Below are 47,521 nucleotides of genomic sequence, written 5' to 3'. Positions count from 1 at the left end.
TGCCAGAATGTGCGGCTGTGCTAAAGATAGTCAGCGTGGCCGCACGTTCGCTCCTCCTGCGTGGCCGGGAATATGCTAAACTTTGAGAGACGCCGGACCAAAGGGGCTGGCATGAGCGGGGGAGCATGGATGTTGATCAAATACGCACTGACTGCGCTCGCCATCTTGGTCCTGGCCGGCACCGCCACGGCCGAACCGACCGGAAGCTATAATGTCGTCGGGCGCAATCCGGATACCGATGAAAACTATACCGGCACCGTCGAGGTATCGCGCCACGGCGAGACCTATGTCGTCGTGTGGAACATCGGCGGCAAGGAATCGATCGGCACTGGGATAGGCGCGCGTTTTGCCGGCGACCGATTCGAGATGGGCCCTGCCAGCGATGATGACACAGCAATCTCGGTCGGTTATGTGGCGGAAGACAATTTCGGTATTGCCATGTATTTTGAACAGTCGGACGGAAGCTGGCAAGGTGTCTGGAGTTATGGCGGCTCGGAGAAGGTGACGGGCGAGATCTGGACGCGTCAATAGTTGCAGCCTCCCACCGGCCCGGCACGATGAGGGAATGAAGAATCCAGTGATCTACGTTGATGCCGATGCCTGTCCGGTCAAGCCGGAAATCCTCAAGGTCGCCGAGCGCCACGGGCTTGAGGTAACCTTTGTCGCCAATTCGGGGCTGCGCCCGTCACGCGACCCGATGGTCAGGAACGTCATTGTGTCGAACGGCTTCGACGCCGCGGACGACTGGATCGCCGAGCGCGCCGGCGCTGGCGATATCGTGGTGACGGCCGACGTGCCACTGGCCGGCCGTTGCGTCGCGGCCGGCGCCTTTGTCACCGGGCCGACGGGGCGCGTCTTCGACCAGGCGAATATCGGCATGGCGACCGCCATGCGGGATCTTGGCGCGCATCTGCGCGAGACAGGCGAGAGCAAGGGCTATAATGCGGCCTTTTCACCGCGCGACCGTTCGGCCTTTCTCGAAACGCTCGAGCGGCTTTGCCGGCGGGCGAAGGCGTGATAGTCGAAGCCTTCTTCGACACGACGCGCGCACCGGGGGATCGCACATGGCCAGCCTCTTCAACCGCCTGATCGCCCATCGGCACGGGCCGTTCTACGCTGGTCTCCTCACCGCCGCGATCGCAGTGCTTGCGATCGCCTTCGTCAAGCCGCAACTGACTCTCGAGGTCGGCGCTGTCGTGTTTTTCCTGACCTACCTGTTCCTGATCGGGCTTCGGCTGCCGCGCATGAGCGCGGACTATCTGAGGGAGCGCGCCGAGGAGGCCGACGAGCCGGCGGTGGTGATCATGCTTGTCACGCTTGCCGCCGTGGTGGTGGTGATCGTCTCGCTGTTTCGCGCCCTCAACAGCGGCTCCGGCGGCGACGCGCTCGAACTCGTGCTCGCCTTCGCCTCGGTTCTCGGCGGCTGGATGACCATCCACACCATGGCGGCGATCCACTATGGGCATCTCTATTGGCGACCCGACACGACGGCGGAAAAGCCCGAAAACAGGGGTGGGCTGGAGTTTCCCGGCTCGCCCGATCCTGGCGGCTGGGATTTTCTCTACTTTGCCTTCGTCATCGGCATGACGGCGCAAACCTCGGACACCGCCATCACCTCAACGGCGATGCGCCGCATCAATCTCATCCATTCGATCGTATCGTATTTCTTCAATACCGTGCTCATCGCCGCCGCCGTCAACGGCGCGGTGGCGCTGGCCGGCTAGCATCAAGGGACATCACCTATGAAGATCCTCTCCCAGAACACCGCGTTTGGCGGCATGCAGGGCGTGTTTTCCCACGAGTCGGACGCAACCAAGTGCGAGATGACCTTTGCCGTCTTCGTACCACCACAGGCGATCGCTGAGCGCCGCCCGGTGCTCTGGTATCTGTCAGGGCTCACCTGCACCCACGCCAACGTGATGGAAAAGGGCGAGTACCGCCGAATGGCCGCCGAACTCGGACTGATCATCGTCTGCCCCGACACCAGCCCGCGCGGCAACGAGGTGCCCGACGAGCTGACCAACTGGAAGATGGGCAAGGGCGCAGGCATGTATCTCGATACCACCGAAAAGCCCTGGTCGGATAACTACCGGATGTATAGCTATGTCACCGAGGAACTGCCGGCGTTGGTGGCCGAGCATTTCCGTGTTGACATGGACCGCCAAGGCATTTTCGGCCATTCGATGGGTGGTCACGGCGCGATGACTATCGCCCTGAAGAACCCTGACCGCTTCAAGAGCTGCTCGGCCTTCGCGCCGATCGTCAATCCGATGACCGCCGACTGGACGCAGGACGCCTTCGAGAAATACCTCGGTGCAGAGCGGCCGAAATGGCGGGAGTACGACGCCTGTGCACTGGTCGAGGACGGCGCCCGCTTCCCAGAGTTCCTGATTGACCAGGGTAAGGCCGACAGCTTCCTTGAGACGGGGCTGAAGCCCTGGCTGTTCGAGGAGGCGATCAAGGGCACCGACATCGGCCTGACGCTCAGGATGCACGAGCGCTATGACCACTCCTACTATTTCATCTCGACCTTCATGGACGATCATCTGAAGTGGCATGCCGAACGGCTGGGGTAACAGGTTGGCTGTGGCCGCATCTCGCTCCGGCGGATGCGGCACAAGCACCTAGCTTACAACAGTCGCCGATAGGTGAAGCGCTCGAAATCGGCGGGCGTGCCCCGGCCGCTCACATCAAAGGCAAACATGCCGACAAAGGCGCCGGTGAAGGAACCGTGCTCACCGCGCCCCCCTTCGTCGGAGATCACCCCAGCGTCGAGCACCGGACCGATCGGCCGCCAATCGTCATTACCGGCCGCTTGACCTTCCCCCTCACCCGCACCACCGGCGACTGCTCGCCAGAAGAACTGAAGATCATTGTCGACCACCTCCATGGCAAGATCGATCGAGCCATCCGGCGCAGCAACGCCCGGCCCCACCGGAAAACTTAGCCGGCTATCGGGGTAGTCCCCGGCGCAGGAAAGGATCGTCACCACGCGACCGAGCCTCTCGTGCAGGGTTACACCGAGCGCATACAGCTTGTGGCGGTTGTAGTAATGGGTGAGCCCCGCCACCTGCTGATAGGTATCGGGTGAAAACGCGATGCGGGTCTCGGCACGGAAACAGTGATCCTCCTGACGACGCGCCACCAGCGACTGCTCAAACCAGGAGCCAAGGCTTTCTCGACCGTAAAGCCGCAGGTGTCCAGGACGGGCGGCAAGACTGAACAGGCGATCGGTTTCCGGGCTGCGCAGCCACTGAAATTCAGGCGGCAAAACCGGGTCGTCGAAATCCCGCCAGATAACTTCAGGTCGCTCGATCCGCTCGACCGGTTCGGGCGGGGCGACCTCGACGGCCGGCACTGGCCCGCCGCTTTCGAGATAGAGCCAGCCGTCATTGCGCCACACGCATTTCTGAAGCCCCGTCTCGCGGCCGAGGGTGCAGCGGCGCTTGGGCGCCAGCGGCCGGCCACAGAGATGGGTGTGATAAGCCCCACCGTCCGGCGTCTCGACATACTGGCCATGACCGGCGCGCTGGAGCGGCGCGTCCGGATGGTCCTTGGAGGTGATCAGATGTGTGTCAGGGTGCATTTCGTAAGGCCCGTCGATCGTCAGGGAACGGGCCATGGTCACAGCGTGGCCGTAGCCGGTGCCTCCCTCTGCCGTGGTCAGGTAGTACCAACCGTTCCGCTTGAAGAGATGCGGTCCCTCGACGAGGCCGAGCGGGCTGCCGGCGAAGATGTTCTTCACCGGCCCGATCAGCTTCTGGCTCACCGGATCCCATTCCTGAAGAAGAATGCCGTCGAAGGCGGGGTGCTTAGGCGAGCCGCCATAGCTTTCCGTACGATGGTTCCACTGCATGTTGAGGAACCACTTGCGGCCATCATCGTCATGGAAGAGGGAGGGGTCGAAACCGGAGGAATTCACATAGACCGGATCGGACCATTCGGCCTCGACAGATGGCGCGGTGACGATGTAGTTGTGCGCGTCCTTGAAATTGCCGTCGAAGCGCTTGACGTCGGTGTAGACTAGAAAAAACTGTCCGTCGGCATGGGACAGGCACGGCGCCCAGACGCCACAGCTGTCAGGATTGCCGCGCATGTCGAGCTGGGCTTTCCGCTCCAGCGGCCGACGCACCAGCGTCCAGTTGACCAGATCGTGGGAATGATGGATCTGCACGCCCGGAAACCACTCGAAAGTGGAGGTGGCGATATAATAATCCTCGCCGACCCGGCAGATCGACGGATCCGGATTGAAGCCCGGCAGAATGGGGTTCTTGATCATGTGGCCTCCTCCCAGAAACGCGTCTTTTGTGCTTTGCCAGACAGTATCCTCGACGGGCAAAATCCTCTCCCGAACCCTGCCCGCGAGGGGGGCCTAACATGCGGCGGCCTCGACTGATGAGACCGCAGTCATATCCCCGGCTGCCCCCCTCTGGGGGGCAGCCGGTCCAGAGGGGCTTCCGTTATTTCGTCTTCCGCGCCGGCCCCTTGCGTTCGGCCGATGCCGCCCAGAGATTGATGTCGGCGTCCTTCGCGTAAACGTCGATCTCGGCGAGTTCGTCCGCGGTGAAATCGCGCTTGTCGAGCGCCTTGACGCAGTCCTCGACCTGGCTCGGCTTCGAGGCGCCGATCAACGCCGTGGTAATGCGATCGCCGCGTAACACCCAGGCAAGCGCCATCTGCGCGAGCGTCTGGCCGCGTCCCTCGGCAATGGCATTCAGCTTGCGGATGTTCTCGATGTTGCGATCGTTGAGGAAATCGCGATTGAGCGACTTGTCCTGCGCCGCCCGGCTCTCGTCGGGGATGCCGCCGAGATATTTGGCGGTCAGCATGCCTTGGGCGAGCGGCGAGAAGACGATCGAGCCGATGCCCAGTTCCTCCAGCGTGTCGATCAGGCCGTCCTCCTCGATCCAGCGATTGATCATCGAATAGCTTGGCTGGTGGATCAGGCAAGGCGTGCCGAGGCTCTTCAAAATCTCGACCGCCTCGCGGGTGCGTTTCGAATTGTAAGACGAGATGCCAACATAGAGCGCCCTGCCCGAGCGGACGATATGATCGAGAGCACCGCAGGTCTCCTCAAGCGGTGTGTCTGGATCGAAACGGTGCGAATAGAAGATGTCGACATAGTCGAGGCCGAGTCGCTTCAGGCTCTGGTCGCAGGAGGCGATCAGGTATTTTCGGCTGCCCCACTCACCATAAGGACCCGCCCACATACCGTAGCCCGCCTTGGACGAGATGATCAGTTCGTCGCGATAGCCGGAAAGATCGGTCTTGAGGATATCACCGAAGGCACTTTCCGCTGTGCCGCCCGGAGGGCCGTAATTATTGGCGAGATCGAAATGGGTGATTCCCAGGTCAAATGCCTTGCGGACAATCGACTGTTTCAGCGCATGCGGCGTGTCATCGCCGAAATTGTGCCAGAGGCCGAGCGAGATCGCTGGCAATTTCAGCCCGCTCTTGCCACAGCGGTTGTAAGTCATCCGCGCGTAGCGGTCTTCAGCAGGTTGCCAGGTCATATCCAGTCTCCCAAATCCGATGCGTATCCGGCGCTCACTTGAGCAACGCCAGCGCCTCTTCTATCCCGAGTGCCGCCGGTTGGGTACAGGTGGTGGTCAGTGTCTCGAATTCACCGGCCTCACCCGACCTCAAGATCGCTGTCATCACATCGACGCCATGCAGTGCGCGGTCGAGCGAGCAACGAGCATCGCGGCCTTCGAGAATGGCGACTGCCATATCGGCAAGACCGGCCGTGCGATAGTTGGCGCGCGGGCCTTGCGGGCTGTCCTGGTTGTTGCGGCCGAAGGGATGATCCCAGGCAGCGAGCGGCGCGATGTCCTTGTTTCGGCCGGATGCCTCGACCACGCCGCCAAAGAAATTGGGATCAGGCACATAGAGCGAGCCTTCCGTGCCGTAGAGCTCCATGTTGGCGTGACGGTGCGACCAGACATCCCAGCTCGCAGACAACGTGATCGTCGCACCGTTGGCGAATTCCAGAAGTGCGTGGATGTTGGTCGGCGTCTTGACCGGAATCACCTCGCCGGCCCGCGGCTGGCTCGTGATGGTGCGGGTTTCGCTCGCCATCGACGTCAAGGCGGCAACCCGTCTTACCGGGCCGATGAGGTTGATCAGATTGGCAATGTAGTATGGTCCGAGATCAAGAATCGGGCCGCCGCCGGGCAGGAAGAAGAAGTCCGGGTTCGGATGCCACATCTCCATGCCCGGGCTCATGACGTGACAGGTGCCCGAGGTGATCCGGCCGATGCCGCCCTTGTCGATGAAGGCGCGGGCCAGTTGGTGGACACCGCCGAGGAAGGTGTCCGGCGCGCAGCCGACGGAGAGCCCCTTGCCGCTGGCGATCCGCCGCAGGTCCTCGCCCTGTTCGAGGCTCAGGACCAGCGGCTTTTCCGAGTAGACGTGCTTGCCGGCCTCGAGGATGCGCTTCGACACCGCATAATGCACATCCGGGATGGTCAGGTTAACGATGATGTCCAACTCGTCATTGGCGAGCAGGTCTTCGATCGTCTGCGCCTTTACGCCGTATTCCCCAGCGCGAAGTTCCGCAGCGTTCATATTGAGGTCGGTGCAGGCCAGCACCTTCAAACCCTTGAAGAGCGGTGCGAGCGAGAAATAGGTGGTCGAGATATTGCCGCATCCGATGATGCCGACGCCGAGTTCGCGTGCCATGGAGTATGTCCTGATTGGGTGAAACGCCGTAAGAGGCTCAATAGGTATTAAAGGCGGCGATGGAGCGCTTGATGAGGCGTCCCACATCCTTCGGATTGTCGTGTTCGAGGATGTAGTGGCGCACACCATAGGCCTTGAGCGCGGCCATCAGATCCTTCCACGGCACGGTCCCCTGCCCCACATCGGCCCAGCCGTCTTCCTCGGTATTGGTGCCGGCGGGCGCTATGTCCTTGACGTGGACCGCGGTGATGCGCTTGCCGTAGCTCTCGATCCAGGCGAAGGGATCGGCGGCGCCGCGGATTATCCAGGCGATGTCAGCCTCCCAGACGAGTTCCGGACCGCCGGCAAAGATCTGCTCCTGTGGCGTGGAGCCATCCTCCAGCGTGGCGAATTCGAAGTCGTGATTGTGCCAGCCGAAGGTCAGCCCCGCATCACGCAGCGGCTTGCCGACTTCCTGCAGGCGCTGGCCGAAGGAGAACCAGTTGCTGGCATCCTTGGGCCGCATGTCGGGCAAGAGATAGGGGCAATAGACCGCCTCGATGCCGAGCAGCCTAGCGATCTTCAGCGCGCGCGTCGGGTCGCTTTCCAGAAGGTCGAGACCGAAATGGCCGGTCGGCATGGTCAGCCCGTTGCGGTCGAGATCGGCGCGCAGCGCGTTGAGGCCCTCGTCGTCGAGGGCGGCATACATGGCGCCATAGCCTTCGACATGCGTGTAACCGGCTTTGGCGAGGAGCGGATAGATATTGGTGAAAGGCTGGAAATTGCGAGCGCTGTAGAGCTGGAAACCAAAATTGGACATGGGTTCATTCCTCCTGTTGTCGGACATCAGGCGGCGGGTGCGCCGTGACGTTCTGTTTTTGTCTGGCGATCGCCTCAGCCCAGCTGCTGGCTGCTTTGGAGATCGTAGATGCGAAACTGCGGGACATCGCCTTCGGCGAGCGGCGTGGTCGGGGTAAAGATGATGCGGCGGCTGATGCCGGCATGAAGATCGAAGGCGTTGTCCGACAGGCGCCCTGGGCAGTCCGCCTCGAGCATGACGAAGAGCGCGAGGCCGGTGGCGCTAACCGTGATCTCGAACCGTCCGTCGGCGAGCGGAGCGACGCTCGTCTCCAGACCGGAGGGTTGGAGCTCCAGGGCCTTGTAGGGCTGAAGCGCCAGATGCCCCTCGCCACTCATGCCGTTGGAGGCGATGAAGCTCCACGCGAGCAGCGCATCGACCGGGATTTCCGTCTCGTCGATGCTCAGGAGCTCGGCGGCCCGGTCGGGCGGGCATGTACCGGTGGCGGTGCGGATCGGCAGGCGCTCACCGTCGAGGGTGACGGCAAAGAGGTTCATGTCGATCGTCAACTCCTCCAGGGTGTCGTTGACCATGGAGAAGGCGATGCTGGTGCCGTCCTCGCTCGGGATGGCGACGACATTGACCGGCTGGAAGAAGCGCCGCGCCATGTAGTGCAGCGCCTTCCAGCTGCCGCCATAGTCGAGGCTCGACCAGGAGGCGACCGGCCAGGTGTCGTTGAGCTGCCAGTAGAGCGTGCCCATGCAATGGGGTTTCAGCGACCGCCAGTAATCGACCGCCGTGCCGATCGCCAGGCCCTGCTGGATCTGGCTGAGATAGACGAAATTGGCAAAGTCCTTGGGGAAGCGGAAATAGCGGAACATGGTGCCGGCGATCCGCTCGTTGCCGCCGGCATTCTTCTGGTGCAGCTCGATCACCGGCGAGGCGATGTTCATGTCGCCGCGGTCGGCGAAGGTCTCGATGACCGGCATCGAGGTGTAGGACTGGAAGCCGAATTCCGAGCAGAAGCGCGGTTTGATAGTTCGGTAATTAGCGAAGCTCTTATTCTCGTGCCAGACCGACCAGTAGTGCATGTCGCCGGAGCCGTCGGCGTGCCAAGCGTCGCCGTAATCGAGATAGCCGGAGGCCGGGCTGGACGGCCACCAGAGCGCTTGCGGATAGGCCTTCCTGACCCCCTGCTCGATCACCCGGTTCAGGCGATCATAGGCGACGAGATAACGGTCGCGGTTGTCGCGGCTTTCCTTAAACCAGGTGAGCGCTCCGACCAGTTCGTTGTCGCCGCACCACAGCGCGATCGACGGATGGGACGACAGGCGGCGGACCTGGTAGTCGACTTCCTGGGCCACATTGGCGAGGAAATCCTCGGTGCAGGGGTAGAGGTTGCAGGCGAACATGAAGTCCTGCCAAACCATCAGGCCGAGCCGGTCGCAGAGGTCGTAGAAATAGTCCTGCTCGTAGAAGCCCCCGCCCCAGACGCGGATCATGTTCATGTGGGCGGCGACCGCCGACTGCAGCAGGTCCTCGGTCTTTTCCAGGCTGGTGCGGGAAAAGAGCGCGTCGGCCGGGATCCAGTTGGCGCCGCGGCAGAAGATCTCGCGGCCGTTGACCTTGAAGGCGAAGCGCGATCCGGCCTCGTCCGGGTCGGTGATCAGGGCAATGGTGCGCAAGCCGATCCGGCGGGTCAGCGTCTCGCCCGGAATGTCGGCGGACAGCGTATAGAGCGCCTGCTCGCCGCTGCCGGCCGGCCACCAGAGGCGCGGCCGGTCGATGTGGAAGACGTGGGCGATCACGGTCTCGCCGGCGGGAATGCCGCAATCGAGGCGCTCACGCACCCCGTCGAATTCGAAATGCACCGGCACGACGCTCGGCTCGAAAGCGTAGAGCGTCAGGCGGACATGCAGATCGACGCTACCGTCATCATGATGAACCTGCTCGGTCTCCAGATGCTCGATGCGGGCCGGGTCGAGCTTTTTCAGGGCGATCGTCCCGTAAAGACCGAGCGGTGCCACCGCGATGTTCCAGTCCCAGCCGAAATGGCATTGCGGCTTGCGCAGCATGTTGCCGTTGGCGATCGGCGAATTGTTGGTCGAATAGGGAATGTAAAAGGGCTGGCGTGCCTGGCGATCGGCGCCCGCCGCGATCGACGAATGGAAAAGAATGCGGATACGGTTTTCGCCGGGCTGGAGTGCCGTCGACACATCGGGCCGATAACGTCGAAAGCAATTGTCGGCGGACAATACCGGCACGTCGTTGATGAAGACGACGGCCACGGTGTCGAGATAGTCGATGTCGAGATACCAACTACCCTCACAGTGTGGTTGAGGAAGAAGGAACGCTCCACCGTCCAGTCGTGCTCGGCCACCCATTGCACTGCCTCCTCGTTGCGGCTGACATAGGGGTCCGGGATGTTTCCGGCTGCTTGAAGCGCCGAATGCACGTCGCCCGGCAGCGTCATCGCCGCACAGTGTTCGCCATTAGCGCAAGACAGGCGCCACACGCCGGAAAGGTCGATGGTATTGAGTGCATTGTTAACAAGCGTCATGGGTCAATCCAGATCATTCATGTCGAGGCAAAAGCGCCCCTCTAGGCCGCGGACAATTTGCCTTTCCGGGGCGAGCGGCGACGGCCGGCGCCTCGGCATCGAGCCACGAAGGGGGGCCATCAAATCCTCTCCTCCGTCTCCGTGTCGAACAGCGACGCGACCTGCATGTTGAAGCCGAGGCGGACCCGCGCGCCGGGGAGGAATCGGCGGGTACCGGAGGTGCGCACAGACATGACGTGGCCAGCGTGTTTCAGCCACAGCAGGTTGTCGGCTCCCATCGGCTCCTCGATGTCGACCAGCGCCTCGTGATTTTCGGCACCATCCGGTACCTCGTCGTCGATCAGGATGTGCTCCGGGCGCACGCCCAAAACCACACTCTGGCCAGCGGCGAGTGGTCCGGTAGCCTCGTAGCCATCCAGGACAAAGTCGACGCCGTTGGTGTTAAAGACAAGGCCGTTCGGTCGCTCGACCAGTTCACCGCGCAGGAAGTTCATCGATGGAGAACCAATGAACCCGGCGACGAAAAGGTTCTTCGGCCGGTTATAGATCACCATTGGATCGTCGAGCTGCTGGATCACACCCCCCTTCATGATGGCGATGCGATCGGCAAGCGTCAGCGCCTCGATCTGGTCGTGGGTGACGTAGATCATCGTGTTCCTGAGCGATTGATGCAGCCGCTTGATCTCGACACGCAGTTCCGAGCGTAGCTTGGCGTCGAGGTTCGACAACGGCTCGTCGAACAGGAAGACGTCGACATCCCGGACCAAGGCCCGGCCGATCGCCACGCGCTGGCGCTGGCCACCAGAGAGTTCGGCCGGCTTGCGCCTCAGCAGCGGGCCGATCTGCAGGATCTCAGCCGCCCGCGCCAGTTTCTCACGGATCTTGTCCTCCGGCACCTTGGCGACACGCAGGCCGAAGGACAGGTTCTTCTCGACCGTCATCTGCGGATAGAGCGCATAGGACTGGAACACCATGCCGATGCCGCGGTCCTTTGGCTCCTCCCAGGTGACGTTCCTTTCCTTGATGAAGATCTGCCCGTCCGTCGGCTCCAGAAGGCCGGCGATGCAGTTGAGCAGTGTGGACTTGCCACAGCCGGACGAGCCGAGAAGGACAAGGAATTCACCGTCACGAATGTCGAGGTTGAGATCCTTGAGAACGGTGACCGCTCCAAACGAGAGCGACAGATCCCTGATCGATACACTGTTTGACATGGGCCCTTACCCTTTCACTGCGCCGGCGGCGATGCCCCGGACGAAGAGTCGGCCGGATACGAAATAGACGAAAAGTGGAACCGCGCCGGTCAGAAGCGTCGCAGCCATATTGACGTTGTACTCCTTCACCCCTTGGACGGAGTTGACGATATTGTTGAGCTGCACAGTCATCGGGTAGTATTCAGGTCGGGTGAACACCACGCCGAACAGGAAGTCGTTCCAGATGCCGGTTATCTGCAGGATCATCGCCACGACGAAGATCGGCAGCGACATGGGCAGCATGATCTTTCCGTAAATCTGCCAGAAACCGGCCCCATCAATGCGCGCCGCCTTGAACAGTTCTTCCGGCAGAGAGACGAAATAATTGCGGAACAGCAGAGTCAGGATCGGCATACCGAAGATGGTGTGGACCATGACCAAACCCGTCAATGTGCCGTAGATGCCCATTTCGCGCAGCACGATGACGATCGGATAGATCATCACCTGATAGGGGATGAAGGCGCCGACGATGAGGATGGTGAAGAAGACCTCGGAGCCCTTGAACTTCCAATTGGCGAGCGCATAGCCATTGACCGAGGCGATGATGATCGACGCGACAGTGGATGGGATGGTGATCAGCACGGAGTTCCAAAAGCCGCGCGACAGGCCATCGCAATTGAGCCCGGTACAGGCTTGCGCCCAGGCCTTGACCCAGGGTTCGAAGGTAACCTCCATCGGCGGGGAGAAGATGTTGCCAAGACGGATCTCCGGCATGCCCTTGAGCGAGGTTACGACCATGACGTAGAGCGGCAGGAGATAGTAAGCCGCAGCGACGAACAGTGTGCCGTAGAGCATAAGGTTGCGCGACGAGAAGGTGCGCCGAGGCTTACTGCCCCGTGGGCCGACGGAGCCCCTGTCGGCGACCGCACCGAAGCTGGCGGCCGTAGCATTGCTTGGTGCGGAATTAGCCACGCTTCTTTCCTCCGAATTCCAGATAGGCCCAGGGAACAACGATGATGGCTACGGTAAGCAGCATCATGGTTGAGGCGGCGAAGCCCTGTCCGAGGTTCTGCGCCTGGAACATGTAGTCGTAGACGTATTTCGCCGGTACATCCGAGGCGATGCCCGGTCCGCCGCTGGTCTGGGCGACCACGAGGTCGTAGACGCGAACAATGCCGCTGGCGATGATGACCAGCGTGGTGACAAAGACCGGGCGCATCATCGGAATGACAATGAACAGATAGGTCCGCCACATGGGAATGCCGTCGATGCGCGAGGCTTTCCAGATGTCCTCGTCGATGCCGCGCAAGCCCGCCAGCATGAGGCACATGACAAGCCCCGTGCCCTGCCAGAGCGCGGCGATCAGGATACCGTAGATGACGATGTCGGCATTGTAGAGCGGGTCGAAGGTAAAACTCTCCCAGCCGAGCGAGCGCACAACCGACTGGATACCGAACTCCGGATTGAGGATCCACTGCCAGACAAGGCCCGTGACGATGAAGGACAAAGCAAAGGGATAGAGAAAAATCGTCCGGAAGGTGTTTTCGAAACGGATCTTCTGATCCATCAGCGCCGCCAGCAAGAAGCCGATCACCAGACTGAAGATGAGCGAGAGGATGCCGTAGACAGCCAGGTTCTGGATCGCCATCAGCCAGCGCGGCGCGGCCCACAACCGCTCGTACTGGTCGAGACCGACGAAGGACAGCCGAGGCAGCAGCTTCGAGTTAGAGAAAGAATAGACGACGGTCCAGATCGTCCCACCGAGGAAGATCACCACGGCGGTGAGTATCATAGGAATGGAAGCAATCTTCGCATTGAGATTGCGCAGCAATTGGTTCGGCCGAACGGCGCGCACTTGGCCCGTCATGGGTCACTCCCCTTTCTTCGCAGATCCGCAGAGCATCTGCACCCGGCCAACAATGGCGCGGGCCAGATCAGCTTTTCCCACAGTATCGGAGCCGCCCGCGCGGGCCCGATACTGTGGCCGGAAACCATGGATCAATCAGCGCTGGCGATAATGTCGGCAAAGCGTTTTTGCGCCTGCTCGGCGGTGATCGACGGGTTGGCGAAGAATTCGGAGAACAGGTCCTCTTTCTGCTTCTGGCTGTCGGCGGAGAGCAGTTGGTCAGTCCCCTCGATGACATTGCCCCTGGCGAGAATGTCGAGGCCCTTCTTCATGCAATCATTGGCAGCGGCAAGATCGACATCACCGCGCACCGGCAGCGAACCCTTCTTGAGGTTGAAGGCGACCTGGGTCGCCGGTGCGAGCAGCGTTGCGGCTAACACATCCTGCGCCTTGGACTTCTCCTCGTCCTTCAGCACCGGAAAATAGAAGGCATCGCCGCCGGTCGAAATGATCTCGTTCACCCCCAGACCCGGAAGGCAGGTGTAGTCCTTGCCGGCGGTCTGTCCGGCCAGGGCAAACTCGCCCTGCGCCCAGTCGCCCATGATCTGCCCACCAGCCTTGCCGGAGATGACCATATTGGTGGCCTGGTTCCAGTCCTGCACATTGGTGCCCTTGGACATGCGGCGGGCATCGTCGGCCACCTTGAACACCTTGGCGATCTCCGCACCAGCGGCGACGTCGGCATCCTTGTCCTTGAAAACCTTGTAAAACGTGTCCTTGCCGGCGATGGCGACCATCAGCACGTCGAAAGCCCCGGCGGCCTGCCACGGCTGACCGCCGACAGCAAGCGGCACGATACCCGCCTTTTCCAACGCGGGAGCGGCAGTGACGAATTCGTCCCAGTTCGTCGGCACGGCGACGCCGGCCTTTTCAAACGCGCCGTTCGACAACCACAGCCATTGCCAAGAATGAATATTGACCGGGGCGCAGTAGATCTTTCCGTCGATCGTGCAGCTGTCGAGCAGGCTCTGCGGCTTGACGACTTCCCTCCACCTCTCCTTTTCGGCCACTGCCGTCAGGTCGCGCATCAAGCCCGCCTGAACCAGTTCCTCCGCCTGACGACCATGGTTGAACTGCGTAGCACCCATCGGGTCGCCGCCGGTGATGCGGCTGATCATGATCGGGCGCGCGGTTCCTCCCGAACCAGCTATCGCGCCATCGACCCATTTATTGCCGGTGGCATCGAATGCCTTGGCGAGTTCGGCGACCGCCGCTGCCTCGCCGCCTGAGGTCCACCAATGGGTGACTTCGAGCTCGGCGGCCTGGACCGCAGTGAACGGCATTACCACGCTTGCGGCGAAAGCTGCCGCGACGCTACGAAAATTCATGAGTCTCCTCCCTCACTGAAACGTTGCCGTAAAAACCTATTATAATCGATTTAACAGCGCAACCTGCGCGAGGCGAATTCCTTTTAAACTACTCATTTCCACCTCAGGCAGCACGCAGAAGCAGCATAAGATACCACATACACGGATGGTTAGATCGGTCCTGAGTACGGCCATTCGCCGGTATTCTCTTATATTTACCGCGCCGCAGCGGAGATCTTGGTGAGCAGCGGCAACTGCGGACTGAGATAGACCCAATGCCATACTACATAGCCAGGTTTCCCGTCATGCGTGCGTAGTGGAGACCGTCGTCGCGAGCGTCGAACGTGGCAAACAAGCTGCAACGTTACAGTTTTTGCATATTTTTGTGGTACATTGAGTGCGGTCGCACGTTTGCAGCCAACGCGCGGTGAACTATAGTGGCAAATCAAGGGAAGCGGCGGGGATAGCATGAAAGATGATAAACCGCGGGACGTCAGCGGTCACGCGAAGGAAGGCAAAGAACGGCCGACCCTCAAGACGATCGCCTTCATGACAGGCTTGGGAATCACCACGGTTTCGCGCGCACTCAAGGACGCCCACGACATCGGCGCCGAAACCAAGGAACGGGTCCGTATGGTGGCGCGCCAACTCGGCTACCAGCCGAACCGCGCAGGCGTGCGCCTCAGAACCGGGAAGACCAATGTGATCGCCCTGGTGCTCAGCATCGACGAGGAGATCATGGGCTTTTCCAGTCAGATGGTCTTCGGCATTTCCGAAGTCCTGTCGGACACGCCCTATCACATCGTCGTCACGCCGCATTCGCACAGCAAGGATCCGATGCAGCCGGTGCGCTATATCCTCGACACAGGATCGGCCGACGGCGTGATCATCTCACGCATCGAGCCGGATGATCCACGCGTGCGGTTGCTGACAGAAGAGAACATTCCCTTTGCCACCCATGGCCGCACCGACGCGGGGATTGTTCATCCCTATCACGACTTCGACAACGAGGCCTTTGCCCGTCAGGCGGTCGAACGGCTGGTGGCGCGCGGCCGCAAGCGGCTCGCCCTTCTGCAACCACCCGGCAAGCAGACCTATTGCCAGCACACGCGGACCGGCTTTCAGGCAGGGTTACGCGCATCCGGCGCGCAGGAAGTGCCGCTTGCGGTGACGACCGACACGCCGCTTGCGGAGATCCGCGACGCCGTCGAGGCGCTGATGCGCTCGGATCAGGCGCCGGACGGCATCGTCTGTTCTGCCGGCAGTGCGGCGATCGCCGTCAATGCGGCGATCGAAGCGGCAGGAAAGCGACTCGGGCATGACGTCGACCTCGTCTCGAAGCAGTCGATCCCGATCCTCAACTGGATCCGGCCGGAGATCATCACGGCCTATGAGGACGTGCGCCTCGCCGGTCGGGAGCTGGCCAAGGCTGTGATCTCCCGGATCGACGGCGTGGAACCGGCCGTATTGCAGAGCATCAGCCAGCCGGTCTGGCAGGCCTGACGACCGGCGAACCCGCCGGCAAACCCCAGAATAGCAGGAGGCCGGCAATCCGCCGGCTTTCGCGTTTCCTGTCACGCGCTTGGGCCCTCAACCAGCTGAACCCCATGGCCCATGATGGATATCCAAACCGTCGGTACGGTCGAAGCCGTGGGCGCCGAAGAAATCGCGTTGCGCCTGGATGAGGTTGGCCGTGCCGCGCGCCTGACGATAGGCGTCGAAATAGGAAAGCGCCGAGGCGAGCGCCGGAACCGGGATGCCGGCGGTGACGGCAGCAGCGGTGATGCGACGCAGAGATGGCAGGCTTTCCGCCACCATGGCCGAGAAGGCCGAGGTGACGATCAGATTGGCCACATCCGGCGTCTCGGTGAAGGCCCTGGTAATCTCATCGAGGAATTGCGAGCGGATGATGCAGCCGGCGCGCCAGATTCGGGCGATGGTCGGCATGGGAAGTTCCCAGCCGAATTCTCGCGAGGCTTGTGCCATTACAGCAAAGCCCTGCGCATAGGCGCCGATCTTGGCGGCGAAAAGGGCCAGTTCCAGGTCTTTCAACAGAGCTTCGCCATCCTTCAGCGAAAAGGCATAGGACGGCGTGCCGAAAATCACCTCGGCGGCTTCACGCTCGGCTTTCATCGAAGAAAGGCTGCGAGCGGCGACTGCGGCCTCGATCGCGGTCGCCGGCACGCCCATCTGCTGCGCCTCGATCGCCGACCACTTGCCGGTGCCCTTCTGGCCCGCGCGGTCAAGAATCATATCGACCATCGGCTTGCCAGTCTGAGGATCGGTGGTAGCCAGCACAGTCTCGGTGATCTCTATCAGATAGGAATTCAGCCGACCCTTGTTCCATTGGCCAAAGATCCAACCGATCTCTCTGGCGGACTTGCCGAGGCCGTCGCGCAGGATACCGTAGATCTCGGCGATCATCTGCATGTCGGCATATTCGATGCCATTGTGAATGGTCTTGACGAAATGCCCTGCCCCGCCTGTCCCCAGCCAGGCGCAACACGGCTCGCCGTCGTAACGCGCGGCGATCGAGGTCAGCACCTTTTCGACGCGGGCATAGGACTGCTGGGTCCCGCCGACCATGATCGACGGACCGTGGCGGGCGCCTTCCTCGCCGCCGGACACCCCCATGCCAATGAAGGTCAGGCCGCTATCCTTCAGCCGGTCGAAGCGCGCGATGGTGTCGCGGAAATTGGCATTGCCGGCGTCGATGATGATGTCGCCACCGGCGAGCAACGGCTTCAATGCGTCGATCTGCTGGTCTACCGCCTCCCCGGCCTTGATCATGATGATGATCGGCCGTGGTGGGCGGATGGCGACGACGAACGCCTCGATCGTTTCGCAACTGACGATATTGGCGCCGAGCGCACCGGCCTCGCCGACGAATTCCCGGGTCCGCGACGGCGTGCGATTGTACACCGCGATACGGCTCCCCTTTTCGGCAATGTTGAGTGCCAGGTTGGAGCCCATCACGCCGAGGCCGATCAGTCCGATTTCAGCAAGTTCCGTCATGTGTCCCTCGTCGCCTTGAATGAAAGAGGAGCACTTTGTGACATTCTGAAACGTTGCCGACAAGCCGGCAACATTTGACGACAATCAGAATTCAGCGCACAGGATCAATCGCCCGGCTTGTCATCATCGTCGGAAAGCACGCGCCACGCCGCCCCTTCCAGATCATCGTATTGCCCGCTTTTCAGAGACCACAGGAAGGCGGCGAGCCCGAGTCCACCCAGAAAGAGCGCGATCGGGATCAGGTAGATCAACATGTTCATGAGGCAAGCCCCGCGTTCGGGCCGGCAAAGCCAACACTCGCTATACTCTGCCCGCCCTCGCCCTCTTCTTTTAGCGCCAGACGGTTGAGCCTCAGCGCATTGAGGACGACGATGATCGACGAGGTCGACATGGCGACGGCCGCGATCAGCGGGCTGGCAAAGCCAAGAATGGCGATCGGCACGGCGACGATGTTGTAGCCGATGGCGAGCACAAAATTCTCGCGAATGAGGCGTCCCGCCCGGCGCGAGGCCTCGATGGCAAAGGCGACCGAATCAAGGTTCTGCCGCACGAAGATGAAATCGGCGGCCTGTCGTCCGACATCGGCGGCAGTCGCCGGCGCGATGGACACATGGGCGGCAGCAAGCGCCGGCGCGTCATTGATGCCGTCGCCGACCATCAGAAGCTTGTGGCCCTCAGCCTCGACGGCGGCGCAAAAGGCGGCCTTGTCGCGCGGCGAAAGTTCGGCCTTCCAGTTGTCGATGCCAACCCGGCGGGCAAGTGCCGAGACGACCGCGCTGCGGTCGCCGGAGAGAATACCGACGGTAAAACCTTGGCCTTTCAGAAGGGCAATAGCCTTCTCGGCGCCAGGCCGCAGCGTGTCTTCGAAGCGGAAGGCCTGCACTTCACGGCCATCGAGTGAAAGGACGACTTCGGAATAGGTGTGATCGCCCATCTCAGCAGTGCTCTGCGCACAGGCGAATCTGCGGCTGCCGAGGCGATAGATGCCCTTTGCGGTCTCGGCCTCAATGCCGGCGCCGGGAATCTCGCGAACCGCGTCAAACGTCTTTGACGGGACGGAGGCTACGCGCGAAAGCGCCTGCGACAGCGGATGGCGTGAATGGCGGGCAAGGCCGGAGGCAATGGCGAATGCCTCGGCGTCAATCGCGCCGGCGTCAACCAGTTGCGGCTTACCGATCGTCAAGGTTCCGGTCTTGTCGAAGGCGACCGAGTCTATTTCGGCGAGGCGCTCCATGGCGGAGCCATCCTTGACCATGATTCCGGCCTTGAACAGCCTGCCGGCGGCGACGACCTGAACCACAGGCACGGCGAGGCCGAGCGCGCAGGGACAAGTGATGATGAGCACCGCGACCGCCACCAGCAAGGCATGTTTCCAGTCACCGTCATAAAGGCCCCAACTGAGGAAAGTGAGAAGCGCCGTCAAGTGCACGGCCGGAGCGTAGAACTGCGCGGCGCGATCGGCGATACGGCGATAACGCGCCCGGCCGCCTTCCGCGGCTTCCATCAGGTTGATGACCTCGGCGAGGAAGGAGTTCTTTGCCGTGGCGGTCGCCTCCAGCTCCAGGGAGCCCGTCAGGCTTAACGTGCCGGCCTGCACAACATCACCGACGCCGACCTGCAACGGAGCGCTTTCGCCATTGATGATCGACACATCCATGTCGCTCGCGCCCGTCACGATCACGCCGTCGACCGGAATGCGATCGCCGGCGGCGATCGCCACGTGATCCCCCACGCGGACATCTTCCAGTGCGCGGTATTCACGCGATCCATCCTCACCGACCACCATGGCGCCGCGCGGAGAAAGCCGCGCCAGTCCGCTGATCGCCGAGCGAGCCCGATCGCGCATGATATGGTCGAGCGTACGACCGATCAGCAGGAAGAACAGAAGCGAAGCGGTCGCGTCGAAATAGGCCTGTTCGCCGTGGTGGATCGTTTCCCACAGCGAGATGAAATAGGAGAGCGTGATACCGATCGCGATCGGCACATCCATATTGCTGCGGCCATGCTTCAACGCATTCCAAGCCGATTGATAAAAAAAACGGCCGGCATAGATCAATGCCGGCGCGGCGATCATCGCCGAGATCCAGTGAAACAGATCCCGTGTCGAGGAATCCGCCCCGGACCAGACAGAAACAGAAAGCAGCATGATATTGGTCGCGGCGAATCCGGACACCGCAACAGCGCGAATCAGCCGATTGCGCATCGCATCGGAGGCTTCCTCCGCCGCAGTGAAAAGATGTGATTCGTACCCGGTCGCGGCGATCGCCCGGGCGAACTCGAGCGGATCGGTCGGAATCTCGCCAATCTTGTCTTTCCACACGACCGAGACGCGCTTTGTCGAGAGATTGACGCGCGCGCGCTCAACTTCCGGACGGGCCCTGAGAGCCCGCTCGATCGTGCTGATACAGGCGCCGCAATGCACAGCGGGAACGCTGAGATCGGTCTGCAACAGGCCATCCCCCAAGTCGCGGCTCGCGAGCCTCAGCTCTTCCGCTGTCGGAAGGGCGTGGCCCGCACGCTCGATGTCGAGCGCGCCTTCGGTTCCCGCTGCGCAGCAGCTCATTTCGTCTCTCCAATGACGGCGATTCGGTTTGCCTCATGCATGATCGTCTTACCATCGCGCGTGGCGATCACCTCGACGATCCAATAACCTGGCAGAACCGGACCGGTCGCCTCATAGTGACCAGCGTCGGTCGCCTGAAATTCGGCGAAGAAATCCTGCTTCTCGCCGACCGGGCGCTTGAAATGGGCCGTCACCTTGTCGGCAACCACCGGCCTATTGCCGGGCAGCATCAACGTGTAGTGAATCTGCTGCCCTTTGACCTCAAGCTTGCCCTTAATGCCCGTCGCCAGCATACCGCGAATGGCGGCCGCCTTGTCGTTGAACTCCTGGCTGGCGACATAAGTGTTCGGCACCACCAGTCCGCTCCACGTGGAGGACGCGAAATAGGCCATGGTGAAGTTCACCGTAAACACCGTGCCGAAGAACGCCACCATGATCGCCAGCATGTGCCAACCTGTGAAGACGAACCCGGCCTTTTGTTCCCCTACAGTCATTTTCTCACTCCAGGAGCAAAGAATACAGCTTTGTAAGTGTCGGTCTCATCGCCATCGGCGTCTTTGACAACGAACCTGAAATCTTCATTGGACCAAGCGACCTTGTCGCCGGGCATCGTCAGGAAGATTTTAAGGTTGGTTACTTGGTCGGGCTCAACGGCGACGGTGATCGCGCGCGGACTGTCCGTCTCCATACCGTTCACCTTCATCGTCGCGTCAGGAATACCTTCGAGCGACACGATGATATTGCGCGGTTGCGGTATCATGTTCAAGATGCGCACCGCATAGCCGTTGCGGATCGAGCCATCGGACTCGAGCACGTATTGCGGATTGCGATCATGCAACACGTTCACTTCAAGCCGGTCACGGCTGAGCAGCGCAACCATCAGCCCGATGCCTACCGCACCCCACACACCCATGTAGAGCAGCGTACGCGGACGGAAGATGATCCGCCAGTCGAAATGACGGATCTTGTCGCTGAACGAACCGTCGGGATTACGCACGTTGCTTGGGTCGATGGCGGTCGCACCATTGTTGGTCGCCATCATCATGTTCGACTGATACTCATCCAGCGTCGCATAAGCGATCAGGCCGCGCGGCTTGCCGACCTTATCCATGACGCTGTCGCAGGCGTCAATGCAAAGGGCGCAGGTGATGCACTCGAGCTGCTGGCCGTCACGGATATCGATGCCCATCGGACATACGGCGACGCAGGCATTACAGTCGACACAGTCACCGACAGCCAAGCCGGCAGCGGCTGCCTTCTTCGAGCCGCGGGTGCGCGGTTCGCCACGCCAGTCGTTATAGGTGACGACCAACGAACTTTCGTCCAGCATCGCTGCCTGAATACGCGGCCACGGGCACATGTAGATGCACACCTGCTCACGCATAATTCCGCCGAAAACATAGGTCGTTGCGGTGAGCACCGCGACGGTTATGTAAGCGACTGGTTGCGCATAGCCTGTGACAAAGTCGATAGCGAGCGTCGGCGCATCGGCAAAATAGAAAATCCACGCACCACCGGTCGCAACCGCAATCGCCAGCCAGATCAGGTGCTTCGAAACACGTTTAACGATCTTGTTGAAGGTCCATGGGGCATTTTCGAGCTTCATACGAGCGTTACGATCACCTTCAATCGCGCGTTCGACCACGAGAAAGAGATCAACCCATACCGTCTGGGGACAGGTGTAACCACACCAGGCGCGACCGACGGCGGAGGTAATGAGAAACAGACCGAATCCGGCCATGACGAGCAGGCCCGCAACGAAGAAGAACTCCTGCGGCCAGATCTCTATGAAGAAGAAGTAAAACCGCCGGTGCGCCAGATCGATCAGAACCGCCTGGTCGGGCGCATAAGGCCCGCGATCCCAGCGCAGCCACGGCGTAAGATAATAAATACCGAGCGTGACCAGCATGACCAGCCACTTGAACTGGCGAAAACGCCCTTCGGCCCGCTTCGGGAAGATCTTCTTGCGCGCCTCGTAGAGAGGACGGCGGATTTTCGCCGACATGACCGCTTCGGCCTCATGGCGCTCAACTTCCACGGTCTCGCCTGCTTGTTTGTTTTCAGATTGAAGATTCATCAATGGGACCTCTGTGCTTGGGTCTCTTCTCCCATGCCGCATCCTAGCCTACCTTGACTTATATCAAGCAGCGGCGAAGCGTCGCAATGCGAACTATTTTCATTCCAAATCCGGTTTCACACGGCTCTGACAGGTCAATCCCGCTCTGCATCGTGCCCGAACAGGCGCGCCCTGCCCTACAATAAAAAAAACCACGCCTGCAGGCGTGGTCGAGGGTAGACAAGACTATCCGGCGAAGGGCGACGGCCCGGTTGGGCCGTCGCCTCATCAGCTTACTCGCCACCGCCGAGGGAGTGGACGTAGATCGCCAACTCCTTGACTGTGGTATCGCCCAGACGTGCAGTCCAAGCAGGCATGACGCCATGCTTCGGATTGGCGACTTGGCCAGCGATCTGGGCTTCCCCCTGGACCTTCAGCCAGATCGCGTCGGCCAAGTTCGGCGCACCGAAATCGCGACCGCCCTTGGCATCCGCCCCATGGCACGCCGCGCAATTGTCGGCGAACACCGTCTTACCCGGCTCGATCATGCTGGGATCCGCCGGCGTACCGGTCAGGCTGACGACATAGGCTGCCACCTGCTTGATCTGTTCCGGCTCGAGAATGTCGACAAAGGCCGGCATCTGAGAGACGCGGGTGTCAGGATCGCTCTCATAACGAATGCCATGGGCCAGCGTGGTGTAGATCGTTTCCAGATCACCGCCCCACAACCAATCGTCGTCATTGAGGTTGGGATAGCCGATCCCACCCTGCGCACCCGAACCATGGCACGGCGTGCAGTTGACCCTAAAGGCGGCCGCACCACCAGCCGTCGCAAACTCGGCCAAAGCAGGGTCGGCGGCGATCTCGGCAAGCGAAAGCGCAGCGATCTTGTCGAGATAGACCGACTGGGCAGCCTTGGCCGTGGCGAGTTCGCCGGTCAGGGCCGAGCGATTGGTGACACCCAAAATACCCTTGGTGTTGGTCGTGAGAAGCGGCCAGGCCGGATAGAAGACCGTGTAACCGATTGCCCATACGATACAGGCATAGAAGGTCCACACCCACCAGCGCGGCATCGGGTTATTCAGTTCACGGATACCGTCCCACTCATGGCCAGTGGTTTCGACGCCACTGATTTCGTCTACGTGTTTTTGTGCCATCGATTAGTCCTCCTTAAGAGGGATGCTGGCGGCCTCATCAGCGGCCTTCTTGCCACCGGGCCGTAAAATGAAAACGATAACGCCGACGAAGAACAGGGCCATGGCGAGCAAGCCCCAGCTATCCGCAAAGTGGCGCATGGCCGTATAAGTTTCCATGGGTCCCCCTCCTCAGCGATAGCCGGTGGCGTCGTCGTAGGTGGTGAAATCAACCAGCGTACCGAGCATCTGGAGATAGGCGATCAGCGCGTCCATCTCCGTCAATTGCGTCGGATTGCCGTCGAAATCGCCGACCTTGGCCTTGGGATAGCGAGCAAGCAGTCCCTCAGTGTCCGCGTTCGGATCCGCCTGAGCGGCAAGATCCGCCTCGGCATTCGCCAGCATCTCGTCGCTGTAAGGCACGCCGACGGAGCGATTTGCCTTCAGATCCATAGCAATGCTGGCGACCTTGAGCGGGGTCGTCTTAAGGAACGAGTAGCTCGGCATGATCGATTCCGGCACAACGTCGCGCGGTTCGGTCAGATGCTGGACGTGCCATTCATTGGAATAGCGGTCGCCCACGCGGGCCAGATCCGGTCCCGTACGCTTCGAACCCCACTGGAACGGATGGTCGTACATCGATTCCGCAGCGAGCGAGTAGTGACCGTACCGTTCCACTTCATCGCGGAACGGACGGATCATCTGGCTGTGACAGACGTAGCAGCCTTCGCGGATGTAGATGTTGCGACCAGCCAGCTCGAGCGGCGAGTAGGGCCGCATGCCCTCCACCTTTTCGATCGTGTTCTCAAGATAGAAGAGCGGAGCGATTTCCACGATACCACCGATCGAGACGACCAGAAGGGACCCAAGGAAGAGAAGGCTGGCGTTCTTCTCGATGATTGCGTGTTTATCAAGAATAGACATGTTTAGCCTTCCCCTTATTCAGCCGGCTGGACGGCGGCAGGAACGGTGGAGCCCGGAATCGGAGCTTCCTGACGTTCGTAACCGAGGATCGTCATGAGGACGTTGTAGGCCATGATCACACCACCGGTCAGGTACATGGCGCCACCGATGGCACGCAGCACATAATAGGGGTACATGGCGGCGACCGACTCGGCGAACGAATAGACCAGGAAGCCCTGCTCATCGTATTCACGCCACATCAGACCCTGCTGGATACCGGCGACCCACAGAACAGCGGCGTAGAGAACGATGCCGAGGGTGGCGAGCCAGAAGTGCCAGTTGACCAAGCGCAGCGAGTAGAGACGGTTGCGGTTCCACAGCTTCGGCGTCAGGTAGTAGACGGCACCGAAGGTGATCATGCCAACCCAGCCGAGAGCGCCGGAGTGAACGTGACCGATGGTCCAGTCCGTGTAGTGGCTGAGCGAATTGACCGACTTGATCGACATCATCGGACCTTCGAAGGTCGACATGCCGTAAAAGGCGATGGCGATGACCATCATGCGGATGATCGGGTCGGTACGGATCTTGTCCCAAGCGCCCGAAAGCGTCATCAGACCGTTGATCATACCACCCCACGACGGCATCCACAGCATGATGGAGAAGACCATGCCAAGCGTCTGCGCCCAGTCCGGCAGAGCCGTGTAGTGCAGGTGGTGCGGGCCTGCCCAGATATACATGAAGATCAGCGCCCAGAAGTGGATGATCGACAGGCGATAGGAATAGACCGGGCGGCCGGACTGCTTCGGAACGAAGTAATACATCATGCCGAGGAAGCCCGCCGTCAGGAAGAAGCCGACGGCGTTATGACCATACCACCATTGGGTCAAAGCATCCTGAACGCCGGAGAAAGCCGAATAGCTCTTCACACCGAGGAAGGAGACCGGCATCGCCAAATTGTTGACGATGTGCAGCATGGCGATCGTGACAATAAAGGCCAAGTAGAACCAGTTCGCCACATAGATATGCGATTCACGCCGCGTCATGATCGTGCCGAGGAAGGTGATCAGATAGGCAACCCACACAACCGTCAACCACAGATCGACGTACCATTCAGGTTCAGCATATTCACGGCCCTGGCTGATGCCGAGCAGATAGCCCGTCGCGGCCATGATGATGAAAAGCTGATAGCCCCAGAAGACGAACCAGCCAAGTGAACCACCGAACAGCCGCTGCCGCGAAGTCCGCTGCACGACGTAGAAGGAGGTGGAAATCAGCGCATTGCCGCCGAAGGCGAAGATGACGGCCGAGGTGTGCAGAGGACGCATCCGGCCGAAGTTGAAGAACGGCTCGATATTGAGGTCCGGAAAGGCCAGCTGCAGCGCCACAACGACGCCGACGAGGAAGCCTACAACGCCCCAGAACACCGTGGCGATCACGCCGTATTTGACGACCTCGTCAAAGTACTCGGACTTGATCTGAGCCGGCGTCTTGACGTTGACCGGTGCGAACGTCATGCGGCGCAGCATAACGATCGTTCCCGCGGTCAGCACAAAAAACGCCACCCACATATGGGTAGCGAACAAGCTGTCGTGGGCAAAGGCCACCCCGAGCAGCGCGGCGAAGGCCAAGACGGCCATCACCATTGTTTCTAAAGTGTAATTCATTGTTGGTATCCCCCAACGCTTGCTGATCACTCACGAAATCGATTCCCTGATGGGAGAATCCTCTCGCCTCATGTGCACAATTCGCATTCAGCCCCACAATCCACCTTGATCCAAATCAATGCAAGCCGGGACTAAATTGCCGAAACATATAACTCAAGCTTCCCATTCTGCGAATTGCAGCCTGAGCGCCATGCGTCATCGCAGCGCAGGTTGAGGGAGAAGGCTATTTTGGCGCAGCCGACCGTACGTGGAGGTCTCCCACGACGGTGACCAAAGCACGGAGACGCGGCAGTGCAGGCAAAATCGATGAGCAATGATCCGAACGAAGCCATGCAGTTCCTTGGGCAAAGATTCGCCCAAAAGCCCTGTCAGCAATCTCTGGATTGGCTGCGCCAGGCGCATGAGGAGCAATTGGCGCTCTGCGACGAGCTTGAAGCAATCGCCGATTCGCTGCCGGGCAACGTCAATCGGCAGAAATGTATCTATGCGGCCAAGTCGCTGGACCCATTGATCAAGGGCGTGCACCACTACGAAGAGAACATCCTTTTTCCCTGGCTCGAAGGCGCCAGCCGCGATGTCGAACACCTGCGCGAGACGCTCGACAGGCTGAAATTCGAACATTGCGAGGACGAGTGCTTCGCCGAGGAACTGACCGACGCACTCCTCAAACTCGGCTCAGGCGCAACCGTCAATATGGAAGCGGTCGGCTACATGTTGCGCGGTTTTTTTGAAGGAATGCGACGCCACATTGCATTCGAACGCGAATATCTCCTGCCGCGTGTTCCGAAGGGCGTGACGACTAGCGGAGACAATTGATTGCCCCCCGCGCAACATCAACTGAACGCTATGGTCTGAAGCACATATTTGCCAAGCCCATCTCCGGGTTCCCGTCAGGCAGCGATACTTACCGTCGAATTTGACTCGTTCACGAGGGTGATGATGGCGCCCATGACCTCGCCGCGCGACGAGCGTAGCGGCACAACTCGGTTGCGTAGGGACAGCCCCTTGCCCGAGACACGCCAACAACAGAAGCCTTCCGAAGGCTCGCCGGCGAAACACCGATCGAGTTGATGGCTGATCGCCTCAGCGGACTGAGCATCGTCGACAAAGTCAAACAGATTAAGTCCGACGATCTCAAGCTGTGTCGCCTCCAGCAATCTCGCATGGGCGGCGTTGGCATAGAGAAAACGACTATCGAGCGTTACCACCGCGATGCAATCCGGCATACCGTCGAGGATCGACTCGTTGAGATTCTGCACCTCGCCGCCCCCGCGCACCTCCAAGCCGGCCAGTTCTATCGGAGGGCAATCACTGTGTTGGCGCGTGTCGCCGAAATACCGGTCGAGCAGGAGCGACAGCACGGCCGCATGGCGCTGGACACAGGAGCGGTCATCAGCATCTTCGCGAATGAGGCTGCCGATGAAGCGCAATTGCATATGGATCTCGGCGTCGTTGTTCGCATGATGCTCAACGACAGCGGTGATCAGCGGATCAAGCTCCCGGTCAAGCAATCTGACAAGTTGATCGTCACCAGCCCTTATCGCCTGTTGAAGCTGCAGATTCTTCAGCGAAACCGCCTCGAACAACGGTAGCAGGCTGGACTGTGAGGAGACTTGTATGGCCAATTTGTCGACTACCAAAAACACAAACGAGGAAAAGTCGCCATCGACGGAATGCAGCCGGAGCGTGCAACCACATTGATGCATCCAGCGGCAACTAACATGAATGATGCTCATCTTCAATTGCCCAACTTTAGGGTAGTCACAGATGGCCACGCCGGAGGAGATCGTGATGAGACCCGAAATTGCGGCGAAAATAGTGTTTTCGGCATAAACTCTTCGATCGCCGCCGAGCTGACCGAAACAAACACCAAAAAAAGTCAACCAAGAGCAGCTACAGCTCTCGTTTGATATTCCAGCGGTCGTGATACCAAAGCCATTGCTCCGGATATTCCCTGACCCAGGATTCGACCTTGTTGTTGAGAAGCTGGGCGGTGGCGGTCACATCAAGCTGGCCGGCGGCATTGCGTGGCAGGTCGACCTTCGGCTCTATCTCGAGCCGAAAGCGATTGCCAGGAAGACGGATGCAGCGCACCGGATAAACATCGCACCCGAACTGGCGCGCCAACTTGGCAAGCAACGGATTTGTTTTGACGTCACGGCCGAAGAATTGCGTCGACACGCCCTTCTTGAATTTCTGATCCACCAATACGCCGACCCCGCCGCCGCTTTCCAGCTGGCGGGCAAGAGCGAAGGACGAACCGGCGTGCGACGGCACAAGCTTGCCCATGCGCTTGGCGCGGAACTCGAAGACCTTCTCGCCGATATAGGGGTTGTTCGGCGGACGAAACAACACCGTCACGTAGAGCCCAAAAGCGGCGCCTGCCACCGGCAACAGCTCAAAATTCCCGGTGTGGGCGGAAAAGACGATGAACGGGCGCGGATTGTCGCGCAGATCAAGGAAGATCGGAATGCCGGTCACCTCGATGCGTCCACCAACCGGCTTATCCGGATCGAAATCGAACAAACGATCGAGAAAGACATATTCCGCCGCCAGCCGGCCCATATGCCCCCAACTGCCGATTGCGATCGCCTCGACCTCGCCCTCGCTCTTTTCTGGAAAAGCGTTGCGCAGATTGGTCAGCATCAGCTTGTGACGCTTGGTCTTCGGGCCAACATAGCGCATCAGCCGGTCAGCGAAATTGATCGCCGGATCGGCCGGGAAGACCTTCAGCAACGTCAGGAAGCCAAAGGCGAACTGCGCCACGGCCCATTGCGAAAAACGGCGCGACGCAAGGACAAGCCGGGTGATGAAGAGCTTCACGCTCAGTCCATCCGCAGGATTATCTTACCGAACACCTGCCGGCCTTCCATGCGAGACAAAGCCCGGTCGATGTCCTCGAACCTGACCTCGGTGTCGATCACCGGATGAACGATGCCGCGCGCCATCTTCTGCATGGCATTCGCCATGTTCTCCATGCGGCAGCCGAACGAGCCAAAAAGCTTCAGTTGCTGCTGGAACAGCATCATCAGGTTCATATCCGTCGAGACGCCCGACGTTGAGCCGCAGGTGACCAATCGGCCTCCCCGCTTCAAGCAGAGCATCGAGCCGGCCCAAGTGTCCTTGCCGACATGCTCGAACACGACGTCGACGCCCTTCTTCTTGGTCAGCTTGCGCACCACGCCTTCAAACCGGTCGGTGCGATAATTGATCACATGATCGGCGCCAAGCGCCTTCGCTGGCTCGATCTTGTCGTCCGAACCCACCGTGGTGATGACGGTGCAGCCGATCTTCTTGGCCAACTGGATCGCCGCGGTACCGATACCGGAGCCGCCGGCGTGGACGAGAATGGTCTCACCGGACTCTAGCTTGGCATTGTCGAACAACATGTGTTCGACCGTACCGAATGTCACCGGCGCCAGTGCCGCAGCGACAGCGTCGACTCCGGGAGGGGCCGGGACCAGCAGACGCGCCGGAAGATTGATCTTTTCCTGGGCAAAACCGTCAAGGTGAAAGCCATGCACACCACCGACATGTTCGCAAAGATTGTCACGGCCTTCTCGACACGGCTTGCACAGACCGCAGGTGCGCGCGCCGTAAACGGCGGCGAGCTGGCCGGGCAGGATATTGCCGACGCCAGGCCCGATCGCCTCGACCACGCCGGATGCTTCCGCGCCGATGGTAAGCGGCATCTTGCGCTTGGCGAAAGCCATGCCGCGCCAGCCCCAGACGTCGATGTGGTTCAGGGCCACAGCCTTGACACGAAGCGTCACCTCGCCCGGACCGGGCGCATCCGGCTCCGGAAGGTCAACGATTTCGAGTTTGCGGTCTTCAACGAGTTGCAGTGCGCGCATTGGTCTATCCTCGCCGTCAAGGCGTTCATCTCAGGTACTGGAATACGGTCCGTCGCTTAAGCCGGTTCACGCGTCATGACAAGACTGGCGTTCTGCCCGCCGAAACCGAAGGAGTTCGACAGGACGGCCGAAACCTCGGCCTGACGCTTCACGTTCGGCACGACATCCAATTCCATTGTCGGATCCGGATTGGTGTAGTTGATGGTCGGCGGCAGCGTACCCGTCAACATTGTCTGGATCGAGAACACCGCCTCGACCGCACCAGCGGCCGTCAGCGTGTGACCGATCATCGACTTATTGGAGGAGACCGGGATGGATTTCAGGCTGTCGCCAAAGACGGCCAGCATAGCGCCATATTCCATCTTGTCATTCTCCGGCGTCGAGGTGCCGTGCGCGTTGATGTAGCCGATCGCGCTTTCCGAAAGGCCAGCATCCGAAAGTGCCGCTTTGATCGTCGCGATCGCCGGCCCGCCGTCGGGCGAGGAACGCGTGCGATGGAAGTGGTCGGCCTTCTCGCCGCAGCCCTGCATGATACCAAGAACCTTGGCACCGCGGGCGATGGCATGTTCCAGCGATTCCAGCACCAGGGTCGCCGCCCCTTCAGCGATGACGAATCCGTCACGATCCTTGCTGAACGGCTTGGATGCCTTCTCCGGCGGATCGTTCTGGGTGGAAAGCGCCGACAGAAGCGAGAAGCGGATGACCGATTCCGCGCTGACCGAACCATCGGTCGCAACGGTGAGCGCCCGTTGTGTACGGCCCTGGCGGATGGCTTCCACGCCAAGCTGGATCGCGGTCGCACCCGAGGCGCAGGCGGTCGACAGCGTCACCGGCAGGCCGCGCGTGCCAAAACGGTCGGCTAGGCGTTCCGAGATCGAGCCGAACTGAACCGCCTCGAGAAACACCGGATCCCCCTTCTGCCGCATGGCGGTGAGAAAGCGCTCATAGGCGTCGCCGGGATGGCTCGGCGGCGGAGAACGCTCGGCAAGAGCGAAGCGGTCGGCCCATTCCGGCTCGATCGGCGGAGCGGCGAGGAAGAGCGGACCATTGAAGTCACCGGAAAGGCCGGCCTGCGCCAGCGCTTCGATTGTCGTCTCCCGCGCCATGGCAAAGGAACGCTCGACAGAATTCGGTGCAGGGATCTCGATGAAATCAACGGTGCCCGCGATGCGCGTCGACATGCCCTCGGTGTCGAAGCGGTTGATGTAGTGAATGCCGGATTTACCGGAGGTCAGCGCATTCCAGTTGTCGGTAAGTCCCTGGCCAAGCGAAGTGATAACACCCATGCCGGTTACGGCGACGATCGGACGGCCGAGATGGTCCTTGAAACGGTTGTCAGTCATGATCTCAACTCCTCAGGCATCGGCAGAAACAAGCGCGATGCCTTCACCGCGCGTATAGCCGACCGTCGTCACCACGGCATGGCGGGCGGGTGCGGTCATCACCGCTTCGTGCGCCAGATCGAAGGGCGGGACCTTGACACCGGAATCGACGGCAAGGGCGGCGAGCACCAGACCGAGCGGGAACTGCGCCTCCAGCCCATGGCCGGTCTCCCCACCATAACCACGCACCGGAACACCGGCAAAGGCCTGTTCGAGCACAGCCTTTTCGCGCTTGGCGAGATCATGCAAACCACTCGAACCGGAGAACACCACAGTGTCCGAGGCCTTCACGTCGCCAGCGAGCGTCGCCAACCGGGTCAGACGTCTTTCGAGGCCACCCTCTTCGCGTTTGCCTCGATCACCTTCGACAGCATCCAGCACCGCATAGACGTGCGCGCCGCGGGCTTCGGCATGAGCTCGGCTCTCCAGCATCAGGAAGGCGCCGACAGTGCCGAGGATCATGCCGCCGCCCTCACCCGCCTCGCGCGACCAGAGCGGCTGCCAGTCCCCGGTCGAATGGGCCTGGATACCCTCGACCAGAAGCAGGATGTCGGCCCGTTCGGCGACGAAGGCGCCGCCGACCAGCGTGTGGGTCGATTGACCGGCCTTTATACGGGAAAAGGCAGTCTCGATCGCCGAAATGCCAGCCGATTCTTCGCCCATGAAGGTGCGCGACGAACCGGTTACCTTGTGGACGATGGAGATATTGCCAGCCATCAGGTTGGACAACTGCGCGAGAAAGAGCGTCGGGCGAAGCTCCGTCTTGAGCTTCTCGATCAGCAGCCGTTCGCGGTCGTTGCGCTTCAGCGCCTCGTCGACAATCAGGCTGTCGACCGCAATATCGCGCTCGCCGCCGCCAGCGGCGACGATCAGATCCATCGATCCACAAGCTTCCGCGTCGTCCTTCATCCCGGAATCATCGAGCGCGAGACCAGCGGCATAGACACCGAGACGCTGCCAGTTCTCCATCTGGCGCTGGTCACCGCGCTTCGGTATCTGCGCAGACCAGTCGATTTCCGGCAGTCTATGCACCGGATAGGGCTTGAATTTCTCCGTCTCCAGCACTGGCGGCAACGCACTCGCCGACGACAGAAGGGCGAGGTGCGCCTCTTTGCCGGTGCCATGGCAGGTGACGATGCCAATTCCGGTGATCACCACATCGTTCGGCTTCTTGTTCATTTGCTATCCTCTGGCCGGCGAAACGGCCGGCACATCGAACCCACGGCTTTCAGGGTCCGCATCCGTCAGAAAAGTACAGAGCTGAGCGCTCCGATGCAGCCCTGTTTAGTGGGCGGCGGCGATGGCTTCCATCAGGCCGATCTCTTCGGCGCGCCGGCGCACGATGTCAGCCAGTGGCACCTCGCTGAAAGGCATGGTGCGGAGCTTCAGCTGCGCGTCGCAGATCTTCTTGCCACCGCTTGAGATCCTTGCCTTGGTCACGGCGAAGCCGGAACCATCGTGTTCCAGTTCGGCCTCGATCTCAAGAATCGCGCCGGGCTCGACGAAGGCGCGCATCTTGGCGCCGTCGACCGACATCAGGAACGGCATGGCAGAGAAGTCCTTGGCCGCAAGCACCAGCATGCCGGAAGCCTGCGCCATCGTCTCTATCAGCAGAACGCCCGGAACAAGCGGCATGCCGGGAAAATGGCCCTCGAAGACCGGGCTCTTCTGCGGCACGACCGAGCGAGCCCTGAGTTTGCCAAGGCCGAGGTCAACCGCCTCGACCTTGTCGATCATTTGGAAATACTCGAGCAGCATGAAAGACCTCCGCCCTTGCGGCGGTTCAGCCCTTGGCCGCCCGCAATTCGTCGATCTTGGCGCAGAGATTCTTCAGGACGAAGTATGCCTCGGTCGAAACCTTGCCTTCATTCACTTCCTGGGTCCACTGCTCGAGCGGGATCTTGATGCCGAATTCCTTATCGATCGCAAAGACGATGTCGAGGAAATCGAGGCTGTCGATGCCGAGGTCGTCGATCGTATGGCTTTCGGGCGTAATCGTCTCGCGGTCGATTTCGCTCGTTTCAGCAATGATGTCGGCAACTTTGTCGAATGTAGCGGTCACGCCAATTACCTCATGTGTCAAAAATCTGTGTTCCACATAGGGAAAACGATACTAAATGCCAATGGGAAGTTTGGTCGGCGCCGAAAATTGCTGCCCAAGTGTTGCTCAAACAGCAATCGAATGGCGACCTTTGCCCGTAGCCAGATAGCTGTCGAACACTGCGGCAACGCTACGGGCAAAGGGCTTTCCGGCTTCCGTGAGGCGGAACTCTTCTCCAACGATCTCACATATGGCATCCGGATTCGAGGCCGCGTATTGCCGCGCCTCGGCGATGACGGTCTCGCCGAGGCGCGGGAAACCTTCGCGAACCGTTTCGAAAGAAAAGGCGAAGCGGCACATGATCTCCTCGATCACATGGGCACGCAACCGGTCGTCGTCGGACAACTCGATACCGCGCACCACCGCCAGTCCCTCCGCATCGGCCATGCGCTGGTATTCGCCGGTCGCCGGCATATTTTGCACATACCCTTGCGGCAACTGCCCAATCGAAGAGGCGCCGAAGCCGATCAGCGCTTCCGCCGTATCATCTGTGTAACCCTGGAAGTTGCGGCGCAAGCGCCCCTGACGGGCGGCGACGGCAAGGCGATCATCGGGCTTGGCGAAATGGTCGATACCGATCGGCTCGTAGCCTGCCTCAACCAGCATGTCCGCCGCCTGGGTCATCTGGGCAAAACGCGCCTCGACGTCGGGCAACGCCTCTTCCGGAATCATCGTCTGATGCTTTTTCATCCACGGTACATGCGCATAGCCGAAAAGCGCGATCCGGTCCGGTGACAGCGAGACAATGTCATTCACGGTCGCCTCCAGCGTTGCCATCGTCTGGTACGGCAGACCGTAGAGAATGTCGCAGTTGACCGAATGGACGCCCCTGCCCCTGACCGCATCGACCACCGACTTGGTCTGCTCGAAGGTCTGGACGCGGTTGATGGTCTTCTGCACCTTAGGATTAAAGTCCTGGACACCAAGGCTCGCCCGCGTCATGCCGATCGCGGCAAGCGCATCATAGCGCGCTTCGTCGAGGTCGTTGGGATCCATCTCCACGCTGATCTCGGCGTCATTGCGGAAATCAAAGGCAGCACGGAAGGCTTTCATCAGATCGACCAGGTCATGCGGCCTGAGCATGGTTGGCGAGCCACCGCCAAAATGCAGTGCGCTGACCTTGGCGCCACGACTGACAAGACTGCCAACCTTGGCGATCTCCTTCTTCAGAGACACAAGATAGGTCTCGATCGGCTCATATTTAAGCGTATGCTTGGTGTGACAGGCGCAGAACCAACACAGGCGATCGCAATAGGGAATGTGCACGTAAAGCGACAGGTCATGCTGACTACCAAGCTCACTCAGCCACTGCGCATATTTGCCGCACTGCACATCCCCATGAAAATGCGGTGCAGTCGGATAGCTCGTGTAACGTGGAACGGAGCCGGAATACTTGGCCAGCAGGGAGTTTTGCATGTCTACGCCGATCATCGAATAGAATTCTGAGCACTATTCGTAGTGCCGCACGCGTCTCGCGCCTTTGACTTCGATCAATTTGCTGCTATTTTGCCAACGGCACGTTTGCATGGACGTGCGGCGGAGATCGATCACAAGATTCATAGCGAGCGACAGGCAGAATTCAGCCAGGGCGGTTTGGCGTCAGACGGGATCGAAATCATGGATGCGCACAAAAAATACACAAATGAATGCGAAGCGCCTGCCATCTGCAAGGCCTGCGAGGCCCGTCATGGCGGCATATGCGCGACCCTGACCGCAACGCAGCTGGTCGAGCTGAACAAGCATTCCAACCGTCGCAAGGTCGAAGCCGGCAATGAAGTGATCGGCCAAGGTGAGAACGTAGGCGCTTACAGCAACATTCTGAAGGGCGTCGTCAAACTGTCGAAGATGATGGCCGATGGCCGCCAACAGATCGTCGGTCTTCAATTCGCTCCCGACTTCCTTGGTCGACCATTTCTGAGTGAAAGCTCCATCTCTGCGGAAGCCGCGACAGAGACGGAGATCTGCTCCTTTCCCCGACCGATCATTGAACGCCTCGTTGGCGAATCCGCGGACTTGGAGCGCAAACTGCATTCGCAGTCACTCAAGGAACTTGACGAGGCCCGCGACTGGATGCTGACCCTTGGTCGCAAAACGGCACAGGAGAAGGTAGCAAGCTTCCTCTATCTGATTGCCACCCACATCGATCCGGAAAGGACAAGCGGCAACTCCTCAACCTTCGACCTGCCGCTGTCGCGCGCTGACATCGCCGATTTTCTCGGTCTGACGATCGAGACTGTGAGCCGGCAGATGACCAAACTGCGCAAGGAAGGCACAATTGTCATCGAAAACAATCGTCATGTGATCGTTCCCGACACGCGTCGGCTGCGCCACGCCGCAGGCAACGATTGACGCGCCAAAGACCTTCAAACACTCCAAAATAGGACATTATTCCGGAGGGGGAGCGATTCCGTTTTTCCGGCCGTTGCGCTAGCGAGTGACGATGATCTTGGTGTTTTTCAAGCCGTTGGCTGTCGCCATCGAGAAGAAACGTGCAGCATTGTCCGGATGCAGTCGCACGCAGCCATGCGAGGCCGGCCGGCCGAGGCGTTTCAAGTCGTAGGTTGCATGCACAGCATAGCCGCCATGGAAGAAGATCGCATAGGGCATGGGCGCATTGTCATACTTGCGCGACCGATGGTTTTTCGACGCCCACTTGGCACGATAATTACCGAGCGGCGTGACATACCCCTTGCGAGCCGTCGACACTTTCCAGCGATACGTGACGATACCGTTCTGCGATACCGTCATCGTCTGATTGGAGATGCTGATGCTGGCGACAAGGTTGCTGGCTGACGCGGCGATCGGCTGTAATTGCAGGCACAGAAAGGCCGAAGCGGCCAGAAGCAGTTTACGCATGACATTCCCCCGGTCTTGTTTTCACCCCTTGGTGGGCTTCTTACCAAGTCACTGTAAGATAAATTCGAATAAATACAGCTAATCTTCAAGGATAAGTTTGTCTTAATCGAATTCGCCACTGCGCCCGCAGGCCGGCGGTCAGAAGATCTGTTCGAGCCCGAGCAACGCAACCGTCAAGACTGTCAGCACAGCGCAGCTTGCATAGAATAGCGCGACACCCGTCTCGATGTCGCCGACGCTGGCGACCGAGCGGCCCGAACCGTTGATCATCGGTTCGCTGACCCGCTCGCCACCATAGATGCGGGGGCCCGTCAACTGGATGTCGAGCGCACCGGCGAAAGCCGCCTCCGGCCAGCCGGAATTCGGCGAGCGATGTAGGCCGGAATCACGCAAGGTCACGGAAACCGATCGGCGGGCGGCTCGGCCTCCCAGCCGAAAAAGCGTGGCAGTGGCGATCAGCAGGCTCGACAGGCGCGCGGCCGGCCAGTTTGCCAGATCATCGAGACGCGCCGCAGCCCAGCCGAAATCCCGATACCGCTCGTTCTTATGACCGATCATCGAGTCGGCAGTGTTCAGCATCTTGTAGGCGAGAAGGCCAGGAAGTCCGGCAAGGACATACCAGAGCGCCGGCGCCACCACGCCGTCGGCGAAATTCTCAGCCAGGCTCTCTATCGCCGCCCGGCAGACGGCCGGCTCGTCAAGCGCCTGCGGATCTCGGCCGACGATCATCGACACCGCTCGACGCCCCCCTGCCAAGCCCTCCTGTCGAAGGCCAATCGCCACCGCCGAGACATGGTCACCCAGACTCTTCTGCGCGAGAAAAACCGCAACCAACAGCATTTCCAGAAGGAAGCCGAAAGGCCCGAGGGCGCGAAACAGGTCTGAAAGCACCCGACCGATGACCGCCGACAGGGCGAGAAGCAAAATGATCGACGCGACACCGTTTCGACGCCGCGTGGTCGCCGAAGCGCCTTCGCGATTGAGACGTTTGTCAAAGAAGGAAATACCGTGGCCGAACAGCACCACCGGATGCGGCAGGCGCGCCCAGAGCGCCGGCGGATCGCCGACGATCCGGTCGAGAATGAGTGCTCCGACAAGAGCGGCAAGGATCCAAGCGCTCATGCCAGTCTCCAGCCGGACAACGCCGTGGCGAGACGACTGTCCGCGGCTTCGTCCGGCGTAAGGCCGAAACGCAGCCAGGTCGGGGCATAGTCAAACCTGCGGGTCAGGATGTGCGCCCGACAAAGGTGCTCGTGAAGCTCGGCAGCACACGGATCGGCGACGAGGGCGAAGAGATGCGTACTGCCCTCGATGGTCAAGCCGGCGCCGGACAGCACGCGCTGCAACCCGGCCCGTCGGGCTGCGACAAGGTCGCGAAGCGGGGTCGGATCGGCCGACAGCAGATCGACGGCGACGCCAAGCGCCGGGCCTGACACCGCCCAGGGGCCCAACCAATCGGCGAGGCGTTCGAGGATTGGTGCGCCGGCAATGACGAAGCCGAGGCGTATGCCAGCCATGCCGAAGAATTTTCCGAATGAGCGGAAGACCAGAAGATTGGATCTGGAGCCCGCCATCGCCGCCAGACTCTCCTCCGGCACGCCATCGCCGAAAGCCTCGTCGACGACGAGCAAGCCCCCCTCGCCCGCCAACTGGTCGGCCAGTGCCAGGAGAGTGTCAGCCGGGTATAGCCCGCCGGTCGGATTGTTGGGATTGACGATGACGACAAGGCCGGACTGTGAATCGATGTCGGTCAGATCGGCAACCGGATCGACGCGAAATCCACTCGCCTCCATGACCCGGCCGTATTCGCCGTAGGTCGGCGCCAGGATAGTAACAGGCCTCTTACGATCGGCGAGTTTTGGCAAGAGCTGGATGACCGACTGCGTACCGGGAACGGCAAGCGGCAGTGTCTCGCCCGAACGGTAGAAATCGCGCGCCGCGCGCCGGGTCCGCTCAAGCAGATCCTCGTCCGGCAAACGATGCCATACACGGGCAGAAAGATCGGGCAGAGCGGGTGGACAGGGATTGAGGCCGGTCGACAGGTCGAGCCAATCCTGCGGCTGGCCGCCATAATGCGCCGCGGCTAGGGCAATACCGCCACCATGGACAATCAGCGCGCTCATACAGCATCGTCCTGAATGTCAATCAGATGCATGAAGGAGCCAGCGACATTGCCGCGCCGCAACCCCACCACGCCAAGGGAGCTACCAACCGCATCCTGAGCGACGAAAAGCCGGTCGGCCGCCCCTTCGGAGACAATCGAGGCGTAATGGAATTCATGCGCCGTCATCGGGCGGCTGAAGAAGGTCCCATCAACCGGGCGGATGCGGCGATAGCCCAGATGACGCTTACGCGCCGCATAGCTGGTAACGAGTGGCAGGAGCCCAAGCATCGGATGGACGGCGCTTTCGGCATCGATCAGCGCATCGCCCAGCACCATGTATCCGCCGCATTCGCCGAAAATCCTCGCGCCGCGCACGTGGGCATCAAGCATACCGTTACGGAAGGCTCCGGCTGCCGCGATCCGGCCCGCATGCAGCTCTGGATAGCCACCGGGCAGATAGACCGCATCGGCATGGGCGGAAGGCACCTCATCGGCAAGCGGAGAGAAGAATGAAAGCTCAGCCCCCGCCGCCTGCCAGCCCCTGAGCACATGGGCATAGGAGAAGGCAAAGGCGATGTCGCGGGCGACCGCGATCCGCTGGCCGATGGGTGGCAGGGGCGGAACGGCTCCGTCCACCGCGTCGGGTCGCGTACCGCGCGACAGAGCGAGCAACGCATCAAGGTCGCAGCCCTGCTCGACCGCGAGCGAGGCGCGCTCGATGAAAGCCTCGAGTTCACCATGCTCGCCCGCCTGGACGAGGCCGAGATGGCGCTCAGGCAGATGCAAAGACGGATCGGAACGGATCACGCCAAACACCGGCATGGCAATCCCGTCGAGCGCAGCGCGCAGCATGACCTCGTGCCGGTCGGATCCGACGCGATTGAGGATAACGCCGACCACCTCGGTGTCGGGGCGAAAACCGGCAAAGCCACTGACCAGCGCCGCGACAGAATGAGAGGTCTTGGCGCAGTCGACCACCAGCACGACATTGAGGCCAAGCAGTGCGGCAAGATCGGCAGGCGATCCGGATCCGTCGGCAGCACCATCGAACAAACCCATCATCGCCTCGACGATCAGTAGTCTGTCGCCCGACGCATGGTGCGCCGCATTGGCGCGAAGCAGCGCGCCGCGCATCGCCCAGGGATCGAAGTTGAGGCAGATCTGGCCGCTCGCCGCCGCATGGAAAGCAGGGTCAATATAGTCAGGGCCGGCCTTGCCCGGAGCAACCGCCAGCCCTCGCTTCTTTAACGCCCGCAGCAGCCCCAGCGTTACCGTCGTCTTGCCCGAACCGGAACCCGGCGCGGCAATCAGAAAACCGTTCATGCCCTGTCCTTCTCGCTCCGCGCGGCGAAGGGATCGGGCGCAAGCACGCGGCCGGAGAGCGCGCCCAGCCAGTCGAGAGACGGCCGCAACCGCACCACCTCGCCGACCACGACGATCGCCGGTGGTTGAAGCCCGGAGGCCGCTACATCCGCTTCAGCCCGGCCAAGCGTCGTCTCCAATACCGACTGCGAGGCGGTCGCCGCATCGCAAACGAAGGCGACGGGCTCGGCGGGCGAGCGTCCGGCGGCAATCAGGTTTGCGCTGATCGTGGCGATGTGTTTCATCGCCATATACATCACGATCACGGGTGAGCCGCGACCGATCGCGTCCCAGTCGATCCGGTCGGGCACGACGCCGGAGCTGTCGTGCCCAGTCAGGAAGGTGACTGCATGGTTGATCTCGCGGTGCGTGACCGGAATACCGGCATAGGCCAGGCCGCCGATGCCGGCGGTAATACCGGGCACGATGCGGAAGGGAACGCCGTGATCGATCAGAGTCAGCGCCTCCTCACCGCCACGGCCGAAAACGAAGGGATCGCCACCCTTGAGGCGCAGCACCCGGTGTCCCGCCTTGGCAAGTTCGACAAGGCGCAGCGAGATATCGCGTTGCTTGGCCGACGGCTTGCCGCCGCGCTTTCCGGCATATTCCATCCGTGCGCCCGGGCGGGCGAGCTTCAGGCACTCTTCGTTGACCAGGGCGTCGTGCACGATCACATCGGCCTCGGACAAGGCCTTGGCGGCCAAAAGCGTCAGAAGGCCGGGATCACCCGGTCCGGCGCCAGCCAGCCAGACATGGCCGGGCTGGATCGATGGAAGCTTGGAGAATGGATCGAAACGCATGAACATGCTCTAGGCCCCGCTTGGCGAAATTGCAATCACCGAGGGCGCGCGTGGCGCTTCCGGATAGCCCTCGCCTCGCCTATAAAGATCAGCATGAAAAAAGCCGCCACATCCGCTCTGCCGTCGGGCGAAACCGATCGCGTCGACAAGCCCGACAGCCACCTTCGCACTGGCTGGACGACGGGTGCCTGCGCGACGGCAGCGACCAAGGCGGCGCTGACGGCCCTGATCACCGGCGCGTTTCCCGACCCGGTCAGCATCCGGCTGCCGCGCGGCGAGGAACCGGCCTTCGCCCTTTCCTTCGAAACGCTCGGCGACGGCTATGCGACAGCCGGCATCGTCAAGGACGCCGGCGATGATCCGGATGTGACCCATGGGGCAACCGTAGTCGCCTCGGTGCGCCCACTGCCGCCGGGAAGCGGTATCCACTTTGCTGCCGGCGACGGTGTCGGCACGGTGACCAGGCCAGGCCTGCCGATCGGCGTCGGCGAGCCGGCGATCAATCCCGTGCCGCGCTCGATGATGACGGCGGTTGCCGAAGAACTGTGCGCCGCCCACGGTCTGCCGGCCGATGTCGAGATCTGCATTTCCATCCCCGGCGGAGCGGAGATCGCCGAGAAGACCTGGAACCCGCGTCTCGGCATCATCGGCGGCCTGTCCGTGCTCGGCACGACCGGGATCGTGCATCCGTTCTCCTGCGCCGCCTGGATCCATTCGATCCATCGCGGAATCGACGTTGCCCGCGCCGAAGGCACACCGCATGTCCTCGGCGCCACAGGATCGACCTCGGAGAAGGCAGCGCAGGTCTTTCACAACCTTGCTGATGGTGCCTTGCTCGACATGGGCGATTTCGCCGGCGGCCTGCTCAAATATCTGCGCGTTCACCCCGTGCCGCGTCTCACCCTTGCCGGAGGCTTTGCCAAGATGGCAAAGCTGGCGCAGGGTGCGCTTGACCTGCATTCCTCGCGCAGCCAAGTGGACAATGCCTTCCTCGTCTCGCTGATCGACGGCCCTACGCTCCCCCCTGACGCCAAGGAACGGATGCTTAACGCGAACACGGCTTTGGAACTCCTTGAATTATCGCATGAAAATTCAATCGACATCGCTTCCGCCGTTGCCACGCGGGCACGCAGGACGGCGATCGATACTCTAAGGGGCGCAGAGGTTTCGGTCGATGTGATCGTCACCGACCGGCAAGGGAAAATCATTGCTCATGCCATCTGAGCCGCCGGAAACCGTGCTGATTCTTGGAGGCACCGCCGAGGCCTTTCACCTGGCCGAGCGACTGGTCGAACGCGGCGACCTGCGCGTTATCACCTCGCTGGCCGGGCGCACGCAGGATCCGGTGCTGCCACCCGGAGAGGTGCGCATCGGAGGATTCGGGGGCGCGGAAGGCTTGGCCGCCTTCATGCTGGAGAATGGCGTGACGCGGCTGGTCGATGCCACCCATCCCTTTGCCCATCGCATCTCGCAAAACGCGATCAAGGCAGCGGCCCAAGCGGGAATTGCGCTTGAGCATCTGGTCCGTCCCGGATGGGAGCGGCAGCCCGGCGATCACTGGCACGAGGTAACGTCGCTCGATGAGGCGGCCCGCGCTTTGCCGGCCGGTGCGACCGTGTTCCTGGCGCTTGGCCGGCAATACCTCGACGCATTTGTGGCCCGCAGCGACTGCAGATTTGTCATCCGCATGGTCGACGCGCCGCAAACGCCCCTCGCCTTTACCGATTACACGCTGATCCTCGGCAGGCCTTCGGCCGATGCGACCCGCGAGGCAGATCTCTTTTCCGCCCACGGCATCACCCACGTCGTCTGCCGCAATTCTGGTGGGGCCGCCGGCTATGGCAAGATCGAGGCCGCCAGACAGTTACGACTGCCCGTAGTGATCCTCTCGCGCCGCATTGAACCCACATCCCCAACGCTCGAAAAGGGCCGTAGTTAGAGGGCAAACCGGCCTGTGTCCTCAAGCCCGTCACCGTGCCCCACAATGCCACGGCTTGCTCATCAGTTCGCGCCGTTTGCCTGCCTCCTCAGTCCTCCGCGACCGATGCGATCGTGTCATGGATCAGCTTCAGCACACCATTGGCATCAATGCCGGTGCAGATCCTCTGGCTCGGCAGATGGTCCCAGGCACTCGGGCCGAAGCCAATATAGTCCGGCTTCTGGATCGTCTGGCCGTCGGCAATGCCGCCGCAGACAACACGCACCGAGCCGGAACGCGTCGTGAACAAATGAGGGGCAACAACATAGACGCAGGCGCAGCTGTCGTGCACCACCATGCCGTCCGGCACCCGGCTCTCATAGAACTTGATGTAGAACTGCGACAGATCGAAGAGCAACCGGGCCCGGCTGCTGCCCGCGGCGTCACGGATGTCGGCGAGCTGCCGACGGGTCATCACCGTCTGGGTCGTCACGTCGAGGCCGACGATCACCACCGGCCAGTTCGCGGTAAAGACCATATCGGCGGCTTCCGGATCACCGTGGATATTGGCCTCGGCCGCCGGCGTCACATTGCCGTTGACGTCGAAGGCGCCGCCCATCACGACAACTTCCTTGACCAGTTCGGTGATGCCCGGGTCTTCCTTCAGCGCGTTGGCGAGATTGGTCATGCGGCCGACGGCAACCAGGGTCACCTCACCCGGATTGGCGCGGACCGTCTCGACAATGAAACGGTGGGCCGAGCGTGGATCGACGGGAATGTCGATTATCTCCGGCACGCCGATATTGCCGAGACCGTCGTCACCATGGATGAACTTCGGCGGTTCGTGGCTGACGCGATGGGGAATGAAGGTCTCGCCGGCGCCGCGCGCGACCGGCGCATCGATCTTCCATTCGCGCTTGAGGAAGAGCGCGTTGCGCGTCGTCGTCTCGATCGTCGCATTGCCGAAGACGGTCGTGATGCCGAGAAGATCGATCTCGCGGTGATGATGAAGGAAAAGCAACGCCATGGCGTCGTCGACGCCCGGATCCGTATCGAAAATGACCTTGTGCATGAAACCGCCGAAATGCTGTTGGAACAGGAATTAAGCACATGTCTTATCGCAACTGCAGCCGGATGGCCAAGCCGTCAGAAATCGGAGGCGGCGAATTCGGCCATCAGGGCCGGGAAGGCTTCCATCGGCGGAAAATGCGGATAGCTGTGCCGCGCCGGTGTTTGTGCCCAGGGCAGTTTTTCACTGGTGCAGGTCTCGATGAACGGGCGGAAATCGCGGCTGCCGCCGAGCATCGTCGCACGCACATTGACGAAGGGTCCCAGGCCGTCGAAACGGGTGAAGATCCAGCTCATGCAATAGGGACAGCAGAAGTGGCGCAACTCCCCGTGCAGCCCGCCGATGACCGGTTCGAGACCGAAAACCTCGAGACTCTGTTCCGGGTAGAGCGAACTCAGCGAAAAGGCGCTCGCGGTCATTTTCTGGCAACCGGTGCAGTGGCAGGCGAAGGTCATTACCGGCCTGCCCTTCACCTTCAGACGCACCTGTTCGCAGCGGCAGCCACCCTCGATGATCCTATCCTCTTGCGACATCTAGTTTCCTTCTTCTCATGATGTGCCTGCCGCTCTTCGCGCCCGTTCCGCATCACGCGCGTGGTTTCGCCGCTCGATAAACGTGAGAGCACGGGGACGCGGATCATCCAGGTATTGATCCGGCCCCAACATCTTGCGCGCGTTCAACTGGACGGTACCCAGCATGTCGAAATCCACCGTTTCGATCACCGCGCTCCATCCTGGCTTGTCCGCCGACCAGCCCTTTCGATGGTGCGCCAGAAGCCTATCCCGCAGCGAATAGCCGTGGAAGTCGAAAGCCACCACACCGTCTGTCACATAGATGTGCGCGCCCGCAAATCCCTCCGCAGGGACGATGCGCTCGGCGAGAAATCCTTTGAGAGGCGGACGCTCGAGATAGACACCGGCGAGAATGTGACAGGCACCATAGCCGAAGAAGATCCGGTCCGGCAGACCCCACCGCCTCACAGGGTCTTTCTTGATTCCGTGTTTCAGGACGTACATGCCCTGACGATAGAGGCCTACCTCACCAAGTCAACGCCCGAATGACGCGCTCAACGCGTGTCAGCTCTTCTTCTTCTTGCCCACATTGCGCAGCACATGGGAGAAACCGGAATTGTAGAGGTCGCTGTCGCGGAATTCGACATGACCAAACACCTTGCCGACCATGATCAGTGCCGTGCGGGTAATTTTCGCCTCGCGAACCGCCGCCTGCATGTCTTTCAGCGTCGTACGAATGAAAAGCTCATCCGGCCAGGTTGAACGGTATGCCACCACGACCGGGCAGTCCTCGCCGTAATAGGGAGTCAGCACCTCACGGATATGCGGCAGGTTACGGATCGACAGATGGATTGCGAGTGTTGCCCGGGATTTGCCAAGGATTTCCAGAGTCTCGAACTCCGGCATTAATGACGCCTTCATTTCGGTCCGTGTGATGATGATCGTCTGGGCGATCTCCGGCAGCGTGAGTTCCGTCTTGAGGCGGGCGGCGGTCGCGGCAAACGCCGGCACGCCGGGAATGACGTCATAGGGGATGCCGAGCGCATCGAGCCGGCGCATCTGTTCGGCGATCGCGCCATAGATCGACGGGTCGCCGGAATGAACACGGGCCACGTCCTCGCCACGGGCATGGGCCGCCTCCATCTCGGCGACAATCGCGTCGAGATGCATGGGGGCGGTGTCCTTGACGAGGGCGGACTCGGGAGCCGCCTTGACAATCTCCTCCGGGACCAGCGAGCCGGCATAGAGGCAGACCGGGCAACGCTCGATCAGCCTGAGGCCGCGCACGGTGATGAGGTCGGGAGCGCCGGGGCCGGCGCCGATAAAATAAACGGTCATTGCGAAACTTCCTTGCTCATCCCCGTATCCGATTTTCCGGAGTAGCCGCGTGGCGTGTAGACCCAGCTTTTGCCATCTCCGGTGACGACCGTGCGGCTTTCCGACGAACCGACGACGACGACCGTCAGCATGTCGACGTCGTCAACGTTCAGTTCGCCAAGCGGCACGGTGCGGACATGCTCGCCCAGGCGGCCGAGATTAGTGGCTAGGATGACCGGCGTCGTGGCTGGACGGTATTCCAATAGCTTGTCGCGGGCATAGGCGAGCTGGGTGCGGCGCTTCATCGACACCGGATTGTAAAAGGCGATGACGAAATCGCCCTCGCCCGCTGCCTTCACCCGCCGCTGGATATGCTCCCAGGGGGTCAAAAGGTCGGAGAGCGAAATCGTGCAGAAGTCATGGCCGAGCGGAGCACCGATACGGGCCGCGGCGGCCTGGAGCGCGGAAATGCCCGGAGAGACCTGCACCTCAATGCGGCTTGCGGCATCCGAAATGCCACCCTTGTCGAACAGTTCGAACACCAGCGTTGCCATGGCATAAATGCCGGCATCGCCGGAGCAGACGAGCGCGACGGACTTGCCCTCGCCGGCAAGCTCCATGGCGTGGACCACGCGGGCCTCTTCCTTGCCGAGATCGAAATCATGGCGAATCTTGCCGTCGGCAAGGGTCCCCAACAGATCGAGATAGAGCGAATAGCCGACGAGATCGGTGGAGGCGGCTACCATCGTCGAGACCTCCGGCGAGCGCCACTGGTCGGCACCGGGACCGATGCCGACGACGAACAGCTTGCCCCGTGCGCGGCCGACCGTGTCCGGATCGACAGGCGCTGGGCCGCAGGCGATAGCCGCCGTCGCGCCCTTCGACTTGATCTTCGGGAAAACCAGATCGCCGGACGGGCTGGCTCCCGCAAGAGCAGCCCCCTCGGCGACCCCGTGGCAGCCAACTTCGGCAAAGACGATGTCGGATGGGTTCTTCAGCCGTGGCGCTTCCTCTTCAAGGCGCGCGGCCGAGAAGAAGCGTGCCGGAACGCCAAAATGGCCGGCCACCGCGTGGATCGCGGTTTCGTCCGCCTTGACATCGATCGAGGCGACACAACTCAGGCTCTCCCGCGCCAAACCGCTATCGGCCAGTGCCGTCCGTGCCAACTCGATCGCCTCCTCTGTCGACGCGTGGCGTTCGCAGCCCATGCCCAGCACCAGCGTCTTTGGGTGATAGACGAGTTCCAGCGGAGCGGCGGTTCTTGGGCGATCGGTGACGGTCAGCGTCACGGTGCCGTCTGCGGCAAAGGGAATACGCGTGTTCGAAAGCCAGCTGGCCTGCCCGATCAACCGGGCCGAGGCGCCGGCCACCAGTTCAGCCATGACGGCTTTGGCGTTTTCCGGATTGGCAAGCACATAACCCCGCGGCGGCTGGTCGAGAGCGACCCCGAACCTCAGGTCGCCTGCGGTGGTCACCGCCGCATGACCGTCGAGGACTGCTGCGATCTTGCGGGCCAGGTCGTTTCCACCACGGTGACCACCGAGCAGCGGCACCACCGAGGCGCCATCGTCGGAGACGGCGACGACGGCCGGTTCGAAGAACTTGTCGGTGAGAAGTGGCGCGAGAATGCGGATCAGTGCGCCGGAGGCCATAACGGCGACGATCGGCCGGCCGGTGGAAAACAGGTACGACAGATGGGCCTTCGCCTCGTCGAAAGCAAAATCGACCTCCGAGGTCCGGGCGCTTGCACCGTGGAGGTCGCCGTCAATGGCATTCGCGATTTTCCGACCGAGCGCGTGGCTCGCCTGCGAGAGGATGACGACGGCGGGTCGTGAAGCAAGAGTCATGGGGTCATTCCGTTGCGGCGGCGAGCGATGCATTCCATCCCTCTCCGCCCTTGTAGATCAGGATCATCGAGAAATAAGGGGCGACGCTCTCCGGTACGGAGGCAAGTGGTAGGACCCGCTGTTCGGCCAAGCTGACGCGTTCCACATAGCCGGCGCAATCGGTCAAGCCCATGGCTTCGATCAGAGCGCGGACGCGGGCGAAGTGGCGGCCAACCTTGATGATGGCGACAGCGCCGGCGACGTCGATCCGGGCACGCATGGCCTCGTCATCAAGCGGCCCCGGTACGACCGAAAGCACGTCGTTGCGCGCCGCAAGCGGCCGCCCCAAAGCTGCGGCGGCCGCCATCATGGACGAGACACCGGGCACGATCTCACTCTCGTAGCGACCGGACAGGCGCTCGAACAGATACATGAAAGAGCCGTAGAAGAAGGGATCGCCCTCGCAGAGCACGGCAACGTCGAGGCCTGCATCGAGATGGCGCGAAAGCGTCTCGGCGGCCTGATCGTAGATCTCCTGCGCCGGAAAACGCTCGACACGCATCGGCACAACGATTGGCACTTCCTGTTGATGGGCGCCGAGATAGGGGGCCGCAATCTGGCGGGCGAAGCTTGGCCCGGTATCCGGCGCCGGATAGGCGACGAC

The 47,521-nt window shown here is 61.2% G+C and carries 45 protein-coding genes and 1 pseudogene (1 of these 46 only partly in view); 9 read left to right on the top strand and 37 right to left on the bottom strand.

The features are described 5' to 3' along the window. Window positions 1-129 precede the first annotated feature (129 nt). Genes RNA01_RS09875 through fghA form a run of 4 tightly spaced genes read left to right on the top strand, consistent with a single transcriptional unit; the run spans window position 130 to window position 2,576 of the window. Window positions 130-531, top strand: a complete 402-nt coding sequence (locus RNA01_RS09875; RefSeq protein ID WP_147179964.1) for a hypothetical protein — start codon at window positions 130-132, stop codon at window positions 529-531. 34 nt (window positions 532-565) lie between these two features. Next, on the top strand, window positions 566-1,018 hold the full coding sequence (locus RNA01_RS09870; protein WP_147179962.1) for a YaiI/YqxD family protein: 453 nt from the start codon (window positions 566-568) through the stop codon (window positions 1,016-1,018). A 46-nt stretch (window positions 1,019-1,064) separates the two neighbouring features. Further along, window positions 1,065-1,724, top strand: coding sequence for a DUF1345 domain-containing protein (locus tag RNA01_RS09865; RefSeq protein WP_147179960.1), 660 nt, complete (start codon window positions 1,065-1,067; stop codon window positions 1,722-1,724). An 18-nt stretch (window positions 1,725-1,742) separates the two neighbouring features. Further along, the gene (gene fghA / locus RNA01_RS09860; RefSeq protein WP_147179957.1) at window positions 1,743-2,576 is read left to right on the top strand and encodes an S-formylglutathione hydrolase; all 834 of its coding nucleotides are present in this window, start codon (window positions 1,743-1,745) and stop codon (window positions 2,574-2,576) included. Between the two features lie 53 nt (window positions 2,577-2,629). Here fghA and RNA01_RS09855 read toward each other — a convergent pair whose 3' ends face one another. From RNA01_RS09855 to RNA01_RS09815, 9 genes and pseudogenes are all read right to left on the bottom strand, one after another. Further along, complete coding sequence (locus RNA01_RS09855) at window positions 2,630-4,279, bottom strand: glycoside hydrolase family 43 protein (protein ID WP_147179953.1); 1,650 nt, start codon at window positions 4,277-4,279, stop codon at window positions 2,630-2,632. Window positions 4,280-4,460: 181 nt separating this feature from the next. Beyond that, on the bottom strand, window positions 4,461-5,513 hold the full coding sequence (mgrA, locus tag RNA01_RS09850) for an L-glyceraldehyde 3-phosphate reductase (protein ID WP_147179950.1): 1,053 nt from the start codon (window positions 5,511-5,513) through the stop codon (window positions 4,461-4,463). A 34-nt stretch (window positions 5,514-5,547) separates the two neighbouring features. Continuing rightward, window positions 5,548-6,681, bottom strand: a complete 1,134-nt coding sequence (locus RNA01_RS09845) for a Gfo/Idh/MocA family protein (RefSeq protein WP_147179947.1) — start codon at window positions 6,679-6,681, stop codon at window positions 5,548-5,550. A gap of 37 nt (window positions 6,682-6,718) precedes the next feature. Continuing rightward, complete coding sequence (locus RNA01_RS09840; RefSeq protein WP_147179944.1) at window positions 6,719-7,480, bottom strand: sugar phosphate isomerase/epimerase family protein; 762 nt, start codon at window positions 7,478-7,480, stop codon at window positions 6,719-6,721. 74 nt (window positions 7,481-7,554) lie between these two features. Continuing rightward, window positions 7,555-10,019 (bottom strand): annotated as a pseudogene (locus RNA01_RS09835) (beta-mannosidase). A gap of 119 nt (window positions 10,020-10,138) precedes the next feature. After that, on the bottom strand, window positions 10,139-11,230 hold the full coding sequence (locus RNA01_RS09830) for an ABC transporter ATP-binding protein (RefSeq protein WP_147179941.1): 1,092 nt from the start codon (window positions 11,228-11,230) through the stop codon (window positions 10,139-10,141). A 6-nt stretch (window positions 11,231-11,236) separates the two neighbouring features. Beyond that, complete coding sequence (locus RNA01_RS09825) at window positions 11,237-12,181, bottom strand: carbohydrate ABC transporter permease (protein WP_147179938.1); 945 nt, start codon at window positions 12,179-12,181, stop codon at window positions 11,237-11,239. After that, window positions 12,174-13,076 (bottom strand): carbohydrate ABC transporter permease, encoded by a 903-nt coding sequence (locus tag RNA01_RS09820; protein WP_147179935.1) that lies wholly within the window; start codon window positions 13,074-13,076, stop codon window positions 12,174-12,176. Before RNA01_RS09820 ends, RNA01_RS09825 begins: the two co-directional genes overlap by 8 nt. Before the next feature lie 131 nt (window positions 13,077-13,207). Then, on the bottom strand, window positions 13,208-14,443 hold the full coding sequence (locus tag RNA01_RS09815) for an ABC transporter substrate-binding protein (RefSeq protein ID WP_147179931.1): 1,236 nt from the start codon (window positions 14,441-14,443) through the stop codon (window positions 13,208-13,210). A 447-nt stretch (window positions 14,444-14,890) separates the two neighbouring features. Here RNA01_RS09815 and RNA01_RS09810 point away from each other — a divergent pair, with 447 nt between their 5' ends. Continuing rightward, window positions 14,891-15,925 (top strand): LacI family transcriptional regulator, encoded by a 1,035-nt coding sequence (locus RNA01_RS09810; RefSeq protein ID WP_147179928.1) that lies wholly within the window; start codon window positions 14,891-14,893, stop codon window positions 15,923-15,925. An 87-nt stretch (window positions 15,926-16,012) separates the two neighbouring features. On the opposite strand, the gene gnd is transcribed toward RNA01_RS09810, so the two are convergent. The 9 genes from gnd to ccoN form a co-directional block, all read right to left on the bottom strand. Continuing rightward, complete coding sequence (gene gnd, locus RNA01_RS09805) at window positions 16,013-17,437, bottom strand: NADP-dependent phosphogluconate dehydrogenase (protein ID WP_147179925.1); 1,425 nt, start codon at window positions 17,435-17,437, stop codon at window positions 16,013-16,015. Window positions 17,438-17,541: 104 nt separating this feature from the next. After that, the gene (gene ccoS, locus RNA01_RS09800; protein WP_147179922.1) at window positions 17,542-17,697 is read right to left on the bottom strand and encodes a cbb3-type cytochrome oxidase assembly protein CcoS; all 156 of its coding nucleotides are present in this window, start codon (window positions 17,695-17,697) and stop codon (window positions 17,542-17,544) included. Beyond that, entirely contained in the window at window positions 17,694-20,000 is a 2,307-nt protein-coding gene (locus tag RNA01_RS09795; RefSeq protein ID WP_147179918.1) for a cation-translocating P-type ATPase, read from the bottom strand. The genes ccoS and RNA01_RS09795 overlap by 4 nt, the downstream gene beginning before the upstream one ends. Next, the gene (locus RNA01_RS09790; RefSeq protein WP_147179915.1) at window positions 19,997-20,494 is read right to left on the bottom strand and encodes a FixH family protein; all 498 of its coding nucleotides are present in this window, start codon (window positions 20,492-20,494) and stop codon (window positions 19,997-19,999) included. Before RNA01_RS09790 ends, RNA01_RS09795 begins: the two co-directional genes overlap by 4 nt. Beyond that, entirely contained in the window at window positions 20,491-22,077 is a 1,587-nt protein-coding gene (gene ccoG / locus RNA01_RS09785; RefSeq protein ID WP_147179987.1) for a cytochrome c oxidase accessory protein CcoG, read from the bottom strand. Before ccoG ends, RNA01_RS09790 begins: the two co-directional genes overlap by 4 nt. A gap of 272 nt (window positions 22,078-22,349) precedes the next feature. Next, a complete protein-coding gene (gene ccoP / locus RNA01_RS09780; RefSeq protein ID WP_147179912.1) occupies window positions 22,350-23,213 on the bottom strand; it encodes a cytochrome-c oxidase, cbb3-type subunit III in 864 nt (287 codons plus the stop codon). Between the two features lie 3 nt (window positions 23,214-23,216). After that, window positions 23,217-23,369 (bottom strand): cbb3-type cytochrome c oxidase subunit 3, encoded by a 153-nt coding sequence (locus RNA01_RS09775; protein ID WP_147179909.1) that lies wholly within the window; start codon window positions 23,367-23,369, stop codon window positions 23,217-23,219. 12 nt (window positions 23,370-23,381) lie between these two features. After that, window positions 23,382-24,113, bottom strand: a complete 732-nt coding sequence (gene ccoO, locus RNA01_RS09770) for a cytochrome-c oxidase, cbb3-type subunit II (protein WP_147179906.1) — start codon at window positions 24,111-24,113, stop codon at window positions 23,382-23,384. A 14-nt stretch (window positions 24,114-24,127) separates the two neighbouring features. Then, the gene (ccoN, locus tag RNA01_RS09765) at window positions 24,128-25,756 is read right to left on the bottom strand and encodes a cytochrome-c oxidase, cbb3-type subunit I (RefSeq protein ID WP_147179903.1); all 1,629 of its coding nucleotides are present in this window, start codon (window positions 25,754-25,756) and stop codon (window positions 24,128-24,130) included. Window positions 25,757-26,062: 306 nt separating this feature from the next. Here ccoN and RNA01_RS09760 point away from each other — a divergent pair, with 306 nt between their 5' ends. Beyond that, entirely contained in the window at window positions 26,063-26,572 is a 510-nt protein-coding gene (locus RNA01_RS09760; RefSeq protein ID WP_147179900.1) for a hemerythrin domain-containing protein, read from the top strand. Window positions 26,573-26,646: 74 nt separating this feature from the next. Here RNA01_RS09760 and RNA01_RS09755 read toward each other — a convergent pair whose 3' ends face one another. From RNA01_RS09755 to hemN, 8 genes are all read right to left on the bottom strand, one after another. Continuing rightward, on the bottom strand, window positions 26,647-27,639 hold the full coding sequence (locus tag RNA01_RS09755; protein ID WP_147179897.1) for a PAS domain-containing protein: 993 nt from the start codon (window positions 27,637-27,639) through the stop codon (window positions 26,647-26,649). A 10-nt stretch (window positions 27,640-27,649) separates the two neighbouring features. Further along, window positions 27,650-28,579, bottom strand: coding sequence for a lipid A biosynthesis lauroyl acyltransferase (locus tag RNA01_RS09750; protein ID WP_147179894.1), 930 nt, complete (start codon window positions 28,577-28,579; stop codon window positions 27,650-27,652). Window positions 28,580-28,581: 2 nt separating this feature from the next. Further along, complete coding sequence (locus RNA01_RS09745; protein ID WP_147179891.1) at window positions 28,582-29,610, bottom strand: zinc-binding dehydrogenase; 1,029 nt, start codon at window positions 29,608-29,610, stop codon at window positions 28,582-28,584. A gap of 56 nt (window positions 29,611-29,666) precedes the next feature. Further along, window positions 29,667-30,953, bottom strand: coding sequence for a beta-ketoacyl-ACP synthase (locus tag RNA01_RS09740; RefSeq protein WP_147179888.1), 1,287 nt, complete (start codon window positions 30,951-30,953; stop codon window positions 29,667-29,669). 12 nt (window positions 30,954-30,965) lie between these two features. Then, entirely contained in the window at window positions 30,966-32,171 is a 1,206-nt protein-coding gene (locus tag RNA01_RS09735) for a beta-ketoacyl-ACP synthase (RefSeq protein ID WP_147179885.1), read from the bottom strand. A gap of 105 nt (window positions 32,172-32,276) precedes the next feature. After that, window positions 32,277-32,750: a 3-hydroxyacyl-ACP dehydratase FabZ family protein gene (locus RNA01_RS09730; protein WP_147179882.1), complete on the bottom strand. Its 474-nt coding sequence runs from the start codon at window positions 32,748-32,750 to the stop codon at window positions 32,277-32,279. Between the two features lie 25 nt (window positions 32,751-32,775). Beyond that, on the bottom strand, window positions 32,776-33,054 hold the full coding sequence (locus tag RNA01_RS09725) for an acyl carrier protein (protein WP_168474252.1): 279 nt from the start codon (window positions 33,052-33,054) through the stop codon (window positions 32,776-32,778). 105 nt (window positions 33,055-33,159) lie between these two features. Next, on the bottom strand, window positions 33,160-34,509 hold the full coding sequence (hemN, locus tag RNA01_RS09720; RefSeq protein ID WP_147179983.1) for an oxygen-independent coproporphyrinogen III oxidase: 1,350 nt from the start codon (window positions 34,507-34,509) through the stop codon (window positions 33,160-33,162). 201 nt (window positions 34,510-34,710) lie between these two features. Here hemN and RNA01_RS09715 point away from each other — a divergent pair, with 201 nt between their 5' ends. Then, the gene (locus RNA01_RS09715) at window positions 34,711-35,442 is read left to right on the top strand and encodes a Crp/Fnr family transcriptional regulator (RefSeq protein WP_147179880.1); all 732 of its coding nucleotides are present in this window, start codon (window positions 34,711-34,713) and stop codon (window positions 35,440-35,442) included. A gap of 78 nt (window positions 35,443-35,520) precedes the next feature. On the opposite strand, the gene RNA01_RS09710 is transcribed toward RNA01_RS09715, so the two are convergent. From RNA01_RS09710 to cobA, 5 genes are all read right to left on the bottom strand, one after another. After that, window positions 35,521-35,949, bottom strand: coding sequence for a L,D-transpeptidase (locus RNA01_RS09710; RefSeq protein ID WP_147179877.1), 429 nt, complete (start codon window positions 35,947-35,949; stop codon window positions 35,521-35,523). A 138-nt stretch (window positions 35,950-36,087) separates the two neighbouring features. Beyond that, a complete protein-coding gene (gene cbiB / locus RNA01_RS09705; RefSeq protein WP_147179874.1) occupies window positions 36,088-37,071 on the bottom strand; it encodes an adenosylcobinamide-phosphate synthase CbiB in 984 nt (327 codons plus the stop codon). Beyond that, the gene (gene cobD, locus RNA01_RS09700; RefSeq protein WP_147179872.1) at window positions 37,068-38,072 is read right to left on the bottom strand and encodes a threonine-phosphate decarboxylase CobD; all 1,005 of its coding nucleotides are present in this window, start codon (window positions 38,070-38,072) and stop codon (window positions 37,068-37,070) included. Before cobD ends, cbiB begins: the two co-directional genes overlap by 4 nt. Further along, window positions 38,069-39,376 carry a cobyrinic acid a,c-diamide synthase CobB gene (locus RNA01_RS09695; RefSeq protein ID WP_147179870.1) on the bottom strand — a complete coding sequence of 436 codons (1,308 nt, stop codon included), beginning with the start codon at window positions 39,374-39,376 and terminating at the stop codon, window positions 38,069-38,071. The genes cobD and RNA01_RS09695 overlap by 4 nt, the downstream gene beginning before the upstream one ends. Continuing rightward, the gene (cobA, locus tag RNA01_RS09690) at window positions 39,373-40,215 is read right to left on the bottom strand and encodes a uroporphyrinogen-III C-methyltransferase (RefSeq protein ID WP_147179867.1); all 843 of its coding nucleotides are present in this window, start codon (window positions 40,213-40,215) and stop codon (window positions 39,373-39,375) included. Before cobA ends, RNA01_RS09695 begins: the two co-directional genes overlap by 4 nt. A gap of 93 nt (window positions 40,216-40,308) precedes the next feature. Between cobA and RNA01_RS09685 the strand changes: the two genes are divergently transcribed. Both RNA01_RS09685 and RNA01_RS09680 read left to right on the top strand, forming a co-directional pair. Next, window positions 40,309-41,439 (top strand): cobalt-precorrin-5B (C(1))-methyltransferase, encoded by a 1,131-nt coding sequence (locus RNA01_RS09685; RefSeq protein WP_147179864.1) that lies wholly within the window; start codon window positions 40,309-40,311, stop codon window positions 41,437-41,439. After that, window positions 41,429-42,154 carry a cobalt-precorrin-6A reductase gene (locus RNA01_RS09680; protein ID WP_147179862.1) on the top strand — a complete coding sequence of 242 codons (726 nt, stop codon included), beginning with the start codon at window positions 41,429-41,431 and terminating at the stop codon, window positions 42,152-42,154. Before RNA01_RS09685 ends, RNA01_RS09680 begins: the two co-directional genes overlap by 11 nt. Window positions 42,155-42,242: 88 nt before the next feature. On the opposite strand, the gene RNA01_RS09675 is transcribed toward RNA01_RS09680, so the two are convergent. The 6 genes from RNA01_RS09675 to cobI all read right to left on the bottom strand — a co-directional run. Then, on the bottom strand, window positions 42,243-43,205 hold the full coding sequence (locus tag RNA01_RS09675; RefSeq protein ID WP_147179859.1) for a nucleoside hydrolase: 963 nt from the start codon (window positions 43,203-43,205) through the stop codon (window positions 42,243-42,245). 74 nt (window positions 43,206-43,279) lie between these two features. Continuing rightward, window positions 43,280-43,735, bottom strand: coding sequence for a GFA family protein (locus RNA01_RS09670; protein WP_147179856.1), 456 nt, complete (start codon window positions 43,733-43,735; stop codon window positions 43,280-43,282). A gap of 15 nt (window positions 43,736-43,750) precedes the next feature. Beyond that, window positions 43,751-44,218, bottom strand: a complete 468-nt coding sequence (locus tag RNA01_RS09665; RefSeq protein WP_147179854.1) for a hypothetical protein — start codon at window positions 44,216-44,218, stop codon at window positions 43,751-43,753. A gap of 60 nt (window positions 44,219-44,278) precedes the next feature. Beyond that, window positions 44,279-45,052 (bottom strand): precorrin-4 C(11)-methyltransferase, encoded by a 774-nt coding sequence (cobM, locus tag RNA01_RS09660; RefSeq protein WP_147179851.1) that lies wholly within the window; start codon window positions 45,050-45,052, stop codon window positions 44,279-44,281. After that, complete coding sequence (gene cobJ / locus RNA01_RS09655; RefSeq protein ID WP_147179848.1) at window positions 45,049-46,878, bottom strand: precorrin-3B C(17)-methyltransferase; 1,830 nt, start codon at window positions 46,876-46,878, stop codon at window positions 45,049-45,051. Before cobJ ends, cobM begins: the two co-directional genes overlap by 4 nt. A gap of 4 nt (window positions 46,879-46,882) precedes the next feature. Further along, window positions 46,883-47,521 carry the 3' portion of a precorrin-2 C(20)-methyltransferase gene (gene cobI / locus RNA01_RS09650; RefSeq protein ID WP_147179845.1) on the bottom strand. Its footprint extends 90 nt past the window's final position, so only the last 639 of its 729 coding nucleotides appear in the window; the start codon falls outside the window, past its right edge — the gene reads right to left on this strand; the stop codon is at window positions 46,883-46,885.

This window comes from Paenirhizobium naphthalenivorans (genome assembly GCF_007992095.1).
Taxonomy (GTDB): Bacteria; Pseudomonadota; Alphaproteobacteria; order Rhizobiales; family Rhizobiaceae; genus Allorhizobium; species Allorhizobium naphthalenivorans.
This window is presented reverse-complemented; position numbering and strand designations above follow the sequence as displayed.

What these genes read in the sequence shown, in the direction of transcription:
- RNA01_RS09875 (WP_147179964.1), top strand. Translation starts at nt 130, where the DNA reads ATGTTGATCAAATACGCACTGACTGCGCTCGCCATCTTGGTCCTGGCC.
- RNA01_RS09870 (WP_147179962.1), top strand. Translation starts at nt 566, where the DNA reads ATGAAGAATCCAGTGATCTACGTTGATGCCGATGCCTGTCCGGTCAAG.
- RNA01_RS09865 (WP_147179960.1), top strand. Translation starts at nt 1,065, where the DNA reads ATGGCCAGCCTCTTCAACCGCCTGATCGCCCATCGGCACGGGCCGTTC.
- fghA (WP_147179957.1), top strand. Translation starts at nt 1,743, where the DNA reads ATGAAGATCCTCTCCCAGAACACCGCGTTTGGCGGCATGCAGGGCGTG.
- RNA01_RS09855 (WP_147179953.1), bottom strand. Translation starts at nt 4,279, where the DNA reads ATGATCAAGAACCCCATTCTGCCGGGCTTCAATCCGGATCCGTCGATC.
- mgrA (WP_147179950.1), bottom strand. Translation starts at nt 5,513, where the DNA reads ATGACCTGGCAACCTGCTGAAGACCGCTACGCGCGGATGACTTACAAC.
- RNA01_RS09845 (WP_147179947.1), bottom strand. Translation starts at nt 6,681, where the DNA reads ATGGCACGCGAACTCGGCGTCGGCATCATCGGATGCGGCAATATCTCG.
- RNA01_RS09840 (WP_147179944.1), bottom strand. Translation starts at nt 7,480, where the DNA reads ATGTCCAATTTTGGTTTCCAGCTCTACAGCGCTCGCAATTTCCAGCCT.
- RNA01_RS09830 (WP_147179941.1), bottom strand. Translation starts at nt 11,230, where the DNA reads ATGTCAAACAGTGTATCGATCAGGGATCTGTCGCTCTCGTTTGGAGCG.
- RNA01_RS09820 (WP_147179935.1), bottom strand. Translation starts at nt 13,076, where the DNA reads ATGACGGGCCAAGTGCGCGCCGTTCGGCCGAACCAATTGCTGCGCAAT.
- RNA01_RS09815 (WP_147179931.1), bottom strand. Translation starts at nt 14,443, where the DNA reads ATGAATTTTCGTAGCGTCGCGGCAGCTTTCGCCGCAAGCGTGGTAATG.
- RNA01_RS09810 (WP_147179928.1), top strand. Translation starts at nt 14,891, where the DNA reads ATGAAAGATGATAAACCGCGGGACGTCAGCGGTCACGCGAAGGAAGGC.
- gnd (WP_147179925.1), bottom strand. Translation starts at nt 17,437, where the DNA reads ATGACGGAACTTGCTGAAATCGGACTGATCGGCCTCGGCGTGATGGGC.
- ccoS (WP_147179922.1), bottom strand. Translation starts at nt 17,697, where the DNA reads ATGAACATGTTGATCTACCTGATCCCGATCGCGCTCTTTCTGGGTGGA.
- RNA01_RS09795 (WP_147179918.1), bottom strand. Translation starts at nt 20,000, where the DNA reads ATGAGCTGCTGCGCAGCGGGAACCGAAGGCGCGCTCGACATCGAGCGT.
- RNA01_RS09790 (WP_147179915.1), bottom strand. Translation starts at nt 20,494, where the DNA reads ATGACTGTAGGGGAACAAAAGGCCGGGTTCGTCTTCACAGGTTGGCAC.
- ccoG (WP_147179987.1), bottom strand. Translation starts at nt 22,077, where the DNA reads ATGAATCTTCAATCTGAAAACAAACAAGCAGGCGAGACCGTGGAAGTT.
- ccoP (WP_147179912.1), bottom strand. Translation starts at nt 23,213, where the DNA reads ATGGCACAAAAACACGTAGACGAAATCAGTGGCGTCGAAACCACTGGC.
- RNA01_RS09775 (WP_147179909.1), bottom strand. Translation starts at nt 23,369, where the DNA reads ATGGAAACTTATACGGCCATGCGCCACTTTGCGGATAGCTGGGGCTTG.
- ccoO (WP_147179906.1), bottom strand. Translation starts at nt 24,113, where the DNA reads ATGTCTATTCTTGATAAACACGCAATCATCGAGAAGAACGCCAGCCTT.
- ccoN (WP_147179903.1), bottom strand. Translation starts at nt 25,756, where the DNA reads ATGAATTACACTTTAGAAACAATGGTGATGGCCGTCTTGGCCTTCGCC.
- RNA01_RS09760 (WP_147179900.1), top strand. Translation starts at nt 26,063, where the DNA reads ATGAGCAATGATCCGAACGAAGCCATGCAGTTCCTTGGGCAAAGATTC.
- RNA01_RS09745 (WP_147179891.1), bottom strand. Translation starts at nt 29,610, where the DNA reads ATGCGCGCACTGCAACTCGTTGAAGACCGCAAACTCGAAATCGTTGAC.
- RNA01_RS09740 (WP_147179888.1), bottom strand. Translation starts at nt 30,953, where the DNA reads ATGACTGACAACCGTTTCAAGGACCATCTCGGCCGTCCGATCGTCGCC.
- RNA01_RS09735 (WP_147179885.1), bottom strand. Translation starts at nt 32,171, where the DNA reads ATGAACAAGAAGCCGAACGATGTGGTGATCACCGGAATTGGCATCGTC.
- RNA01_RS09730 (WP_147179882.1), bottom strand. Translation starts at nt 32,750, where the DNA reads ATGCTGCTCGAGTATTTCCAAATGATCGACAAGGTCGAGGCGGTTGAC.
- hemN (WP_147179983.1), bottom strand. Translation starts at nt 34,509, where the DNA reads ATGCAAAACTCCCTGCTGGCCAAGTATTCCGGCTCCGTTCCACGTTAC.
- RNA01_RS09715 (WP_147179880.1), top strand. Translation starts at nt 34,711, where the DNA reads ATGGATGCGCACAAAAAATACACAAATGAATGCGAAGCGCCTGCCATC.
- RNA01_RS09710 (WP_147179877.1), bottom strand. Translation starts at nt 35,949, where the DNA reads ATGCGTAAACTGCTTCTGGCCGCTTCGGCCTTTCTGTGCCTGCAATTA.
- cbiB (WP_147179874.1), bottom strand. Translation starts at nt 37,071, where the DNA reads ATGAGCGCTTGGATCCTTGCCGCTCTTGTCGGAGCACTCATTCTCGAC.
- cobD (WP_147179872.1), bottom strand. Translation starts at nt 38,072, where the DNA reads ATGAGCGCGCTGATTGTCCATGGTGGCGGTATTGCCCTAGCCGCGGCG.
- RNA01_RS09695 (WP_147179870.1), bottom strand. Translation starts at nt 39,376, where the DNA reads ATGAACGGTTTTCTGATTGCCGCGCCGGGTTCCGGTTCGGGCAAGACG.
- cobA (WP_147179867.1), bottom strand. Translation starts at nt 40,215, where the DNA reads ATGCGTTTCGATCCATTCTCCAAGCTTCCATCGATCCAGCCCGGCCAT.
- RNA01_RS09685 (WP_147179864.1), top strand. Translation starts at nt 40,309, where the DNA reads ATGAAAAAAGCCGCCACATCCGCTCTGCCGTCGGGCGAAACCGATCGC.
- RNA01_RS09680 (WP_147179862.1), top strand. Translation starts at nt 41,429, where the DNA reads ATGCCATCTGAGCCGCCGGAAACCGTGCTGATTCTTGGAGGCACCGCC.
- RNA01_RS09675 (WP_147179859.1), bottom strand. Translation starts at nt 43,205, where the DNA reads ATGCACAAGGTCATTTTCGATACGGATCCGGGCGTCGACGACGCCATG.
- RNA01_RS09670 (WP_147179856.1), bottom strand. Translation starts at nt 43,735, where the DNA reads ATGTCGCAAGAGGATAGGATCATCGAGGGTGGCTGCCGCTGCGAACAG.
- RNA01_RS09665 (WP_147179854.1), bottom strand. Translation starts at nt 44,218, where the DNA reads ATGTACGTCCTGAAACACGGAATCAAGAAAGACCCTGTGAGGCGGTGG.
- cobM (WP_147179851.1), bottom strand. Translation starts at nt 45,052, where the DNA reads ATGACCGTTTATTTTATCGGCGCCGGCCCCGGCGCTCCCGACCTCATC.
- cobJ (WP_147179848.1), bottom strand. Translation starts at nt 46,878, where the DNA reads ATGACTCTTGCTTCACGACCCGCCGTCGTCATCCTCTCGCAGGCGAGC.